Below are 57,671 nucleotides of genomic sequence, written 5' to 3'. Positions count from 1 at the left end.
AAGCGCGGCGGCGGAGTTGCGTTGCTGCTCAGCAACATTCGCGAGCACGGCGCGCCGATCAAGAACATCGAGAACCAGTCCTCGGGCGTCATCCCGATCATGAAGCTGCTGGAGGACTCGTTCTCCTACGCCAACCAGCTCGGTGCCCGTCAGGGCGCGGGTGCGGTGTACCTGCACGCGCACCATCCCGACATCTACCGCTTCCTCGACACCAAGCGCGAGAACGCCGACGAGAAGATCCGGATCAAGACCCTCTCGCTGGGTGTCGTCATCCCGGACATCACGTTCGAGCTGGCGAAGAAGAACGAGGACATGTACCTCTTCTCGCCGTACGACGTGGAGAAGGTCTACGGGGTGCCGTTCGCCGACGTCAACGTCACCGAGAAGTACTACGAGATGGTCGACAACGGCGCCATCCGGAAGACCAAGATCAAGGCCCGCGAGTTCTTCCAGACCCTCGCCGAGCTGCAGTTCGAGTCGGGCTACCCGTACATCATGTACGAGGACACAGTGAACCGGGCGAACCCGATCGCCGGCAAGATCACCCACTCCAACCTGTGCTCGGAGATCCTGCAGGTCTCCACCCCGTCGGAGTTCAACGAGGACCTGTCCTACGCCAAGGTGGGCAAGGACATCTCGTGCAACCTGGGCTCGCTGAACATCGCGAAGGCCATGGATTCGCCGGACTTCGCGCAGACCATCGAGGTGTCGATCCGGGCGCTCACCGCGGTGTCGGATCAGACCCACATCTGGTCGGTGCCATCGATCGAGCAGGGCAACAACGACTCTCACGCCATCGGCCTGGGTCAGATGAACCTGCACGGCTACCTGGCCCGCGAGCAGATTTACTACGGCTCCGACGAGGGCATCGACTTCACCAACATCTACTTCTACACGGTGCTGTTCCACGCACTGCGTGCCTCGAATCGCATTGCGATCGAACGCGGTTCGAAGTTCGGTGGTTTCGAGAAGTCGAAGTACGCCTCGGGTGAGTTCTTCGACAAGTACACCGAGCAGGCGTGGGAGCCGAAGACCGACAAGGTGCGCCAGCTCTTCGCCGACGCCGGCATTCACATTCCGACGCAGGACGATTGGCGTTCGTTGAAGGAGTCCGTGCAGGCGCACGGCATCTACAACCAGAACCTGCAGGCCGTTCCGCCAACGGGCTCGATCTCGTACATCAACCACTCGACGAGCTCGATCCACCCGGTCGCGTCGAAGATCGAGATCCGCAAGGAAGGCAAGATCGGCCGCGTCTACTACCCGGCGCCGTACCTCACCAACGACAACCTGGAGTACTACCAGGACGCGTACGAGATCGGCTACGAGAAGATCATCGACACGTACGCCGCCGCCACTCAGCATGTGGACCAAGGGCTTTCGTTGACGCTGTTCTTCAAGGACACCGCCAGCACCCGCGACGTCAACAAGGCGCAGATCTACGCCTGGCGCAAGGGCATCAAGACGCTGTACTACATCCGACTGCGTCAGATGGCTCTGGAAGGCACTGAGGTGGAGAATTGCGTCAGCTGCATGTTGTGACGTTCTGAGCTCGAGCAGACGCAAATGTCCTCCAAGACAACGGTTTTGGGGGGCATTTGCGTCAGATCGGCAGCGCGCAGAAGGTGGTGCCAGTGAACACGGTCGGACCGAGTCTCGTCGACCGCAGCGGCCATCGTTACCCCGCTGACCAACCTCGATGGCGCGGTGATGACGGCAGCCCGCTGGTCTTCGAAGCGCTGCCGGGCATCGGCCGCGAGCAGATCGACACCGCGGTCAACTCCCAGTGGCGCTATCGCGCGGCTCTGCCAAATCCTTTGGCGCACATCGAACCGGTGACCCTGGGTGAGGGGCGGACACCGTTGATCACCCGGACCTTCGACGGCATCGACGTCGGCCTGAAAGTCGAGTCGATGAACCCCACCGGCAGTTTCAAGGATCGCGGCGTTGCCGTGATGACGACTGCCCTACGTCAGCAGGGGATCGGCCGGGCACTCGAGGATTCCAGCGGCAACGGGGGATCTTCCGTCGCCGCGTACTGTGCGGCGGCGGGCATCGAAGCTCATATCCTTGTGCCCGCTGCTACCTCACCGAACAAGATTGTGCAGAGCCGACTGCACGGTGCCAACATCGAATTGGTCTCGGGTACCCGGCAGGAAGTGGCGGACGAGGCCGTGCGCCGGGCCGAAACATGTTTCTACGCAAGCCATAATTGGCACCCGTACTTCCTGCAAGGCATCAAACTCATCGCCTATGAGATCTGGGAGGACCTCGGATTCCGCGCTCCCACCGCGGTTCTCGTTCCTGCCGGCGCCGGCAGTCTGGTCCTCGGCTGTGCTGTCGGATTCGGTGAACTGTACCGAGCCGGCGAAATAGACCGAATGCCGCGAATCCTCGTCAGCCAGCCGCAGAATTGCTGCCCGCTGGTCACGGCCATCGAGCAGGGGCACGACGAGGTCGCCGAACAGCAATGGTCGACGACCCTCGCCGAGGGCACAGCCATCGCGAAGCCGGTGCGGGATCGTGAAGTCCTGCAAGCGATCCGGGATACCGGTGGGACGGCTGTCGCGGTCCCTGAGGACGAATTGCTGCCTGCGGTGGGTGAATTCGCCCGCACCGGGCTGTTCGTTGAACCCACCAGCGCGCAGGTCTTGCCGGCGCTGCGCCGGCTACGGGCAGCCGGCGAGCTCAACGCCGCAGACACGATCGTGGCGGTACTCACGGGATCAGGGCTGAAGGCCAGTCACCTGCTCACGCAGGGGAGTAGCGCTGGCGAGGGCGGCCGGTGGAGCCATACTGCAGGCCCATCGTGAGGGTGCCGGCCCGCACCAGATCCGCGAGGTAGCGCCGCGCGGTAGCCGGGGAGATTCCCACCAGTTGCGCGATCTCGTCCGCCAGCAGTGGTTCGCCCGCCTCGCGCAGCGCGTCCACGATCAGGCGCTCGGTCAGTGAGGCGCCATCGTCCTTCTTGGCGGTCGGCCGCTCGGACCGCAGCAGCGAGGCCGCCGAGTCCACCTGCTCCTGAGTCAGGTGTGGACCCTCAAGGATCCGTCGATACGCCGTGTAGGCGGCGAGGCGCCGCGCCAACTCTGTATTCGGAAACGGCTTGATGAGATATTGCAGGGCGCCCGCGGCGAACCCGGCCCGGATGTTCGCCGCATCGTCCGCGGCACCCAGGATGAACGCGTCGCAGTGCAAGCTACGCACCAGGTCGATGCCGGAGCCGTCCGGTAGGTAGACATCTACCAGCGCCAGGTCCACCGGTGCCTGCGCGGCGTCGGCGCGGGCCACGATCGCCGTGGCTTCTGCGACGGTCCGCGCCGAGCCGACCGTGACCAATCCGACCATCGAGTCCACCACCGAGGCGTGCAGCGCGGCGACCCGAAAGTCGTCGTCCACCACCAGGATTCGCAGGTCACGCGTCATCGCTCAGAACACCTCCCGGAATCGTGGCCAGCACTGTGGTCGGTTCGCCGTCGGTCCCCCCGCCGCCGCGCACAGCGACGACGACGTCCCCGCCGTGCCCACGCGCCACTTGCCGCGCGATGGTCAGGCCCATACCGCGGCCGCCCGGCACCGTCGGGTCGAGTCGAGTGGTAACCCCATCCAGAAACGGGTCGTCGACGGTGAATCCGGCGCCGGTATCGGTCACCACGATCACCAGATCGTGCCCGTCGCGCAGCAGATCGAGCTCCACGACCGGAGGCTGCGCATGCGAGGTATCGGCCGCCGCGTCGATCGCGTTGTCGAGCAGGTTCCCGACCACCGTCGTGGTATCCACCGGGTGGGCGAGCGTGCCGACCAGTGCCGTCTCTTCGCCCACCCGCAGCACGACGCCGCGCTCGTGTGCATGCGCCGCCTTCGCGCCGACGAACGCCCGCAGATGCGGCTCGTCGAGGCGTTCGAGCCCCGGCACCGGGGCCACGCCGGCTTGCCCGGTGATCTCGTCCAGGTACCTCAGCGCCTCGGCGGTCCGGTCGTCGCGGAGCAGGCCCGCCACCACGTGCAGGCGGTTCGCCGACTCGTGGCGCTGTGCCCGCAACGCCGAGCTCATCGCTTGCACCGAGTCCAGCTCCCGGGTGAGCGCCTCGATGTCTGTGCGGTCCACGGCGGTCAGCACCGTGCCCAGATCGGTACCGTCGCGGTGCACCCGCCGGGACGACACCAGCACCACACGTTCGTTGACGGCCGCGGCCACCGGCGCAGTCGTCGGCTCCGCCGCGATCGCGGATACGCGGGGGGTCAGGCCCAGATCGCTTAGCGGCGTCCCCGGCGCGGCGGTGATCCCGAGCAACTCCCGCGCGCGCTCGTTGATCACCCGGGCGATGCCTTCCGCGTCGATCGCGATGACTCCCTCCGCGCCCGAATGCAGGACCGCGTCCTGCTCGCGGATCAGCTCGGCCATCTCTTCGGGTTCCAGGCTCAAGGTGAGGCGGCGCCACCGTCTGGTCAACAGAGCCGAGCCGATAGCCCCCACTGTCAGCGCAATCGCCACCAACGTGATCAGGAGCACCAACGTGCGGTGGGTGGCCCGATTCACTGTATCCATCGGCACTCCGACACTGACCAGGCCAACGACGGTGCCGTCCGGACCGCGGATCGGTGCCTTCGCGCGGACCGAATCGCCGAGCGTGCCCTGCTGCACGGTCAGTTCGGCCTCGCCACCGAGTACGGCGGACGGATCGGTGCTCAGGGGCCGATCCAGCAGCGTCGCGTCGGGATGTGCGATGCGATAGCCGGCGTCGTCGGCGATGACCACGAACAGCACCCCGGTACGAGCGGTGATGGCCGCGGCCTGCTGCTGCAGCGGGGCGGCAGCCAACTCGGCGGCGGAGGCGGGGTGCCCGGCCCGACGCGCGGCGGATTGGGCGGCAGCACCGGCCCGGACCTCCTGATCCGAGGCCACTGTCTCCGCGATGGCCTCGGCGCGGCGCGCAAATTCGGTTCGGGTCTGCGTATCGGTGCGGTGGATGATGATGCCGAAACCGGCGGCCAGGCTGGCGGTCACGATCACCATCTGCAGGATCAGGATCTGCGTGCGTAATCGGATCCTCGGCATGATGGTCGAGGCTATCCCCGCCGACGACGGCTCGGCCGCGGATCGGCGCGTCAGAGCGGTATCTGGCCGAGTGCGACGCCCACCACCAGCATGGTCAGCGAGACCACCGCCGCGCGCCACAACACCTTCTTGTGATGATCGGCCAGCCCCACGCCGGCGAGCGCGACCAGTAGCAGGATCGCCGGGACGAGCGGGCTTTGCATATGGAACGTCTGCCCGGTGATCGAGGCCCGTGCCATCTCGGCTGCGCTGATCCCGTAGTGACTCGCGGTCTCCGAGAGCACCGGCAGGACGCCGAAGTAGAAGGCGTCGTTGGACATCAGGAACGTGAACGGGATGGACAGCACACCGGTGATCACGCCGAGGTGCGGACCCATCGACTCAGGGATGATGCCGGTGACCCAGGTGGCCACCGCCTCCACCATGCCGGTGCCCTTGAATACTCCGGTCAGCACAGCTGCGGCGAGCACCATGCCCACTACCGACACGATCGACGACGAATGCCGGGTGATCGCTGCCTGTTGCTCGGCCACCTGCGGGAAGTTCACCATGAGGGCCACCGCGGCGGCGATCATGAATAGCACCGGGATCGGCAGGATGTCCATGGTGAGCACCGCGAGCAGAGTGACGGTGACTGCCGCGTTGAACCACAGCAGCTTCGGTCGGGCGAACTCGCCGGAGACGGCGCCCGAGTCGTCGGCGGCACCCTCGAATGCGTCGCCGACGCTGCGGCCCGCTGGTTCCAGGCCGCCACCGGCGCCGGCCAGGACCCGCTCGCGAACCACGATCGAGCCGATCCGTTTGCGCTCCATCAGTCCCAGGTGCCACGCGAAGACCAGCACGATGAACATGCCGGCGATCAGCGACGGGATCATCGGGACGAACACCTCGGACGGAGAGATCTTCAGTGCGGCCGCCGCGCGCGCAGTCGGGCCGCCCCACGGCAGGATGTTCATGGTGCCGTTGGCCAACCCGGCAACCACGGTGAGCACCACCGGGCTCACACCCAGCTTCAGATACAGGGGGAGTAGCGCCGAGACCGTGACGATGTAGGTGGTCGAACCGTCACCGTCGAGCGAGACAACCGCCGCCAGCACCGCGGTGCCGATCACCAGTCGCGCCGGATCGTGATCCACCATTCGGATCACGGTGCGCACGACCGGATCGAACAGTCCGACATCGATCATGATCCCGAAGAACACGATCGCGAAGAACAGCATCGCGGCCGTGGGCGCCAGGTCCTTGATGCCGTCGGTGATCATCTTCCCGATCCCGATCCCGGTGCCCGTCCCAGCCAGCAGACCGAAGGTCACCGGAACCGCGATCAACGCCACGATGGGCGTGGCGCGCTTGGTCATGATGACGACCATGAACGCGGCGACCATGGTCAGGCCGAGAACAACCAACATCAGCTATCTCCTGAGGGTGTGGCTGGAGCAATCTCAGAAGGGTCGCTGTAACCGGCATCACAATGCGAGCTTGTACGTATTAGTCGGGCTTTTGCGCGTTTCGCTCAGGGTTGTGCTGCCCGCGCCGACGGTCCGCACCCATGGCCTGTTTCTATTCGGACACCCCCGCGGCCACGGGTGTCATGCAGAAGATCTGCCAGGAGTGGCCGTCGAGATCGTTGTAGCTGCGGCCGTACATGAAGTCCTCGTCGTCGGTGTCGCCCACCGTGCCGCCGGCGGCGATGGCGCGGTCCACGAGCCCATCCACGCATTCACGGCTGTCGACGCCCAAACAGACAACGCATTCCTTCTGCGACGCGTCAGCGGTCTGGACCGGATGCAAGGAGTCGAAGACGTCGCGCTGGGTCAGCATCGCGAACTGGTTTTCACCGAGCACCAGCGTCACGGCGTTGTCGCTGCTGAAGGTCTCGTTGAATGAATAGCCGAGGCCGGTGAAGAACTGCCGCGAGCGCGCGACGTCGGCGACGGGCAGGTTGATGAAGAGCATGGGGTGCATCGGGCAACTCCTGTGGTCCGCGGCGCCCGGACGCGGGGCCGTCACAGAGGTAGACCGCCCACCCGTGCAGAACTCATCGTGTGCGCGGCCGGTGTTCAGGGGAAGGCGTACCGCACGACCACGGGCGCGTGATCGGACAGCCGCGCGCCGGGTTCGGGCTCCTTGTCGACGGTCACCGACACGGCGGTCCGCGCGAGCCGCGGCGTGGCCAGGTGGTGATCGATCCGCCAGCCCACGTCCTTGACGAACGACTCGCCGGCCCAACTCCACCAGGACAGCGGCCCGGGGCGGTCGCCGTGCAGCTTCCGGACCACGTCGACGAGCGTGCGCGGCCCGATCTGTGCGTCCAGCCAGGCGCGTTCCTCAGGCAGGAAGCCCTCCATTTTCTGCGCGGGCCGCCAATTGGTCACGTCGTGTGGGAGATGGGCCAGGTTCAGGTCGCCGAGCAGCAGGAACTCGCGGCCCGCCTGGAGCGCCGCCCGGCGGTTCCGGCTCAACTCACGCGCGAACGCCCCGAGGAAGCGCATCTTCCGGTCGTACTTGGCGCCGCCGTCAGGCACGTCGCGGATATTGCCGGGGCGCTGCAGGTGCGCGGGCAGGCCGCCCTTCGGTAGGTAGAGGCACGCCACCGTGAGTGGAGCGTCCGCGAGGTCGACCTCGAGGTACCGGCCCTCGTGCGCATAGGCCGCGAGGCCTCGAGTGCGCGGCGGATGTGAGACCCAGGTCCGTACGTTCGACGGTGCCTCGCGGGTCAGGATCGCGACGCCGTTGCGGCCCGGGATCGAGCCGCAGTCGATTGCCGCGCGATAACCGTCGAACGCGCCGACTTCGTCGGGCGGGCAGCGCAACTCCTGCAGAGCCACCACGTCGAGACCACGCCCGGCGAGCCAGGCGTCGAAGCCGCGACGGCGTGCCGCCCGGACCCCGTTGACGTTGAACGTGGCGATGCCCAGCGGCGGGTTCGGTGTGTCAGTCATCGGACCAACCTTGCCTTGCTCGTGCGCGCCGCTGTCGGTACTTCTCGAAGCCCAGTGCCGCCAGGTGCACGGGCCCGTATTCGAGCGGGATGTAGTCGCGGGCCCGTACCAATTGCTTTGCCAGTTGCGGTGATTGGTCGTGAAGAATCTGCCGAGCACGGCGGGCATGAAATGTGTCCGACGCGATCTTGATCGCAGGGCCGTCGGCCACCAGCGGTAGTGAGTTGACGATGTTCTCGACCGTGGTGCGTGACTGATCCTCGATGACCACGTTGGCCGTCGGGACACCCAGGGAGCCAATGGCATAGTCGGCCATCATCTGCGCTTCTGCGATTCCCGTGCGCACCGCGCCGCCCGAGAAGATGAATCGGGCGCGATGAGGATCGGTCGAGCGCACCGCGATCCGAACGCGCCACCGCTGTATCGACGGAATCGGATTGCCCAGCACCAGAACGTATTCGCCATCGACGATCTGGCGGGGATCGGTGGCGTCGGACGGCAGCCACTCCCGCGAAGCCCGCCACGTCACCCACTCGGCCCAGCCGAAGACCGCGACCGCAGCCCACGGCGTCCAGTGGTCGGTTGGGACACGCAAATCACGAAAGGGCGTGCGAAATCTGGCCATTCGGCGGGCGCTGCGAATCAGCCCTCGCGAGCCTGATCCGCGTGCAGGGCCTTGATGCGCCGTTGTTCGCGCAGCACGGTCTGGTAGCTCTCGCGCTCGATGACCAGCCAGTCGGGCATCTCCTCGAGCAGGGCGTCGATCTGCTCGGTGGTCAGCGCCTTCTCAACGTCACCGCGCGTCAGGCCGGCGATCGAGATGCCGAGCTTGGCCGCCACCAGGTTCTTGGGGTGCGGCCCGTTCTTGCGGAGGTCTTTGAGCCACTGCGGCGGGTCCGCCTGCAGTGCGGCGAGCTCGTCGCGGGTGATCGCGTTCTCCTGGAACTCCGCAGGCGTCGCGGGCAAGTAGACGTCCAGCTTCTTCGCCGCGGTGGCGGGTTTCATGGACTGCGCGTTGGGCCTGCTCATGGGCATCAGCCTATCGGTACGTCGCTGGGACAACCCCGTACGATCCGCGAGGTGGAGTTTTCGACGCTGGATCTCGCGACGCGCAAGTTCTGGCGGACGACCGGACGAGGCGTCGACCTCGATGGCGGCGAGGCCTGGCTGCAGGCGCCGCTCGGATCCGCCGGCGGCGGGAACAGCTGGCTGCTCGAGGAAGCGGCTCGGCGCGGTGGGGCCCTGCTTGACGGCGATCCGGACGCCGGACTGCAACCCGATCTCGAGGGTCTTTCCGGGCCGGGGTTCGACGCCGCGGCCGTCCACCCGATGATTCACGATTTCTACACGCACACGGCGCGATGGCGCATGGAGGTCTGGAGCAGCTGGTCGCCGTTGTTCTGGCCGGGCGGTGAGCTGATTTCGCGCATGTTCGGCAAGCGCGTGCAACAACTGGCTCTGCCGATGCGACCCCTCGATGTGGCGCGGGGCATCGACGGCCGGGTTTCGGTGATCACTGACGGCGGCGGGGAGCAGGTTGCCGCCGGCTGGATTCGGACCCTGCGCGGCAACGGTGACACCGTGTTCAGCGGATGTTATTCGCGCAGAACGCTTCCCGGTGCCGAGCGGCCGAGCGTGCACGTGACGTTCCCGTTGGAGGAGGGCAACGTCCAGGTGTTCCTGCAGCCGCAGCACCTGCCGGACGGCGGCCTGCGACTGTCCTCACCGGCGGGCCCGTGGGGCGCCGAAGGGGCGTACGTCCTGGTGCGCGATCGCGGGCGCTACTTCGCGCGGCGCGCGCCCGTGCATGAGACGTTCGACCTCTACGTCGACGGTGAGCAGGTGCTCCGCACCGATCATGTGCTGCGAATGTGGAACATGCCGGCCGTCCGCTTGCACTACAAGCTGGAACGCCGCGGGACGTAATTGGTACGTCCGTCCCAACTGCCGTGCTCGGACAGCGGACGGAACCGGTAGGTCGCGAACTCGCGGTGAAAGTCGCGGCGGCGCCGTTCGGCCATCGCATCGGCATGTCGAGCCGGGTCTAGGACCTCTGCCGCGGCACCGCGGCCGTGCACCATGTCCGTCATCGCCCGAACCGAGCTCCAGATCGAGAAGGTGGAGATCGAGCGAGGCGGGCGCATCGCGGCCAGCGCCAGGGTGGCCTCCGGATGGTCGCGGACCAGCCGCTCGACCGGCTTGCCCCAGGTGAGGAAGCGGGGGACCTCGGGCAATCGCATCCGAGCCAAGGTGACTGCGACGACGGGCTCGTCGTCGTCGGAGGCATCGGCCTCTTGCGGCAGGCCGGGGAGCGCCGCCAGTGTGGACCAGCGTCGCAGGAACGTCATCCGGACGTGCCAGCCCGTGGCGAACCGTGCGCCGGAACCGGCCAGAAATTCGTCGATCGCGCTCTCGTCGTCCCAGCGGGCGAACATCGCCAGCCGCCGCAACTGCAGTCGGTCGGGGGAGACGGTCGGCGCACCGAGCCGCATCAACGACAGGCACTCGGCGTAGTGCAGCCCCGCCACCTGGTCCGGCCGCGGCGGCCGTCGCAGTAGCGGCACCGTCGTGGTGACAGGCATCTCGACGAGATGGAACGTGAAGACGCCGAGTCCGGTCATGCCTCAATTATCGGCGCCGACGGCGAACCACCCGACACTCGTTTGGGTAGCGTGATGGCCGTGAGTTCGCCCTCGTTGACCCTCGGGTACGTCCCCGGCGGGACGCCCGCGAAGTGGGCGCGGATCTGGGCCGACCGCCACCCAGCGGTCCCGCTGGTGCTGCACCCCGTCACCGCGGCGGACGCGGCCGACGCACTGCGGGCCGGGACCATCGACGTCGCTCTGCTCCGGCTGCCGGCGGACACGACGGGACTGGCCGTCATCGCGCTCTATGAGGAGACGACGGTGGCCGTGGTGCCGACCGATCACGTGCTCACCGCCGTCGACGACATCGCCGCCGCGGACCTCGACGGCGAGCCGATCCTCCTCCCGCTCGACCACGTCGTCGCATGGGCGGACGCGCCCGGCAACCCAGTCGATCACCGGCCCGAAACCACTGAGGACGCAATAGAACTCGTCGCCGCCGGGCTGGGTGCGCTCATCGTTCCGCAGTCCCTGGCGCGGCTGTATCACCGCAAAGACCTCACGTACCGTCCGATCACCGACGCGCCCACCTGCCCCGTCGCGCTCGCCTTCCAGGAAGGGGAGCAGCCGGAGCTGGTCGAGGAGTTCATCGGCATCGTGCGGGGCCGCAAGGCCAGCTCATCGCGGGGGCAGGCCGAGCCGGCGCCGAAACGCAGCGCGCGAGAAAAAACCCTGGCGAAGCAGGCTGCCCGGGCCGCGGCCGGAAAAACTGCGGCCGGCAAGGTCGCCCGCAAGCCGGGGAAGGCGCACCGCGGCCGGCGCTGACGCAGTCGCCGTTCGTGCGGCGCCACTACACTCCGGGGCCATGGGCAAACCGCCGGCGGCCACAGGCAAGAGCACCACCGCGCCACGATCCGCGACGTCGCGGAGCCCGCGGACGATACGTGGTCTCGACGCCGAGCAGCGCCGAATCCACCGTCGGGAACAACTGTTGGCGTCCGCATTCGAGCTGTTCGCCCGCGACGGCTATGCGAACACCTCGATCGAGCAGATATGTCAGAACGCATTCGTGGGGAACAAGGCGTTCTACGAGACGTTCGACAGCAAAGAAGACTGCTACATCGAGTTGCTCAGCCAGATCGCCGAGCGGATCGAACGTCACGTTGTCGAAATCCTCGACACCACCACCGCTGACAATGACGCGCTGGTTGAGCAGCTGCTGTCGGCGTTCGCCCATGCCTTGGTCGATGACCCCCGGATCGCGGTGGTGGCTTTCGGGGAATGTGCAGGCATCTCGCCACGGGTCGAGCGGCAGCGCCGCGAGAATCGACGTTGGACTGCAACGTTTCTCGAAGAGCTTTGGCGACGTCGCGAGTTCCCGGAGAGTGCCGGCCGCGCCGCCGTGGACTTCCATGCGCTGGCCGTCCTGACGGTGGGCGGTCTGTTCGAGGCGGTGGCCGACTGGCTGCACGACCGCGAAGCCGATGGTGGTTCGCACCCGAGCATCGACACCCTGATCGGCAATCTGACCGGTTTCATGGCAGTGGTCCGGGCCGGTATCGCCGCCTCGTTGCGCTGACCGCTATCCCGTCATACCTTCCGCGCAGCGATCGCGGGCGGTTTTGAACAAGACTTCTTGTTTTTAAAAAGAGGTCTTGTTTGAACTGGGTGATTGCAATAGTGTCCTGCGGCTATGGGGGTTAGCTCAACGCAACAACAGCACTGGACGGCCACTGTTTTGGTGAGGGGTGTCGCGGTCGGCATCGCCGCGGCGACAGTGGTCGGTGTGTCATCGCCGGGTGCACCGGTCGTGTCGCAGGCCGCGATACGGCTCGTCGACACCACGATCGGAGTCGGGGGATCGTTCGACCCGTTCGGGCTGAGTATCCCGTTGTTCTTCTATGGAACGACTGTCCCGCAGGGCGATTCGTTCCACGTCGTGCCGTACCCGGGGCAGATCAACGTCGAGTGGCCGATCATCTCGGCGCTACCTGGTTTGTCGGACGTGCCCTATTGGCCACACTCACTGAAGCAGTCCGAACGCATCGGCGCCGGATATCTCGAGCAGGACATCGCCAAACAGGCGCCCGGTCAGAAGATAACGATCCTCGGCATGTCCCAAGGAGCCGAGGTCGCCGAGATCGCGCGCGCCGATATGGCCAAGGACCCGGCCTATGTGGCTCATGCCGGCGACTACGCGTTCACGCTCATCGGCGATCCGTACCAGCCGAACGGCGGCATCCTGTCGCGCTTCACCACATGGAATCGCGTGCCGATCCTGGGTGATCTCTTTCCACTCGGACGGCCCGGGCCGTCGGACAGCCCGTTTCAGACCACCGTCTACCAAAATCAGTACGACGGATTCGCCGACTTCCCGGCCTATTTCAATCCACTGGCCATCGCCAACGCCCTCGTGGGCATCCTGTTCGAACATGTCCTCCCGGGTTATGCGCTGGAACCGAAGAGCAGTTCCAACACGGTCACCACCACCGTGGGCAACACGACCTACGTGACCTTCCCGCAACGCCTGCCGCTGCTCGCGCCGCTGCGCCTTGTCGCGTCCGTGATCGGGGCGCAGCGTCTCGTCGACGCCATGGACCCCGTACTTCGCGTGTTCATCGAAAGCGCCTATGACAGGACTGCGGACCCCAGCCAGGTCAAGGAGTTCAGCTGGACGACGCCACAGGCCAACTTCAGTGCCGCCATCAAGGCGCTGCCTGGAGCACTCCAGCAGTCACTGGACATTCTGCGCACCGGCAGCTTCAAGCCAACACTGCCGCAACCGAACGTCGACGCCACCGAACCGACGACACCCACCACGGACCATCCGGCGCGGCCGGTCGATAACTCACCTCTGGCCAAGGCCATTCGGCAGTCGGTGGTGAATCTGACTGCGGCGCTGACGAACATCACTCGTCCGGCGGCCAAACTGTTGCAGGTCGTCGGGGGTCAGAAGCCGTCGGCGGCAACGGCGCCGAGCACTGCCTCGGCGGTCGCCGCCTCATCGACGGCGGCCCCACAGTCGTTGCCTGCGGGCGGCAGCTCACCTCGGGCGACAGCAACGCCAACGTCGCCCGTGAAGTCGCAGGCTGCGCCGCAGTCATCCGGCACCACGCCGTCGAAGCCATCCAAGTCCGGAAAACTGCGGAGACCAACGGCAGACTCCGTCGAGCCCGCCCGGGCGCCCCGCGAACAGCGCGAGCAATCCACTGACCCCGGCCACGCAAGTCAGGATGCCGACGCTGCGGCTCCGGCCGCCAAAGCCGATGGCCGTCGTCGCGATTCCGCCGGGGCCACAACCAAATCCGACGCGCCCGCGAGTGCGAAGGCCGATCGCGCGCCGTCACGCAAGGGCGCCAGGCCGGCAGCGTGACGCTCAGGTATGCGCCGGCCCCTCGGCCTTCTTGTACAGCGACTTGAGCAACAGATCGCGGAAGGCGCGGCTGTCGACTGCTCTGCGCCCGGCGCCGGCCACCATCGGGATACCGGCCAGTTTGTGGAAGAAGCGGCCGCGCCGGTATTCGCGGCCCCACGCGGATTCGATGCGCTGCTGGTAGTTGGTGAAGTCGTCGGGACTGCCGTTCATGAGCGCAGCGATGGCGCATTCGCCTGCGGCCAAACCGGATTCGAGCGCCTTGGAGATGCCGGCACCGGAGGCGGGTTTACCGGCGCCCAGCGCGTCGCCGGCGAACAAGACCCCGGGCCGCCACGGCGGCCACGTGGTGAACCCCATCGGCAGCCGCCAGGCCCGCACGCTCTTGTTCTTCTTCAACGCGTCGATCGACGGCAGATCCCAGTCGCGCGGCAGCGTCTGCAGAAAGTCACCGAGGAACCGGGTCGCGTTGATGGCCTGCCAGTTGCGGTAGCTGTTGACGTAGCCGAGCCCAATATTGAAGGTGTCGTTGCCCATTGGGAAAACCCAGCCGTAGCCGGGTAACTGGTCGCCATCGAAGACAAGCTCGAGATAGATCTCCAGCGCGTCGGAGTCGGGACGGTCGGCCGGCATCTCGGCGCGAATCGCGATGGCCGAATAGCCGTGGTAGTCCGAATCGACATGCAGCGCCCGTTTGATCGGTGAGTACGCACCGTCGGCCGCGATGACGGCGTCGCCGTGCACGGTCTCGCCGTCCTTGAGGACCACCCCGGTGACCCTGCCGTCGTCATTGCACTCGACGCCCGACACCTCGGTGTCCTCGCGCACTTCCGCGCCCGCGGCGGCGGCGTGGCCGAGCAGCAGGGCGTCCAAATGGGTACGGCTGACGGTGCAGCCGTGGTCGGGCATGCCAGGGCGGCGGGGGAACGACAGCTCCCACCGGTGTGGGCTGAACACCGTGACCCGATTGATCTGGTGGAACTCGGCGACCTGTTTCGCCAGGCCCATCTTCTGCAGGTAGCTGACCCCGCGGGCGGTCAGGCCGTCACCGCACGGCTTGTCGCGCGGGAACGTGGCCTTGTCGAGGACGACCACACTCGCGCCGGTCTGCGCGGCTTGCCAGGCAGCCGCCGATCCCGCCGGACCTCCGCCGGCAACGACGACGTCGTACCGCTGCACCATGTGATCAGTCCCTGTCAGGCCGGTACTTTCGGGCGAGGCCTGAGGCTGATGCTACGCGCGAAGCCTGTCGGCCGCCTGGGTGCGACGACGCGCCTGCGCATGTGACGTTCGCCGCGCCGGGCAGTCTGAGCAGGTCAGAATTGCCTGGCCCGGTACAGTGGCGGGGTGCGCAGGCCATCTCTTCCACGTACCGGCATCCAGGCCGGGGTGAAAGTTCCTGGTGTGCCGGGCGTGAACGTTCCCTCGGTCACCGTGCAGGTGAAGGTCACTCCGCCCAAGGGTGCGCCCGAGAAAGTCGATGCGCGCAGCGAGCGCTGGCGCGAACATCGGCTGAAGGTCCGCGAGGAGATCGTCGACGCCGCGTTCCGCGCGATCGACCGCCTCGGCCCGAACGTCAGCGTGCGGGAGATCGCCGAAGAGGCCGGCACCGCCAAACCCAAGATCTACCGGCACTTCGCCGACAAGTCCGACATGTTCTCGCAGATCGGCGAGCGGATGCGGGACATGTTGTGGGCGGCCGTCATTCCGTCCATCGACATCGAGCACGATTCGACGGGGCAGATCATCGGCCGCGCCGTCGAACACTACGTCGACCTGGTGGACCAGCACCCCAACGTGGTGCGCTTCCTGCTGCAGGGCCGGTTCGCCGACCAGTCCGCCGCCGCGATGACGACCGTCAACCGGGGCCGCGACATCACCCTGGCCATCGCCGCCATGATCAGCGGCGAGCTCAAGGACATGGACCTGGACTCGGCGATCTTCGAGCTGGCCGCGTTCACGCTCTTCGGCGCGGCCGCCTCGGCGACCGACTGGTGGCTCGGCGGCAGTGACGACACACCGCGCCGGCTGCCCCGCGACCAGTTCGTCGCGCACATGACCACGATCATGATCGGTGCCATCAACGGCACCGCCAGGCTGCTCGGCATCCGGTTCGACCTCGACCTGCCGGTGCACGACGCGGTGCGCCGCGAAGAATCCGTCGGCTGACAATCCGATCCTGACGTGGTGCGTTGACACCGCGTGGGTCTGACCGGAGACTGTGCAGTATCCGGTACCGCCGTTCCCAGGAAAGAGCAGGTTCATGACGGTCGAGCAGTCAGCTGGAGCGCAGCCCGCCGGCAATGAGGTCGCCGCCGAGCCCATCGTGACGCGGGCGGTGATCATCGGGTCCGGCTTTTCCGGGTTGGGCATGGGCATCGCGCTGCGGAAGCAGGGCTTCGGCAAGCGCGACTTCCTGATCCTGGAGAAGGCCGGCGAGGTCGGCGGCACCTGGCGCGACAACACCTACCCGGGTTGCGCGTGCGACATCCCGTCACATATGTACTCGTTCTCCTTCGAGCCGAAGGCGGACTGGACGCACATGTGGTCGTTCCAGCCCGAGATCTTCGACTACCTCAAGGGCGTCACCGACAAGCACGGGCTGCGCCGCAACATTCGTTTCAACACGCACGTCGACCGCGCGCACTGGGACGAAGACGAGCGGCGCTGGCACATCTACGACGGCAGCGGCCAGGAGTACATCGCGCAGTTCCTCATCTCCGGAGCCGGCGGATTGCACATCCCGTCCGTCCCCGAGGTCGATGGCAGTGACGAATTTGCCGGTGTCACTTTCCATTCCGCGCAGTGGGACCACAGCGTCGACATCACCGGTAAGCGCGTCGCGGTGATCGGCACCGGCGCCAGTGCCATCCAGATCGTGCCCGCCATCGTCGACCAAGTGGCCGAGCTGCACCTGTACCAGCGCACCCCGGCCTGGGTCATGCCTCGGCCCAACAACGCTTTTCCCGAGTGGATGAAAGACACCTTCCGCCGGGTGCCCGGTGCTCGCGCGCTGATGCGCACCGGCATCTACTGGATCCACGAAGGCGTCGGCTTCGCGATGACCAAACAGCCGCGACTGCTCAAAATCGGTGAGCTGCTGGGCAAATGGAACATCAACCGCAGCGTCAAAGACCGTGAACTGCGTCGCAAGCTCACCCCGAACTATGTGGCGGGCTGTAAGCGAATCCTGAACTCCGACACCTACTATCGCGGCATCGCCAACCCCAAGACGCAGGTCTTCACCGAGGGTATCGAGCGGATGACGGCCAGCGGCATCGTCACCCGCGACGGCGTCGAGCATCCGGTCGATGTGGTGGTGTGGTGCACCGGTTTTCACGTCACCGACTCGTACACCTACGTCGACATCAAGGGCCTCGGGGGAGAGGACCTGGTCGACCGCTGGAATCGGGAGGGCATGGCTGCGCACCGCGGCATCACCGTGGCGAACATGCCGAACCTGTTCTTCCTGCTGGGGCCGAACACGGCGTTGGGGCACAACTCGGTGGTGTTCATGATCGAGTCGCAGATCCGCTACGCCGCGCAGGCCATCGCCGCCGCCGACAAGGCGGGCGCCGCCGCGCTGATGCCGAGCCGGCGCGCGCAGGACGACTACAACGCCGAGTTGCAGCAGGACCTGGCCGGCACCGTGTGGAGCACGGGAGGTTGCCACAGCTGGTACATGGACGAGCACGGCGTGAACCGGACGCTGTGGAGTGGCATGACCTGGCAGTACTGGCTCGAGACCCGGAAGTTCCAGTCGGCGGAGTACGAATTCATCCGCTGAATCGGCCTCACCGGCGCGACACGAAAACACAACTTTTAGCGGTGTTCGTCGAAGGTAAACACCAGGGGTAGTGTCTGTGGTGCCAGCTCGGCAAACACAGTTCCAGGTGAAATGGGGTCACGGTGTCTGAAGGTATGAAGCTGATCGACAGGGCCTCCGCGATCAACTGGAACCGTGTGCAGGATGACAAGGACGCTGAGGTCTGGGACCGCCTCACGGGCAACTTCTGGTTGCCGGAGAAGGTGCCGGTGTCCAACGACATCCCGTCCTGGGGCACGCTGACCGACGGTGAAAAGCAGCTCACCATGCGCGTTTTCACGGGTCTGACGCTGCTGGACACCATCCAGGGCACCGTCGGCGCCGTCAGCCTGATTCCCGATGCGCTGACCCCGCACGAGCAGGCCGTCTACACGAACATCGCCTTCATGGAGTCGGTGCACGCCAAGAGCTACAGCAACATCTTCTCGACGCTGTGCTCCACGGTGGAGATCGACGAGGCGTTCCGCTGGTCGGAGGAGAACCCGAACCTGCAGCGCAAGGCCGAAATCGTCATGAAGTACTACCGGGGTGACGAGCCGCTCAAGCGCAAGGTGGCCTCGACGCTGCTGGAGAGCTTCCTGTTCTACTCGGGCTTCTACCTGCCGATGTACTGGTCTTCGCGCGCCAAGCTCACCAACACCGCCGACATGATCCGGCTGATCATCCGTGACGAAGCGGTGCACGGCTACTACATCGGCTACAAGTACCAGCGTGGCTTGGCCATGGTCGACGAGGCCAAGCGGACCGAGCTCAAGGACTACACCTACGAGCTGCTGTTCGAGCTGTACGACAACGAGGTCGAGTACACGCAGGACCTGTACGACGGCGTCGGCCTGACCGAGGACGTCAAGAAGTTCCTGCGCTACAACGCCAACAAGGCGCTGATGAACCTCGGCTACGAAGCGCTGTTCCCGCGCGACGAGACGGACGTGAACCCGGCGATCCTGTCGGCGCTGTCCCCGAACGCCGACGAGAACCACGACTTCTTCTCGGGCTCGGGTAGCTCGTACGTGATCGGCAAGGCCGTCAACACCGAAGACGCGGACTGGGACTTCTAAACGCAGCTCAATGCTGTGATTGCGGGGCGTATCGGGTTGCCGAATGCGCCCCGCAGTTATTTGGCTCGGCGTTAATATTGTTCTTTACGCGTCGAGAACAGGCGGACCGACCATGGCGCTATCGACATCGATCTCACGTCTTTTCGCTGCCAGCGCCATGACTGCGCTGACGTTGGCGATCGGGGTACCCGCCGCGGTTGCTGATGACACGATCGTGTGCGAGCCGGGGCAGGTCATCGTCGCCGGCCAATGCCATATGCCGTCGGACATGAACAACAATCATCCGGGCGGCACTGGCGGGACGACTGGCTCGACCACGGGTGGTCACGGCAGTCCGGGTAGCCACGGGCACTGACGCCCGGCCATCAGGCCAGCGGCGGCACCGGGTTGATGGTGAACCCGAATTTCGTCAACGGCTCAAGCGATTTCCGCGCTTCCGGCGAGGCGACTGCGAAGGTGATGATCGCCGTCTGATCGCTGACTGCTGACGCGAACAGCGCCATGAAATTCCGCTGCAGCGCCGAGGTCATGTCGCTGTTGGCGGTCCACTGCGAGATCCACAGACCGTTGGTCAGGCCGGGATTCACCGCGCTCGCGCAGGTACCCGCCCGCACCGCGCCCGGCCAGTCGCGCGCCGCGATCGCGGGATCGTCTTGAGTGAAACTGCCTGCCTCACATACGGATTTCTGCCAGTCGTTCAGTACGCCTGTGACGCCGGGGGACACCGGCGGCGGTGCCGGGTCAGGGTCGGCATTCGCGACACTTACCGGCAGCAGGGCGATGGCCACGCCGACGAGAGCCAGCCGGGACAGCGGAGCGCAGCGGGTGGGCGTCATGATCAAAGTAATAGTGCGTGCCGGTAAATTTCGTCAACCTGTCCGCTAGTCCGCGTTGGACTCCCGGTCGCCGATGAAGGCGACCAATGCGGCGTCACCGGAGCGGATCACGTCGACGCGCTCGCCGCCGTCGCACTGGAACAACCCGATGGTCAGTTCGTTCGCGCGGCGGCCGATGATCCGCCAGACACCGCCTGCGAGCTCCCAGCGCTGCAGGATGTCTACCGGATCGTCGGCCACCGGGCGTCCGAATCAGATGGTGGCGGTGTCGATCACGAAGCGGTACCGCACGTCACTGGCGATGACGCGCTCGTAGGCCTCGTTGACGTAGGAGGCCTCGATGATCTCGATCTCCGGGGTGACGTCGTGCTCGGCGCAGAAGTCCAGCATCTCCTGGGTCTCGGGGATGCCGCCGATCAACGAACCGGCGAGGGTGCGACGCATGCCGATCAGCGGGAACACCGGCACCTCGAGTGGCTTCTCGGGAGCGCCCAGCTCGACGAGCGTGCCGTCGGACTTGAGCAGGCTCAGGTAGAGGCCCATGTTGAGGTTCGCCGACACCGTATTGATGATCAGGTCGAAGGTGCCGGCCAGCTTCTTGAAGGTGTCCGGGTCGTTGGTGGCGTAGTAGTGGTGCGCGCCCAGACGCAGGCCGTCTTCCATCTTCTTGAGCGACTGGCTCAGCACGGTGACCTCGGCGCCCATCGCGACGGCGAGCTTCACGCCGACGTGGCCCAAACCGCCGAGACCGACGATGGCGACCTTCTTGCCCGGCCCGGCGTTCCAGTGCCGCAGCGGCGAGTACAGCGTGATGCCGGCGCACAGCAGGGGAGCGGCCTTGTCCAGCGGGATGCTGTCCGGGATGCGCAGGACGTAGTTCTCATCGACCACGATGGCGGTGCTGTAACCGCCGTAGGTGGGGGTGCCGTCGCGGCCGGTGGCGTTGTACGTGCCGATGTTGCCGCCCTTGCCGGTGCAGTACTGCTGCAGACCGGCCAGGCAGTTCTCGCACTCACGGCAGGAGTCGACGAAGCAGCCGACGCCGACGTGGTCGCCAACCTGGTACTTGGTCACCTCGGAGCCGACGGCGGTGACCACGCCGGCGATCTCGTGACCGGGTACGACGGGGTAGTTGGCCGGGCCCCATTCGGACTTGACGGTGTGGATGTCCGAGTGACAGATGCCCGCGAACTTGATGTCGAATGCCACGTCGTGCGGGCCGATGTCACGGCGCTCGATGGTGGTCTTGGTCAGCGGGCTGGTCGCTGAGGTCGCGGCGTAGGCGGAAACAGTCGTGGTCATGCTTTGTCAGTCCTCTTCATTCTCGGCTTGCCTAGCGGCGTGTACCTAACGCAAAAGATTAGCGAAGGTAACGAAATGAGGGCAATCGTGGAGCCCTGACCAGACTCAACGGCAGCCGGGGCGGAACTAATCCCGGATTCGGCTGTGAATTGCGCGCTACAGTCCGGCAGCGCGGAAACCGGCGTTGAAGCTGACCCGCTCGTAGCTGGCGACGCCGGCGTGCACGTACGGGTCGGAGGCGGTGAGGGCGTCGGCTTCTTCGGCCGACATGTCCGACGCGATCAGCACGGCGCCACCCTGCGATTCCAGCCGGCCGGCCAGCAGGATGCGCCGCTCGTCGACCAGCTTGCCAAGCCATTCCAGATGCGCCGGCCGCGACTGGTCGACGACGTCGAGGGGCTGGATGTACGTGATGTTCAGTACGTGAAACACGCTACGAGGTTATCCGGCAGGTGTGTAGTTCGATGACTTGGCTGGTGCGCTTGCGCAGTCCGGGTGTCTCGGCGTCGAGGACGCCCAGTACCCGCACGCCGGCATCGGCGACGTGCATGGGTAATTCCGATCGCCGCGGGCCGTGCGGCACCGACCATATGTTGACCAGGGATTCGACCAACCGGAACGGTAGATCGGCGGCGGCCGGATGCACGCCGGTCCGCTCCAGCACTCTCTCGCTCTGTGTCAGGTAGTGCAGTCGAAGTCGTTCGCGATCGGACCAGAACGGTTCGAGACGGTCGGCGCGTACCTCGGGAAGCAAATAGAGGGCGCCCAGATTCCAGTTGCCACTGAGCAATTGGTCTCCGTCGAAGGCCGCCAGTGCGTGCAGGTGTTCGGTGGCGGTCAAGGTCGGGGCGGCGTCGTTCAGGGTGGTGATGAACGCCAGTGTCGGCGTGACAGTTTGGCTCAGCAGAGCGCACAGGATGTCGTCCTTGGTCTTGAAGTAGTGATACAGCGAGGCCTGTCTGATGCCGACCGAGTCGGCAATGGTTCTCGTGGACGTGCCGGTGTAACCCAACGTGGTGAACAATTCGCTTGCCGCATCGAGTATTTCGTCTCGTGCGGTGATGCCCGGGCGACGTTGCGTGTGCAGCCGTGGTCGTCCGGTGCGGGTGATCGACATCCATTCATCGTGGTCCATCGTGGCGCCGACCGGTATCGCCGCCCGTATCTGTCATGCGACAGAAACATGCGATATGCCGCGGTTACCCACGCGAGCGAGTTGCTTACATCGTGCTTACCCGGGCGATACCAGGCGGGTTCGTCCAAAGGGAAAACTGTCAACTGACAGGCCAGCGGTTCGAAGACGTACCAAGGCGTGGCGATGACAATGCGGGAGAGCGCTCATGGGCACCGCTGTATCTGTACTGGACGCGTCGCACGCGCGCCCCGCGGCATCGCCGAACCCCGACGCGGTGGCAACCGTCGAAGGCTTGCATGTCACCTTCCGGCGCAATGGGCGCGAGGTGCACGCGCTGCGCGGTGTGTCCCTGGCGGTGTTGCCCGGTGAAATCCTGGGATTGGTCGGCGAATCCGGCTCGGGGAAAAGCGTATTGGGATTCGGCATGCTCGGACTGCTTCCGGCGTCGGCCCGAATCGACGGCAGTATCGCGGTGGCAGGTTCGGACATGGTGCACGGAGATGCCAAGGCGCTGCGCACAGTTCGTCGGCTCGATCTGGGCGCGGTGTTCCAGGACCCGATGACGTCGTTGAATCCGACGATGCGGATCGGCAAGCAGGTCGCCGAGGCTGCCGGCAGCGCCGACGAAGCGCTGCGCCTGTTGACCGCGGTCGGCATCCCCGACCCGGCGCGGCGAATGCGTGCCTATCCGCACGAACTTTCCGGCGGTCTGCGGCAGCGGGTAATGATCGCCATCGCGATCGCCGGCAACCCGGACCTCATCATCGCGGACGAGCCGACCACAGCACTCGACGTCACCGTGCAGGCACAGGTACTCCGGCTGCTGCAGCGGCTGCGCGACGAAATCGGTTGCAGCATCGTCTTCATCACTCACGACCTCGGGGTGGCGGCCCAGATTTCCGACCGCATCGCGGTGCTCTATGCGGGCCGTATCGCCGAGGTCGGCCCTACCGCAGAGGTCCTCGGTTCACCCGCCCACCCCTATACCCGGGGACTGCTGCGTTCACGGTTGACGCTGCAGACCGCCCGTGACAAGCGGCTTGCCGCGATGCCGGGGTCGGTACCGAGTGCGCTGACGCCGTTGCCCGGGTGCGCATTCACCCCCCGCTGCGGGCAGGCCACCGACGATTGCGCGAAATCACCGCCTGAGCCGGTTTCCGTCGGTACCGGACGGGTCAGCGCCTGCCTGCTGACACCGGAGCAGCTGCCAGACGAGCATGATCCGGACCCCGTCGGTACACCGGAACCCGTTGTCGGACAGCCGATCGGTGCGGCCGCGGCTGAGCTCCCCGCCGCCGTCACGGTGACTGACGTGACCAAGACCTTTGCCGTCGCGCCGCGCGGCAAGCTACAGGCATTGCGTGGCGTGCGGCTGCAAGTGGGGCACGGCGAATCGCTGGCGCTGGTGGGGGAGAGCGGCTCGGGGAAATCCACCCTGCTGCGCGTGATCGCCGGCCTGGAGAAGGCGACCACGGGCAGCGTGGAGGTGGCCGGCGGGCAACGACCGCAGATGGTGTTCCAGGACGCGGGCGCGTCACTCACCCCGTGGCTGTCGGTTGGCGAGTTGATCTCCGAGCGATTGCGCGGCGCGAAACTCTCCCGGGCGGCCAGACGCGATGCCGTCATCGAGGTGCTGGCCCGCGTCGGGCTGCCCGCCGAGGTGGCGAAATCGCGTGCCGGTCAACTGTCTGGTGGTCAGCGCCAACGGGTTTCGCTGGCCCGCGCGACCATCGTGCCACCCGCGGTGCTGTTGTGCGACGAGCCGACCAGCGCGCTGGACGTATCACTGGCCGCCTCGGTGCTCAACCTGATCGGCGACCTGCGCCGCAGTCTGGACATGTCGGTGGTCTTCGTGACGCACGACCTGTCGGTCGCCCGCGTGGTGGCCGATCGCATCGCCGTGATGTACCTGGGCCGCATCGTGGAGATCGGGCCGGCCGAACAGGTCATCGGAGATCCGACGCATCCCTACACCCGCGCGTTGGTCGATGCGATTCCCGACCTCGGACGCGAATCACGGGTATTGCCAGGCGAACCCGCGAGCCCGCTGTCGCCGCCGACGGGATGCGCGTTCCATCCGCGGTGCCCGATCTCGGTCGAGGCGTGCAGCGGCGACGAACTCGATGTCCGACTCGTGGGGAAGTCCGGCAGCGCACACCAGGTGGCCTGTATCGAAAAGAAGGTGCCCTGATGGCTGTCGCGCTCTCCGCCCCGAGCCTGGTCCGCGGCCGGCTGCGCCTGGCCCTGCCGCAGTCGCGCTCGATGATCGTCAACTGGGTCGGTTTCTCCCTGGTGATCGTGTTGTCTCTCGCCGTCATCGCGGTGCCGCTACTGGCGCCGCACGACCCGCTGATCCCGGTCGGGATGCCGCTGCAACCGCCGGGCGACCACGGATTCCTGCTCGGCACAGACAGTGTGGGACGCGACATCCTCTCGCGCGTGCTCTATGGCGCGCGGTCGAGTTGGTTGGCGGCGCTGGCGGTGGTGGCACTGGGTCTGCTGATCGGCGGGTTCGTGGGCCTGGTCGCCGGTGCGACGGGCGGTTGGATCGACTCGACGCTGATGCGCATCACCGACGGCTTCCTGTCCCTGCCTGCACCGGTGCTGGCGATCGCGGTGGTGGCCGCGATGGGACCGAGTTTCCTTCACACGCTCATCGCGGTCTCCATTGTGTGGTGGCCGTTCTATGCCCGGCTGGTACGCGGGGAGGTGGCGCGGCTGGCTGCGCGCCCACACATCGAGGCGGCAAAACTGGCCGGCGTCAGCAGATTTCGGCTCGCCGGACGGCACCTGCTGCCGGGCGCGGTGCCGGGCGCGCTGGTTGCCGCCAGCCTCGACATCGGCACCCTGATCCTCACCCTGGCGGGCCTGTCCTTTCTCGGACTCGGCCAAGCCGCCCCCGCGCCGGAGCTCGGTGCCGACTCGGCGCGAAACCTGAGTTATTTCCTGCAGCAGTGGTGGATTCCGGTGATGCCGGGGCTGGGCGTGCTGGTGCTGGCTCTGGTCGCCAACATCTCCGGCGACTGTTTGCGCAATTTGATGAGGACGACCGCCTGATGACAACGGGCCGGTTGGGGGCACCGAGTGCCTGTGCGAAGAGAGGCGGCGACCATTAAGACATTCATAGCGTCTCGGCTCGGGGCGATGGCGGCCATTCTGGTCGCCCTCACGGCAGTGATGTTCGTCCTGCAGAACATCTCGCCGCTCGATCCCGTCAAAGCGCAGCTTGGTGCGCAGGCGTCTGCCGATGCGGTGGCGGCTCGGCGCGCAGCGCTGGGACTCAACGACCCTGTCCTGGTGCAGTTCTGGCACTACTTGGTCGGCGCCGCCACCGGTGATCTGGGCACCTCGTATCGGACCCGGCACTCGGTGGTGTCCGATCTCGGGTCGTTCGTTCCGGCCACCCTGGAGCTGGCGCTGTGCGGCCTGGCGATCGCCATCGCGCTCGCAGTGCTGCTGGCGTTCAGCACGACCCTGAGGTGGCGGGGCGCGAATGTGCTTCGGGCAGTGTTGTTCACCGGATCCTCGGCGCCGATGTTCCTGCTGGGCATCGTCGGACTCATCGTCTTCTATCAGGACCTGGGCTGGGTGCCGGCCAACGGCCGGATCGCGGTGCCGAATCCGCCGACCGGCCCGACCGGCATGCTCACCGTCGACGGTCTGTTGCACGCGCGGCTCGATGTCGTGGCCGATGCCATGCACCACCTGATTCTGCCGGCGTTCGTCATCGCGATCGGCCCGGCCGTCGCGATCGGCCGGGTACTACGCAGCAGCCTGCTGGCCGATATCGACAGTGACTACGCGCGGACCGCCCGGGCCAAAGGGCTGTCCGAGACGCGGATCCTGGCCAGGCATGTGCTGCGCAACTCGGTCGGCGCCGCCCTGTCGATGACGGGACTTCAAGTGGGCCTGATGTTTTCGGGAGTCCTGGTGGTCGAGCAGGTATTCGGCTGGCCGGGCATCGGACAGTACATCGCGCAGAGCATTCCCGTCGCGGACTTCCCGGCGATCGCCGGCGTCACGCTGATGCTGGGTGCGATCTACGTCGTCATCAACACAGTCGTGGATCTGCTCCAGGCCGCCGCCGATCCACGTATCGCAATCACAGGAGGTTAGATGCCGAAACAGCCGCTCATAGTAGGCAATCCCGTGCTGGTCGTGGTTGACATGCAGGAGTCCGGAGACATGCCGGCCGAACTGGTCGGCATCGCGCACATGGCCGGGTACGACGGCCGAATTGCCCGGGCGCAGCGCCTGATCGGCGCCGCACGTGCCGCGCGAATCCCGATCGTGTTCTTCCAAGAGGTACACCGCCCCAACGGGATCGACTTCGGCCGCGAACTCGACGGCGCCGAGGGAGAGCACTGTGTCGACGGCCGGCCCGGCACGCCGCTGCATCCCGCACTGCTGCCCGACTTCGCCGGACCCAACCACGAGTTCCATATCGTCAAGCGCCGCTATTCCGGTTTCATCGGAACGGATTTCGAGATCGTGCTGTCCGGTCTCAGGGCGTCGACGCTGATCCTCATCGGTGGGCTCACCGATGTCTGCGTGCACTACACGTTCGCCGACGCGCACCAGCGCGACTTCTACGTACGGGTGGTCACCGACTGCGTCGGGGGCTCCTCGGAGTACCGGCATGACGCTGCCCTGGACGCCATGGAGTACCTGCAGTCCGGCGCGATGCGGACCACCGATGAAATCGTCGCCGCCTTTACCGAGATGTCCACCGAAGTGTCCGAACCCGCCCTCGAAGGAGTTGCCCGATGATGAAGAGCCACAAGGTCCCCGCTCGCGCACGTGGCGGGTGGCGGTACGCGGCCGCCGGTGCCGCCGTGATGTTGACGCTAAGTGGTTGCGGTGGCTCGAATTCCGGTGGCGGTGGCACACCGAACGCCGCTCCGACGGACAAAGTGCTGCACCTGTCGTTCCTGCAGGATCCGGGCCAGCCGCCGGACCCCGACATCTACTACGCCGGCCAGGGCCTGTTGCTGACCACCAACAGCTATGAAGGGCTGCTGCAATACAAATCCGGCGTCGACAAGGCCGTCCTGGAGCCGCTGCTGGCCACCAGCTGGACCGCGTCACCGGACAACAAGGTGTACACGTTCAAACTGCGTGAGGGCGTCAAGTTCCACGACGGCACGCCGTTCACGTCGGCGGCGGTCAAGGCGTCGTTCGATCGCAGGCTGGCGGTCAACCAGGGCCCGGCCTACATGGTCAAGGATGTGGAATCGGTTACCACGCAAGGTGATTACGGGGTCACCATCACGCTCAAGGCGCCGAACTCGGCATTCCTCGACTACCTGGCGTGTCCCTACGGTCCCCGCATGCTCAGTCCAGAAGGCCTCAAGAAGAACGGCGCTGCCGACAACGCACAGGCCTACCTGACCACCCATGATCTCGGTACCGGCCCGTTCGTGCTGACCGATGCCCAGGTGGGCTCGCACTATGCACTCGCCGCCTTCCCTGATTACTGGGGGACCAAACCGTATTTCGAGAAGGTCGACATCCCGGTCATCACGGACGTGTCGGCGCAGCAGTTGCAGTTCAACAACGGCCAGGTGGCTGCGATCCTGCACGACCTGCCGTCGTCAGCGGTCCAGTCCTATCTGAGCAACAAGTCGTTCGCCAACTATTCGCTGCCGACGATGATGTCGAACTACGTGTACGTCAACCCGCGTAAGGGCATGATGACCGACGTCAAGAATCGCACCGCCGTGATGCAGGCGATCGACGTCGACGAACTGGTCAAGCAGACGTATTTCGGGCGCGGCAAGAAGGCCGAGCAGATTTACCCGCCGAACATGATGGCCGCCGAATTCGGCAAGCAGTCGGTCCCGCACGATCTGTCTGCGCTGTCTGAAATCGCCGGGAAACTGCCGGCCGATCAGAAGTCCGTCACCATCGGCTACGACTCCAGCAACCCGGACAACCAGCTGATCAGCAACCTGATTCAGACCGAACTGGCCGCTGCCGGTTTGACTGCCAAGGTGCAGGCGTACCCCACGTCGGAGATCTATGGCTGGGTCGGTGGTGACGGCCAGGCCGCACCGGAGATCATGACCTACCTCGGCTGGCCGGATGCGCCGTCGCCGTACACCTGGGGTCACATCTCGTGGGACGCCGACGGTGGCCTGAACTTCTTCGGGTGTTCAGCGCCATCGGTCAGCGCGGCGCTTGCTGCAGGTCTGCCGAACGCCTCGGCCACCGACTTCTCGACCGCCGGTGTGGAAGCGGTCAAGACCGGTTGCTGGCTGAATGTCGCTGATGTCAACGACTTCATGGTCGCCCAGCCCTGGCTGAAGGGAATCGAACAGGCACACGTCGTCACCAACCCGAACTCGCTTCGCCTGAACGCGCTTTCGGTCGGCTGATGGCCACGCTCGTCGGCAAGCCCGGGGTGCGGCGGATCATCCTGCTGACCCTGGGCTGGGAGGAACTGCCGAAGTCGGTGTCGGTGTACGGCGCGCCACGCCAGGAGCGGATGCGCGAACCGGTGCCCGGGGTGCTGCTGCAGACCGACGGCGGTTGGGTACTGCTCGACACCGGCTTCAACACCGCGCTCATACGTGACCCGGCGCTGTACCGGCGGTACTTCCCGACCGTCGAGTACCGCCCGGTGCTGCCCGGTCCCGGCGAGCCCATCGAGCAGCGGCTCGCGGAGGTCGGGGTGGATTTCGATGAGATCCAGACCGTCGCCGTCAGCCACCTGCACCACGATCACGCCGGCGGCCTGAAACTGTTCGCCGGCAAGGTGCCGGTACATGCCCAGCGCCGCGAACTCGAGTACGGGCTGTCGAATCATCCTGAGCCTGAACGTAATGCGATCAATCGGGTGGACTTCGACGACCCGAACATCGAATGGCGCCTGGCTGATGGGGAAGCCGAGATAGCCCCGGGGATCACCGCGGTGCCCACGTACGGGCATACGCCGGGTCATCAGAGCTTCGTCGTCCAACTGGACCAGTCCGTCGGCGGTGATGGCTTCGTATTCGCCTTCGACGCAGCTGATCTCACCGAGAACATCGAGCACGAACTCGCCATCGGCGGGTTCATCGACGTCGACCCGCAGGACACCATCGAGCCGATTCGCAAGCTCAAGAAGTTGGCCGCGGACAAGGGGTTCCAGTTGATCCCCGGACATGACCCACATGTGTGGCCGGAGCTCACCGAGCATTTCCACCACAGGTTCGGTCCGGTGTGATGCAGTGCGTACTGCGCGCGGATCAGGCACTTGTCGACGGTCATCTGCGTCCGGCGTCGGTCGGCGTGTCCGGAGGCCGGATCGAGTTCATCGGGCCCGTCGACGCGGATTGCTCTGCCGCCGAGGAGATTCGGATACCTGACTCCGCGGTGTTGCTGCCGGGGTTCGTCGACACGCACGTTCATATCAACGATCCGGGCACCGACTGGGAGGGGTTTGACACCGCCACCGCGGCGGCCGCCGCGGCCGGTACCACGACGCTGGTGGACATGCCGCTGGACTGTGATCCGGTCACCACCAGCGTCGCGGCGCTGACTGTGAAAAAGGCCGCGGCCGAAGATAATTGCCACGTCGATATGGGGTACTGGGGTGGCGTGGTACCGGGCAATCTGGATCAGCTGGCGCCGCTGCAGCGGGCCGGGGTACGCGGCTTCAAGTGTTTCCTGGCTGATTCCGGCAACCCGCAGTTTCCGCGCCTGACCCCTGCGCAATTCCGGGACGCCATGGCACGTGTCGCCGAACTGGGGTCGGTGATGTTGGTACACGCGGAAAGTCACCGAGTGATCGGCGCCGGGCCGGCGCCATCGGGTCGCCGATACCGGTCGTTCCTGGCGTCGCGCCCCGATGCCGCTGAAGCGGATGCCGTGGCGTTGGTCATCGACACGGCGCGGGAGACCGGGGCCCGGGCGCATGTGGTGCACGTCGCCAGTGCCGCGGTGCTGTCCCGGTTGGCGGCGGCCAAGCGGGCCGGGATTGCGGTGACAGCCGAAACCTGCCCGCATTACCTGACATTCACCGCGGAGGCGGTCCCCGACGGCGGAACTGAATTCGCCTGCTGTCCGCCTATTCGCGACGGAGCCAACCGGGAGATGCTGTGGTCCGCGCTGCACGACGGCACCCTGGATTTGGTGGTGTCGGACCACTCGCCCTGTGCGCCGCAGCTCAAAGCCGGCGGAGATTTCGGCCGGGCGTTTGGTGGGATCAGTTCACTGCAGCTCAGTCCGCGGGTGGTGTGGACCCAGGCCGCCGCACGCGGTTTCGGGCTCGCCGACCTGAGCCGGTGGATGTCGGAGCGACCGGCGGCCCTGGCCGGCTACAGCGACCGCGGCCGGATCGCGGTCGGCATGCGGGCCGACCTGTGCTCTTTCGATCCCGACGTAGAAGAGACGGTGAGCGCGGCCACGCTGCGGCACCGTCATCCAGTGAGCCCTTACGACGGTGTGCGCCTGCGTGGTTCGGTGCTGCAGACGTGGGTGGCGGGCAGGCCCGCGCTGGCCCGGATAGGGGAGTCGGTATGAGAATTCTGGTGCTCAACCCCAACACCTCGGCGGCGATGACCATCGAGATCGCGGCTGCCGCACGGGCGGCGGCCCATTCTGGGGTCGAGATCGTCTGCATGTCACCGTATTTCGGGGTGGAGGCGATCGATTCCGCGGCAGAGAGCTATCTGTCGGCGGTCGGGGTGATGGATATCGTGGCCCGGCTCGCCGGGGACGGGGTCTTCGACTTCGATGCGGTCGTGCTGGCGGGATTCGGTGAGCACGGGCGCGATGCGCTGGCGGAAATGCTGACCGTGCCGGTGTTCGACATCGCCGAATGCGCCGCGCACGTCGCCCATCTGATCGGCAGGCGGTTCTCGGTGATCACCACGCTGGCCCGGTCGATCCCCGCGATCGAAGACCGTCTGCTGCTCGCCGGGCTGAACGCGCACTGCGCTTCCGTGCGGGCCTGCGGACTGGGCACGGCACAGGTGGACGCCGACCCGGCCGGTGCCGTGCAGGCGATCGTCGACGAGGCGGCCCGGGCGATCAGCGAGGACGGTGCCGACGTGATCTGCCTGGGCTGTGCCGGGATGGCCGGTGTGACAGCGGCGATCTCGGCCAAACTCGGTGTTCCCGCCGTCGACGGGGTGGCCGCTGCGGTGGCCCTCGCGCAAGCCGTCGTCGGGCTCGGTTTGTCCACCAGCAAGGCCGGGGTCTACGCACCCGGGCCGGACAATCCGCGCAGTCATTGGCCCCTGTCGACAGCGCTGGGGTCGGGAGTTCCGGGGTCATGACCGACGTCGATCTCGCCTCCCGCGTCGTCGGAGGCAGCGTGGTGGCGGCCAGCGATGAATCGTTCGGGTTCAAGGAACGGCTCGTCGATCCGGGCGAGCCCGCCTTCGTGCCCGGTACCTACGACCTGCGCGGCGAAGTAGTGGACGGCTGGGAGACCAAGCGCCACGCAGGGCGGGACGGTGACTGGGCGATCATCCGGCTGGGTGCCGCCGGCCGGCTACACAGCATCGATGTCGACACCCGGTTCTTTTCCGGCAATCACCCGACCGCCTGCGCCGTCGACGCCTGCACGCTGGAACGTACCGAGGATCCGGCCGGCCGCGCCGTGGTATGGACCCCGATAGTGGAAATGACTGTGCTCAAGGCGGATTCGCACAATCTGCTGGCCGTGACAGACCGCCGCCGGTGGACGCACCTACGGCTGCGGTTGCAATCCGACGGTGGTGTCGCGCGGCTGCGTGCCTACGGCGAAGTGGTGCCGGACCCGGCACTGTGGGCCGGTGTCACCGTCGAGGTGTCGGGCCTCGAGCAGGGCGGGCGCGTCGAATGGTGCAGCGACAGTTTCTATTCCAGCGCCGGCTCGCTGATCGCCCCGAACCGACCGCACAACATGGGCGATGGGTGGGAGACCCGGCGGCGCCGCGATATCGGGCCCGACACCCACGATGCGGTGATCATCTCGTTCGCGGTCCCCGCCGACCTGCTCCGGATCGAGATCGACACCTCCTACTTCGTGTTCAACGCCAGCCCCGAGGTATCGGTGCTGGGCAGCCGCTGTGGTGCCGATCGTGAACACGGTTGGGGTCTGGTCGCTTTCGACGTCCCGGTGCTGGCGCGCACGACGCTGATCCCCGATGCGCGACAGGTCTTCCCGGTCGATGTGGCCGGTGTGGCCGCACTGCGCGTGCAGGCCTACCCGGACGGCGGGATCGCCAGGGTGCGGGCACTCGGGGTTCCCGCCGCCGACGGATTGCAGGTGCTGCATGACCGATGGGAGGAGAGTTCGTGACCGTGCAGATGACCACGTGCGCCGGGCTGTGGCGGCGCACCCTGCTGATCGGGGCGGACGGCACCCGGGACGACGAGCCCGGAGTGCTGTGGCTGCAGGGGCTGACGGCGTACGTCGACTCGCGCGGCTTCGCGGGGACGCTGACGCAGCACGGCGACGTCTTCGAGTGGCATCGTGCCGTGGACGTGGAGCCGCCCGGCCCGTTTCCGGATGCCGGTGTGATGACCTGGGACGGTGAGGTTCTCATCGAAGCCGGTGTGCACGAGAACTACATCGAACATTGGGTCCGCGACCCGGGCGGCGACGGCGCGGACGGCGACGGCCGGGTGGGCGCGCTGTTCCTTTCCGGAGCGGACGGCGCCCGGGCTCTGCTGGTTCGGGCCGGCGGGCTGTTCGGCTGGGCCGATCGCGGGCAGGTGCTCATCGGCACCGTCGGCGATGCCGCCTACCAGCAGCTCGGAATCGTGATGTGCGGCGACGAAATCCAGGCCAACGGCGTGCGCTGGACGGTGGATGAATCGGAAGGGGATGTGAATTCATGAGTGGCATAACGTCATTCACGTCGGTGCCGGTCATCGACATCGGTGGACTGTACTCACCCGAGCGCGCCGAGCAGGAACGGGTGGCTGCCGAGATCGGCCGTGCGGCAGCCGAAGTCGGCTTCTTCTACATCAGCGGTACCGGTATCGACGAGTCGCTGTTCGACGCCATGCTCGCCGCCGTCAAGGAGTTCTTCGCGCTGCCGGTCGAAGAGAAGATGCGCAACTACATCGGGCTCTCCAGCTGCCACCGCGGCTATGTGCCGATCGGGGAGGAGGGCCTCGAGGGCACCGTCCCGGACCTGAAAGAAGCGTTCGATACCGCGCTCGACCTACCCGTCGACGACCCGGACTATCTCTGCGGAAACCCGATGCTCGGCCCCAACGCCTGGCCGGAGCTCGCGGGTTTCGCGCCGGCGGTGACCGCCTACTACCAGGCGCTGTTGGCGGTGGGGCAGCGGCTGCTGTGGGCATTCGCGGTGGCGCTCGGCGAAGACCCCGAGGTGTTCTCCCGGCACGCCACCAAGACCCCGAGCCAGTTGCGGCTCATCCACTACCCCTACAACCCGGATGCCAAGGACAGCATCGGGATCGGCGCGCACACCGACTACGAATGCTTCACGCTGCTCAAGCCCACCGCGCCAGGACTCGAGGTGCTCAATGGGGCAGGCGAGTGGATCGACGTCCCGCCGGTCGACGGCGCGTTCGTCGTCAACATCGGCGACCTGCTCGAGCTGTGGACCAACGGCGCGTTCGTGGCGACCAGCCACCGGGTCCGCAAGGTGGCCGAGGAGCGGTACTCGTTCCCGCTGTTCTTCAACGTCGACTACTACACCGAGGTCAAACCGCTACCGCAGTTCGCCACCCCGGAAGCCAAGAGCCGCCCAACCTTACGGGCCGGCGAGCACCTCTTCGCGCAGACCGCGCAGACCTTCGCCTACCTCCGGCAGCGCATCGAGACGGGCGAGCTGGTGTTGCCCGACGGTTCGCTGGGTCTGGGACAGTTCGGCCAGCAGGCCCTGCAGGAGGTGGACTAATTGATGGGCGCGTTGAGCCAGTGCAGGTCGTCGAGCATGCCGCGGGCCGCCACGATGCCCTGACCGGTCTGCCACACCTCGTTGTTCACGATGAACACCCGGTTGTCGCGGGTGGCCGCGAGCTTCTTCCAGGCCGGGCTGTCGAGCAGGGTCTTGGCCTGTTCCTTGGCGGCCGGGGAATCGAACGACAGATAGACGATGTCACCGTCGGCCGACGAGAAATCGGTGCTGGGACGCAGCTTCGAGATGTCGATCTCGTGGTATGGCTTGTCGGTAAAACGTTGTGGCGCAGGCCGATCCGCGCCGATCCGGGCCAGCACGCTGCCGGGGAAGTTGTTCGCGCCCCAGACTCGCATGGTGCCCTCGGTCAGTTGCACGACCGACACCTGGAAATGCGGGGCGTCGTTCTGTCCGCCGACCTTCGAGGCGTCGGCGTTGAATCCGTCGACCAGTGCGCCGGCTGCGACGCCGCGACCGGTGGCCGCACCGACCATGCGCAGATCGTCCTGCCAGGCCGCGCCGGACGGTCCGGTGAGCACGGTCGGCGCGATCGCCGACAAGGCGCCGTAGGTGTCCGACGTCGCCGACGCCTGCGAGCCGATGATCAGGTCGGGATTGGCGCCCTTGATGGCCGCCATGTCGGGCGCGCTCCGGGTGCCCGCCGTCGGCGCGTTGTGGATGACGGTGCCCAGGTATGAGGTCTGGCCCGAGGAATCCGTCGGGGTCGCCGCGGCGACGACGCGGGACTGCAGTCCCAGCGCGCACAGCGCGTCGAGTGCGGTGCCCGAGAGCACGACGATGCGCTGCGGGTCGGCCTTGACGTCCGTGTCGCCCGCCGCATGGTGCACCGAGCGCGTCGGCGGGCCGTCCTCGAGTGCTGCCGGGGCCGGCGCGCATGAGTCGTCGGGCCGGCGCTGGTTGCCCAACACGCCGGAGGTGGCGATACGCGTGGTGCTGGTGATGGGAGCTGAGTTCGCCGTCGGCCGGTCGCTGGTGTGGCCCGAACAGCCCGTCAGGACGGTCGCGGCTGCCGCGCTGAGGGCGGTGAGGACCACTGCGCTCGCGCTGGCCTGCCGGGTACGGGGAGTCGGAAACTGCACGTGGCCGACGGTAACACTCAGGCGGTCCGGCCCAGATGAGGCGCGGTCGCGGCCGCCGGCGCCACGCCGGTGCCGGCGGCCGGTCCAGCCAATTACGACAGTTTGTAGGACCCTCGCCGCAAGGCTGTGCAATGGGGGATAAGATCACCGGCAGACAACATGGGATGCCCCGTGTGCTCGAACTATTCGCCCGGAACATTTGGAGGATCTGTTGGTAGCCGAAGCGCCCCCAATCGGAGAACTCGAGGCTCGTCGCCCGTTCCCGGAGCGTATGGGCCCCAAGGGCAACCTGATCTACAAGCTGGTGACCACCACCGATCACAAGCTGATCGGCATCATGTACTGCGTCGTCTGCTTCGTGTTCTTCTTCATCGGTGGCTTGATGGCGCTGTTCATGCGCACCGAGCTGGCCATGCCGGGACTGCAGTTCCTGAGCAACGAGCAGTTCAACCAGCTGTTCACCATGCACGGCACCGTGATGCTGCTGTTCTACGCCACCCCGATCGTGTTCGGCTTCGCGAACCTGGTGCTGCCGCTGCAGATCGGCGCCCCGGACGTCGCGTTCCCGCGGCTGAACGCCTTCTCCTTCTGGCTGTTCCTGTTCGGCGCGATGATCGCCATCGCCGGCTTCATCACCCCCGGTGGTGCCGCTGACTTCGGCTGGACCGCCTACTCGCCGCTGACCGACGCGATCCACTCGCCCGGTGCCGGTGGCGACCTGTGGATCGTCGGCCTGGCCGTCGGTGGTCTGGGCACCATCCTCGGTGCCGTCAACATGGTCACCACCGTGGTCTGCATGCGCTGCCCGGGTATGACCATGTTCCGGATGCCGATCTTCACCTGGAACGTCCTGGTGACCTCGATCCTGGTGCTACTGGCCTTCCCGCTGCTGACCGCGGCGCTGTTCGGTCTGGCCGCTGACCGCCACCTGGGTGCGCACATCTTCGACCCCGCCAACGGCGGCGCCCTGCTGTGGCAGCACCTGTTCTGGTTCTTCGGCCACCCCGAGGTGTACATCATCGCGCTGCCGTTCTTCGGCATCGTCTCGGAGATCTTCCCCGTCTTCAGCCGCAAGCCGATCTTCGGTTACACCACCCTGATCTACGCGACGCTGGGTATCGCCGCCCTGTCGGTCGCCGTGTGGGCGCACCACATGTACGCCACCGGCGCCGTGCTGCTGCCGTTCTTCTCCTTCATGACGTTCCTGATCGCGGTCCCGACCGGTATCAAGTTCTTCAACTGGATCGGCACCATGTGGAAGGGTCAGTTGACCTTCGAGACGCCGATGCTGTTCTCGGTCGGCTTCCTGATCACCTTCCTGCTCGGTGGCCTGTCGGGCGTGCTGCTGGCCAGCCCGCCGCTGGACTTTCAGGTGACGGACTCGTATTTCGTTGTGGCACATTTCCATTACGTGCTCTTCGGCACCATCGTGTTCGCCACCTACGCGGGCATCTACTTCTGGTTCCCGAAGATGACGGGCCGTCTGCTCGACGAGCGTCTGGGCAAGCTGCACTTCTGGCTGACCTTCATCGGCTTCCACACCACCTTCCTGGTCCAGCACTGGCTGGGCGATTCGGGTATGCCGCGTCGTTACGCCGACTACCTGCCCACCGACGGCTTCACCACGCTCAACATCATCTCGACCATCGGATCGTTCATCCTTGGGGTATCCACGCTGCCCTTCGTGTGGAACGTGTTCAAGAGCTGGCGCTACGGCGAGCCCGTCGTCGTCGACGACCCCTGGGGCTACGGCAACTCCCTGGAGTGGGCCACCAGCTGCCCGCCGCCGCGGCACAACTTCACCGAGCTGCCCCGGATCCGTTCGGAGCGCCCGGCATTCGAGCTGCACTACCCGCACATGGTCGAGCGGATGCGCGCCGAAGCGCACATCGGTCGATCACACGAACGCCACGACGACGCGTCAGCGTAGCCGCCATCGGCATCAAGCCTGACGATCGAACACGAGAGGCACGCACAGAGTCATGTCGAACAGCTATGCGGTGCTGGCGGTCGCGGTGTGCGTTCTGCTCACTGCGGGGACTGTGCCCTCCGCGACCGCTGACGCGAGCGCACCGGGGCCGCCGGTGGACGGTGCCGTTCCATCGGCTTCCCCAGGCTTGCTCGATACTCCCGATGGATGGCACCTGTCGGTAGTGGGCAGTAACGAATCTCAGCTTCCCGTCGCGCCGCTGACCACCGCGATCACCTCCCGCGAGTACCTCGTCGCAGGCACCTTCACCGGCAGTGTGACCGGCGACGGCACAACCAAGCTCACTGGCGGAACGCTGGAGGTCGGCGAGCAAATTGGCTGCGGCATCGTCGCGGACGAGGGTGAGATCACCCCGGGCGCGAGCTTCACACCGTCAATCAAAATTCCGCTCACCCCAGCGTTGAGCGGAATTGGCGATGGCACCGGTGTGAGCCTGCAGGGCAAGGTCTACCTCAAGCCGGGGACGGTGACCCCGGTGGCGATCGACAAGAAAACGTTCAAAGGCACCTCAACCCGGATCAGCGTGACGGGTGTGCGGATCAAGACCGATTACTGCGCGGGACAGTCGTTCATCCGGTCCTACGCCACCTTGACCAGCTCAACCGACAACACCGATGACGTGATCACCTACCTGGGTGTCACGAAGGCCGTATGACCCTGTCCCTTGGAATTCGACTCCCCGCCAGAGCATTTCACGCTTCACCTCTGAAACGAACTGGCGACGAGAGGCTACACAACCCCATGTTGAATCGCTTCGTCGTGCTAGCCGCGGCCTGCACGGTGCTAACCGTAACAACTGCGCCAGTTTCCCTGGCCGACCCACCAGCACCCGATCCGCAGCCATCGCCTGCCGCGGCGCCGCCGGACGCTGTCGCCGACGGCGGCGCCCCGCCAGACGATGGCGTGGTGCCCTCGGCTGATCCGGTCGCCGTCACCACCCCCGACGGCTGGATCCTGACAGTGAAAGCGCAGAAAGAGAGTGAACTGCCCGTCGCACCGTTGACTACCGCCGTCTCCTCTCGTGAGTATCTGGTGGGCGGCACCTTCACCGGCAACGTCACCGGCGCCGGTACAACCAAGCTCAACGGCGGCACCTTGGAAGTCGGCTACGAGATCGGCTGCGGCATCGAACTTGGCCAGGTCCGTCTGATCGGCCAAATCGGCGCCTCAACCAACGGATCACTGGCAAACCTCATTCCCACAGGGGTGAGCTTCCCGATGTCCGGAATGATCGAGATCCACCCCAAGCCCGGTCAGGTGATCCGCGTTCCAGTGGACAAAAAATCCTTCAAGGCCACCCCAGCGCGCGTGACACTCAAAGACAACCACATCAAGATCGATGGCTGCGTAGGCCAGTCTTTCCTGCGGTCATACGCCACACTAACCAGCACGACGACGGACACCGATGACGTTGTGGCGTATTACGGCGTCACCAAGAGCGTCTGAAGGCAACGCCATGCCCAACATTGCCTCCGCCGCTAGCGTTTTCGCGGCCGCAGCGGCGATCGTTCTACCACCGGTCGCGGCGGCCGACCCCGGCAATCCGCCTGCGGCGCCCTCAACGCCGGCACCACCAGCGCCGCCCACAGACCTCGGCGCACTACCCTCCTCACCCCCGGCAGCACCCGCAACGTTGACCGACAAGCTGACTTCGAGCTTTGGTGTCCCGCTAGGGCCGGCCGGGCTGAACATCTTCGGGCAGAGCACCGCCTCAAGCCCAGGGGCCGGTGCACTAGGCCTGCCACAGGGCACGAGTGGACTGAGCCGTTCGGACATCCTGGGCCAGAACACAGCGCCGTCGGCACCCGGTGCCGGACCAGGAACTCCACCGAACCTCAACGTGTTCAACAACGCCTACGGCCAGCAGCTGTGCCTCAAACCATCAGCGCCCGGACAATGCCAGCAGTTCGGGGTCGAGCCCGGTCAGGAGAACGCCGATGTCCCTGCCCGCCAATGGCTGGGCCGGTACATCGACATGTACCGCGATGGCCGTCTCAAAGGCGGACTGCTCGGACAGATGCCTCAGCAGCAACTCGGAGAACCCCTGCCCGGTACCGCGCCGCCACCGGGCACCAACATCCCACCAGGCCTGAGCCAGTACCTGCCCGATCCCGCCAACGCGTCCTCTGAGTCTGGGGCTGCGCCTACTCCCCCCGACCCCTGACATGCGCCTCAGACCGACATCGGGTCCGTCCCGACCTGCCGTAGCCGGCAGTGGCAAAAGCTCAGCGGTCAACCTCGCGAGCATCGCATGCACATGGCGTACTCCGGGTTCCCAGAAACAACTCGCGAAGCCTGCACCGGCCCCGCCCCGCCATCCCCTGGCAACGCGCCGACAGCCGCACCAGGGCCGAGATCACGATCTATATATGCATATATGCGAATGTTACTATTTATAGTAGCGGCCGCATCACCCGATGAGAGGAAACGAAGCATGTCGCAACTACCGAACAGTCCGAGCGCCAAACCGGTCGTGCTCTGTCCCAAATGCGTGTCGCAGATGCTGCCCGTCGCGCGTTTCGGGGTTGAAATCGACCAGTGCACCGGATGCGGGGGCATCTTTCTAGACCAAGGCGAACTTGAGCAGCTCAGCCAGGCCGAGGCCAGGTTCTATGCCGCGTCGCAACCGCCGCCGGCGCAGCAATACCCCCAGCCCGGGTATCAGCAATCCCCGTATCCACCGGGTCGTGGGGGGTTCCTCGGCGGACTGTTCAGCGGTGAGAGCCACGGATACGGCCACCGGCGGGGCCACCACTAGCTTGGCGCATCCGACACCACCGTCACGAGCGCAAAGGTGGACGTCGGCAAACCCTCTACGCCGTGTTGCAGTTTTGGCACCGACACGTGAACGAGAGGACTCCGGGATCGGAAACCGCGACGGCGTTCGACGCGGCTTACCGGGATTCGGCTACCCCTGGAACACATCCGAGCCGAGGTGACCGACGGGCGGTCTGTCGGTGTGCAGGGAACCCCCGATCTTCTTCCTCAACGGCACCCGTGTCCGGCCACACAGCTACCTCGCTTGACCCTTGACGAAGTCCTGGCCGCGAACCGACCACGGCCGTCAGGATGGGAAGGGTGAAGCGGATGCCGTCACCGCACTCATGCTCTCCCTGCTCTTGGGCGCCTTGGGCTCCCGTTAGGCCTTCGCTATCGGGCCGCACCGCAGCACCCTGGCGCCCATCACCCGCCGTTCGACGACGCCAGCTTCGGCACTCGCGGGTGCTGCTGCAGCTGACCGGGAAAGGGCGCGGACGTGGCACTGCGCCCAGGGCCCGCCGCCGTCGCGGTTTACGGCCCTGGGCGCAGGATCTAATCAGGTCTTACTCGGCCACCTCGATCAGACGGTCCACCCCGGCCGGTGTCACCCGCAGGGCGGCCGCCGTGCCGATGTCGTAGAACAGCCCGATCACCTCGAGGTCCCCGGCGCGGTGCCGGGCCCGCACCAGCGGGTGGGCGGCCAGGCTCTGGACCTGCAGGGAGACGTTCACGATCGACAGCTGGTCGACGATGCCGAACCCCTCTTCCCCGGCAGCCAGCGCCACCGGGTGCCGGCCCTCGTCGAAGGCGCGCAGCGTCGCGTCGCCGTGCTCCAGCCAGGTGTGCAGGTGCTCATCGCGATCGATACCGCCGCCCTGGGCGCCATCCAGTAGTGCGGTCATGGCGCCGCAGTTGGAGTGGCCGCACACCACGATCGAGGAAACCTCGAGCACGTCGACGGCGAAGGCGATGGCCGCTTCGATCGAGGCGTCGGCGCGTCCCTCCGGGATCATGTTGCCGACGTTGCGGACCGTGAGCAGGTCACCGGGGCCGCTGCTGGTGATGACGTTGGGCACGACCCGCGAGTCGACGCAGGTGATGAACAGCGTCTGCGGCTTCTGGGTGTGGATCAGCTCTTCCATGTGCGGTCGCAGCATCGGTGCGGTGCGGCGGTGGTAGGTCTCCAGGCCGTCCATGACCGAGTTGGTCTGCGGTTGCGACTTCCACGGGACGACACCCGAGCGCTTGTCGAACGGTGTGAAGGTGCGGGTCGGCGGGCCGACCGCGGCGTTGTGCAGTTCGGCGGTGCCGTGTTCGTGGATCTCGACGGTGCCACCGCCGGCGATGTGCTGGCGCTTCCACTCGTCGATGGTCTCGTGGGCGGCGTGGTCGATGAAGTCGACCGACAGCTCGATCGTGACATCGGAGCCTGCCGGCACCGACGCCAGCGCCGAGGTGAGCCGCGGCAGCGACAGGAAGCTGACGGAGCCCTCGATCACGATGCGCCAGTCGTTGCCGGCGATGTGCTCGGTGACGATCTTGGCCCGGATCACGCGCCACACGGTCAGGGCGACTGCCAGGGCGAGGCCGATCAGCACACCCTCGAGCAGGTTGAGAAAGACGACGCCGAGCACTGTGATCACGTAGACCGCGATGTCGCCGGTGCGACGGGCGGTTTCGATGTGGGCCTTCTTGACCAGCTGGCAGCCGATGACGATGAGCAGGCCGGCCAGCGCCGCGGTCGGGATCATCTGTGCCAGACCGGCGAACGGTACCGCGAACGCCAGGATCCAGACGCCGTGCAGGATGGCCGAGGCACGCGTCTTGGCGCCGGCCAGGACGTTGGTCGAGCTGCGGACGATGACGCCGGTGATGGGCAGGCCGCCGATGGCGCCCGAGATGGCGTTGGCCGTGCCCTGGCCGATCAGCTCACGGTCGAAGTTGGTGCGGGGACCGTTGTGCATGCGATCGACAGAGACCGCCGACAGCAGGCTCTCGACGCTGGCGATCAGGGCGACGGTCAGGACGCCGGCGATGACGCCGTCCCAGTCACCGGTGGGCATGGTCGGCAGCGTCAGCGAGTCCAGCAGCGAGCCGTTGATCTGAATGCGCTTGACGTCGAACGGCAACAGGACGGACAGCGCCGTCACTCCGACGATGGCGACCAGCGGACCGGGGATCCGGTTGACCGGGGCGGGCACCCACCGCCACGCCACCAGCGTGACGATGACGAGCATCCCGAGCAGGAAGCCGGGGCCGTGGATGCTCATCAGCTGCGCCGGCAGTCCTTCGATGTTCTCCCATGCGGAGCTCTTCGAGGCGCCGCCGAGCAGGACATGCATCTGCTGCAGCGCGATGGTGATGCCGATGCCCGCCAGCATGGCGTGCACGACGACCGGCGAGATCGCCAGCGCGGCGCGGGCCACGCGGCTCAGGCCGAAGAGAATTTGCAGGATGCCGGCGCCGACGGTGATGGCGCACGTCACGCCCCAGCCGAATTCGGCGATCAGTCCGGCCACGACGACAGTCAGGCCCGCGGCCGGGCCGCTCACCTGCAGCGGAGAGCCGCCGAGCGCACCGGCGACGATGCCGCCGACGATGGCGGCGATGATGCCGGCCAGGATCGGAGCGCCCGAGGCGACGGCGATGCCGAGCGACAGTGGCAGCGCCACCAGGAATACGACAAGTGACGCAGGCAGGTCATAGCGCAGGATGGCGCGCAGACCCTTTGCCGGCGGGGCGGTTTCTAGCATGCCGAGTTCCGTTCTCGATGAAAATGTGGTGGGCCCGTGCGGGCACTGTTCCGACATCTCGAACCGCGCGGATCGCCGACGGCATCATCGACGAAAAACATTGCGCAACAATGTGGTTCAGAGAATTTCCGACATACCTACAGGGGGTACGCCATCAATTGCTAAGGGCGAGAGTATTTATCGTCCACCGAAGCGGTCAAGGAGGATTGGCCTTTGCATAGAGAATGCAAATATCGCGCTAGGCGTCGGTGACCAAAATATGTGCGGAACAACGACTCTCGTCGCTTCACCTCCGACGATGAGGGTGATGTGGATCATACCGAAGATGTGAACTCGACATGAAGCCAATGACAGCAAGATGTGTTCTCCACACAATGGAGGAATGACGACGATGTCGGTGCCGCCACGTGAGCGCCATCCTCGGCCCGCGGTGCTCGGCCAGTTGCCGCGCATGGAACGTGCCGACGGTTCACCAATCCGGGTGTTACTGGTCGACGATGAGCCAGCGCTGACCAACCTGGTCAAGATGGCATTGCATTACGAAGGCTGGGTTGTCGAGGTCGCGCACAACGGCCGTGATGCGGTCACCAAGTTCGGTGAGATGGAACCGGACATCGTGGTGCTGGACATCATGCTGCCTGATACCGACGGCCTGCAGTTGCTGCAGCGGGTCCGCTCGGCGGAGGGGTACACCCCGACTCTCTTCCTGACTGCGCGCGACTCGGTGATGGACCGCGTCACCGGGTTGACCGCCGGTGCCGACGATTACATGACCAAGCCGTTCAGTCTCGAAGAGCTCGTGGCGCGGCTGCGTGGACTGCTGCGCCGGTCCAGCCATATGGCGCCCGAATCCGACGAGGTGCTCAAGGTCGGCGACATGGTGCTGGGCGGCGCCAGCCGGGAAGTGACCCGCGGCGGTGAGCCGATCGCGTTGAGCGCCACCGAGTTCGAGCTGCTGCGGTACCTGATGCGTAACCCGCGGCGGGCCATCGCCCGCGCGGAGATTCTTGACCGGGTGTGGAACTACGGGTTCGGCGGCAAGTCGAGCATCGTCGACCTCTATATCTCGTATCTGCGTAAGAAGATCGACACCGATCGCGATCCGATGATCCATACTGTGCGTGGCGTGGGCTACATGCTGCGCCCCGCCGAAGTTGACGTCTAAGCCCTCACGTGCCGTGCGGCGAGTCTGGTGACGTACCGATGATCCGAGGGCCGTGGTGGCGACCGCGAACCTTGCGCCGACAGCTCGCGTTCGGTGTGACCGCGGTGGTCACCGCGGCGTTGCTGACCGTCGGCGCGCTGTCGGTATACAGCCTCAACAGCTACATCACCGCGATCAGCGACGGGGAACTCGCACGCTCGCTCGATGCCCTCGGCCATTCCTATGACCGGCTACAAATTAAGCGCGGAGACCCGGCCCACCCGATCGACGCCGGGGAGGACGGCCTGACGGCGTTCGGCGGCCAAGCTCCGGGGAACTTGATCGCGGTCGTGCACAACGGTGTTGTCGCGCAGTCGGCCGTGTTCCCGTACGGGGAACCCAAACCAACTGGGCCCGATGTGGTGAAAGCCGTTGGTGCGCAGTCGTGGGCGAAAATGGGTCCACGCACCGTCAAACTCCCCCAGCTGGGTTGGTACCGCTTAGCCGGCGAGGATGCGGGCGGGGGCGACGTGCTGGTTTCTGGTGTTTCTCTGGCGCCGGCGACCGTGGTCGTGGCCCGCAAAACCGTCACCGTCGCGATCATCACCGGCATCTCCATCGTCCTGACCGCTATCGGCACCCTGATGGTGGTGAACTACGCCCTACGACCACTGAGCCGCGTCGCCGCCACGGCCGCCAAGGTCGCGACCCGCGAGTTCGACCACGACGATCACCGCATCACCGAACGGGTCCGGCCCGAGGACACCGACCCCCGAACCGAGGTCGGCATCATGGGCGACACGTTGAACCGGCTGCTGGACAACGTCGACGCCGCGCTGGCAGATGCCGCCGCGTCGCACCGCCGGACCAGACAGTTCCTCACCGACGCCAGCCACGAACTCCGGACCCCCCTGGCCGCAATCCGTGGCTACGCCGAACTGACCCGCCAGGACAGCGCCGCGCTGCCGGAGAACACCGAGTACGCCCTGGCCCGCATCGAATCCGAGACATACCGGATGACCGGCCTAGTCGAAGATCTGCTGCTCATCTCCCGCCTCGACGAGCGGCAGGACCTCGAGACCAGCGAGGTCGATTTGAGCGACCTGGTGATCAACGCCGTCAACGATGCCGCTGTGGCCTCCCCTGGGCATCACTGGCGCCGCCGCATCCCTGATACCCCGGTATGGGTGCCCGGAGACCCTGCCCGCCTGTACCAGGTGGTCGGCAATCTGCTGGCCAACGCCCGTGTGCACACACCCGCCGGGGTGACGGTCACGACCGCTCTGACCGCCGGTCTTGACCGCGTGGAATTGACGGTGTCCGACAACGGTCCGGGCATTGATGCCGAGGTCGTGCCGAATCTGTTCGACCGATTCGTGCGCGCCGACACCGCGCGGTCACGAGAAGTCGGCGGCACCGGACTCGGCCTGGCCATCGTGGCCTCCATCGTCGCCGCGCACGACGGGACCGTCGGCGTCGAATCCAACAGCAGTGGAACGGCTTTCCGGATTCAACTACCCCGCATCCAGAACGCGAGCACCCAGACGCACCAGCACACCGCATCGACCTCTGCATGCCATTGATCCGATCGACTGAATTCGGAGTCGGTGGGGCCAAGTTGCGATGTCGGTGCCTACCAGCCGGCCCGCAGAGTCGCGACCGCATCGTGTCGGCGTGATGATCGCCGAATGTCGGCGGTCGGCAGGATTAGGGCCTCGATCGACACGCGTTTCAACATCAGTTTCACGGTAAGCGCGCGACGGGTTTGGTCACGCAATCAGCCCGATTCTTGCAGCTAGCCAAGGTAATTCGCTGGCGAGTGCGGCTCGGGCGGCGCCCCAGTCGTGGCTTCCGGGGACTTGGGTGTAGTGGGTGTCCAACGCGGCGGTGCGGGTTGCCTGCAGGACGGCTCGCGCGGCGGTTCGGGACTCGTCGTCGCCGGCGCCAGCAGCGATCGCTCCGGCAGAACCGGGATAGGTGCGGGTGCGCAGCAGGTCGAGTGGATTGACTCGGGCGAATGCGGCGGCGTCGCCGCCGAAGGCGGCTTCCACCGTACTGCGGCGATCCACCAGGGTGGGCTCGGTGTCACCGGCGATGTCAACGAACGTTGGGTACACGCGAGGGTAGTTGGTGGCTAGCTGCAGAGCACATGTGCCGCCGTAAGAGAACCCGGCCACCGCCCACCCGCTGGGATCGGTGTCGACAGCGAGGTTGTTTTTGACCCATGCGGGTAGATCGACCCCGAGGTAGGTTGCGGCATTGCCGAGCCGAGAATCGAGGCACAGCGGATTGGCGAAGCGACTGCCTGTCGCGTCGGCGACGATTGCCACCGGCGCGAGCCCACGGTGCTCGGCGGCGAATCGGTCCATGATCGATTTCAACTGCCCTGCGGTGATCCAGTCGCGCGGGCCGCCCGGTTGTCCGGAAATGAGGACAATCACGGGCAGCGCCGGTCGGGGATCGGCGAAATATGCTGGTGGAAAGTAGATCTCGGCAGGGCGTGCAGCGAAGCCCGATGTAGCTGCGGGAATGCGCACCGTGGCGAGTTGCCCTTGCCCCGCCGGTAGAAGCCGTGGTTGCCAGTGCATCTCAACGGGACGTCCCGCACGGTAGCCAGTTGTCGGGCGAGACAGATCCGCGAAAGGCACCTCGACATCCGATGCGATGCCGAAGACATCACGCAGCGCCGGATACGCCTCAAAGGTGCGGTTGATCTGGTTGGCGCAGCCGGCGATAACCAAGACCGCGGCAGCTGTCCTCAGGGCCGCCTGCTGCCAGCGCCGATCGATCACCATGCCCGCCACCACAAGGGTCAGAGCCAGCATCGCGGTCGCCAACCAGCCGTACACCGTTGGCTCGAGTTGATCAGGAAACAAGTACCAGACATAGCGCACCACAAACACCAGTCCGACGGTCAGTGCCGCCGCCGCGATGACACAGACCCCGAGCACCGTTGCCGGCGCCGACCGACACACTCTCCACAGCAACCACGCTCCCGCCCCGATCGCCACGACCTGCAGCACTGCCGCGAACGGTCCCGACAACAACGACAGGTCCAGGATCACCCCCGCGACGCTGCGCACTGCCATCCATGTGTCGTGCTTACGGCGATTCGGCGCACACACACGTAGCCCCGATCGCCCGGCGCGCGTCCACGGGGGCCACCGACCGCAGTGCTGATCAGTCCTGGGCCTGTCATCTCAGCCAACAGTCGCAGCCCGCGGTTCACAGAAGGCGCGGTCTGCGCGCGGACGGGCTCATCCCTCCACCCTGAATCCAAACTACGTAGTTGTCACGTAGTTCATAGGGAGTTCTGATAATACGGGATCGCAATTGCTGCGTGCCTCGACTGCCAACGTGCCGGGTGCCGTGCATCGGACGATGCATCGCTTACGCCAGTACCTCTAACACGAACGAGCACAACGCTTATCGGTGCGCACATCGAACAGCAGACGGCGATATGAATCCTCTATGAGACCCGCGGCGAGCATTGACGCCGCTTTGCCACGAGAAATACTGTCACGATCGCCATTTGAACTAAACCACGACGTAGATCCTTTCGTTCCAGCACATTTGGACTCCGCGTTGAGCAACATTCGGGAACGTCTCAACCGACGAGGAGTCGCGCAACGGTGCCGGATCGGCGCGGGCAATTGCCATCGCAACAAGGATCGCCAAGCCGATCCGTACCTGTTCAGCTTGTGCCGCATGCCAATTCAGTGTCGTGCCGGGCATTGGCTGCTAAACATCGCACTACTACCACATATTCGGCGGCGACGGCACTGACGACTAACCGGGCGTCTCGCACAATAAGGAGCACGCAATGCGTAAGAGCACAACCAGCATCATCGGCCTCTGCGCGGCGGGTGTCGTCGCTTCCCTCGCGCTAGGGGGGCCGGGGACTGCTGGAGCGGCCCCCGCGGCGGGCGGCGGAGCCGTTGACACCATCGCCCGCATCCAATCGCAAGGCGGGCATGCGATTATCAGCAAACAAGGCGACGACGCGCTGTCGAAGTGCACGGTGACGAGAGTGAACCCGGTCCGAACCCCGCAGTCCTCCAGGATGACCCGTGGATCCAAACTCAATCGGCCGCCCGTCTTCGTCGGCGTCGAGTGCTAACGACTCGGATACAGATTTTGACGCCCACCAACCGGCCAAAGTTCTCAAAACCAGATGATTTGTGACATTCCGCGACATCTCAATTGAGAAGGATGCCATCCGTTTTGAGAACGGGCAGCCGGCGAGCGATTCAGCACCGACCCTTAGCTGGCGCCGCGAGCCCTGTCACCCCGCGGCGCGCGATGATCTGCGCGGGGGCCACGAAACCATCCAAAGGGCTTGGCGATTATGGCAGCACAATGCTGTCCGGTTCACCGCCGATTCGCCCAATAGTTTCGCGTTGGTGCGGGGTGAGCGTGTCTGCCGTGAACTTTTCCACCACAAGCGTCCGCCAGACCGTCTGGTTCACAACGCAATTCGGGCAGGTACGCGGCCCGATGAGACCGGACGGACCCATTTTCGGCGGGTAGTCCCGCCCCGCCTCGTGGGCGGCTTCAGGCGTGAGATTCTGTTCAGCACCACACACTTCACAGATATGGCGCAGGATCACATGGTTGGCGATTCCGGCGCAGCCTCCAGGCTAAACATCGGACGTGATGTGGTCGCTTCCCACACGTTTCCATTGAAAATGCCGGCATTACAGGTGTTTTCGCCTTCACCGTCGTTCAGCCGAACGATCACGCCCAATGCAGTGGTTCTGGCGCGTTCCGCCGCCGAGAAACTTCTGCGCACAGCCCATTACGACCTCGTCCGCATCGAGGTCGCGATCAGCGGTTCCAGCGTGGCCAGTATCAGCGCCTGACGACTCGGGTGCCCGTGTTGTTTCGCCAGCAGGCGAAGGGCTGCCCCCTCGGCGGGCAGCAATCGGAGCGTCAGGCTGTCGGTGCGCTGTCGCGTTTCCGACCCGCGGCGGCCCTTCTTTGCACTGGCAGTGTCCGGCATGCGTTACGTCCCTCTCATTGCACGATCCGGCAAAGTATAGATCTCATGCCCAGCTAGCTTGGCAGACCTTTAGGGGTCCGATGCTGCTACTTGGTTGGGTGCCGAAACCGAGAGACCAATCCGACCCTGAACGCGTCGCCGCCTGGGAGCAGGCTCGCATCTCGGTCGGGCAACGGATCCGAGGCATTCGCACCAGCCGCGGCCTCACTCAAGAAGCGCTTGCGCTCCGATCCGGCTTGTCGCGCAACCTGCTGATCGACGTCGAACTGGGCAAAAGTGGCCTGCTCTATGAGCGTTTATTCGATCTTGCTGCGGCCCTTGAGGTCTCGCCCCACGAATTTCTGGCGGTCGACGATCAGGCTGCCGCCGGTTTGGACTGACCGCCGGGCGGCTGACGCCCCTCCGCGGTACGGAGCGCGGTCGCTCGGTTGCGCACCCCCAGGACCGTGGCATTGCTGTCGATGCAAGCCTTGCCTCGCGCCGGTCGGTTAGCCGCGCTCTGGGGGGCCGCCAGTCCTCGGCGTTGAAGACGATTCCGTGGGCGCCGGTGCGCCCGCCGAGCTCGGCCAGCTCCCACGCCACAGCGTTGAGGCGCTTCAGGTGCCGCAGTGCTGCCAGACACCTATCGCGGGCTTCCTAATCAACGCCGCGCGGTCATCTGCATCGACATCTAGTTCAGACGCGCACGGCCGCCGCTCGGTTCCATCGCTGGAGTTCACCACGGGCTCAGTCAAGGTCGCTGGCGCCGAGATGCGGATCGTCGTAGAGGTACTGGCGGATGAGGTCATTTTTCGCCGAATCCGACAGCAGCAGGACCCTCGCCGCTTCCAGCGCGTTGGCTAGATCGGCGCGCAACCGAGAATTCTCCTCAATCAGCGCTTGCGTCGACGGATCTGCGGCTCCGGACGGCGCGCTGACGTCGCCGGCGCGGCTTCGGCAAGCTCGCAAGCCTTGAGTTTGTGCAGCAACTCGGCGCGGTCCTCGTATACCTCTTTGGCGTAGATCTTGGCCGGCCGCGTCGCCGTGGGCACCCTGCGGTACCTGCTGTGCTTCTCGGTGCGAGTCCGGACAGTGTTCACGTCACAGGCCAACAGCTCCGCCGCACGTGCATAGGTCAGCACCTCGGTGTCGGCATCGTCAGCGCTAGACACAAATCTCAGTCTCACCTACAGGCGAAATTCACGCAAATATCAGTACATGAATTGCAATTTTTCATCTGCTCAGGTCAGCCCTACTATGCTGTTCGCGAGTCTATTTATAGTTTGAGGCTTTGTAATAGTAGTTTGAGGTATCGACGCCCAAACCGACAGCTCGAACGAGGGGGCCTTGACGTGACGCCGCTTTCCACCCGCGCGTCAGCTATCTCGGCGATGAGCATCCTGCTGGACGGCGACCCAGCGGCATACGTCTGCGATGGGGCGCGAATCACTGGTGGCCGCGGTGACGCGTTTGTCCGGATCGACGAGGCCGAGCACCAACGCCGTCGGCAAACTGGGCTGGGCGCTATCACCCAACTGTGGATGCTCGATGCCCTAATGAATCTTCCCCTGGGGCAACCGGTTTCAGTTGATGGGCTGACCGAGTCCGAGCAGTGGGTGCTTGACCGCCTTCCTGCGGGGGCAGCGCAGCGAGATGGGCGCTGGATCACCCGGGTGTGCCGGCCGGTCAGCGAAATCGCGGCTGTGGTCATGTGGAGTCCGCAGTGGCAGGGGGTGCTCTCCCGCATCGCGCCATTCACCCGGGTCGCTCAGCGCATGATTGTTCTGGAGCAGGTGCCTTCGGACTTTGAGCAGCTAGCCTGGCAGGCCCGCTACCAGGGCACCGGCGTGTGGGCGGCGACTGCCAACGGCGCCACCGAACTCGTGCGTGCCGAACCCGTACAGCACCGATACTTCAAGCCTGCCCGCTGGCAGGTCTATGAGTCGGCCTACCGAGCCTGGCTCATGACCCAACCGGGGCCGGCGCCATCCAGCCCGGACGATCCCGACGGATCAGCGCGACCAAAGTCCGGTCAATCGGTGCAGCGATCTGAGCCTGATCCAGGTCACGGTAGCTCTCCGCGGCTTCGACCCGCACCGAGCTGAGCCATTGGTGGCGATCGAGCGAAGGTACCGATAGCAGGTCAGCGCACAGTTGCGCGACGGCGTGCACGTTGTGCCCGATAATGTCCTGCGTACCCTGCTCCGATGGCACGTACCGGTCCGGTGGATTGCCGCACACCACGCATGCGGTGGGAACCGAGTCGATGTACCAGTGGCCATAAACGACTGGGCTGCGGTAGGTCAACAGGTCCCGGTGGAAACGGCCGGGCACATAGCCCCGTGCAAATGCGGTGTTGGACGTCGTGCCGGGCCGCGCGGGCCAGCGCATCCCCGAACGAATCCCGACGGCAACAATGCCGGCATCGACGCACAGCGCGTCGGAGGCAATCAGCGCGTCCACGCCTAACAGATGAGCCCCGGGGTGCTGGTCGAAGAGGGCACGTAGTCCCGCAAGCCGATGGCGATCGGCAAGCGCTTCGCGGCCGCCGGCGAACACAAACCCAAGCTGGGAGCCCCGCAGCGGAGCGAGCTCATCGAGAAAGCGGCTGATCATCGACGTACCCAGCATTGATGCATCGGTGGCGATAAGACCGATCATCGAGTTGTCCGGCCCGACGGCCGGGGCCAATGCCTCACGCAGTGCCCGCAGGGACTCCCACTCACCGGCGCGCACGAACAGCGACGGAGCGAACACTCCGTCGACGGTGCTCGCGGCACGGTGCGATTCGGCCCATTCACGCAGACCCATTGTGGTCAGCCCCGCGGCCGGAAGGTCCATCACGCGTTGTGGGGTCGCGAACTCGCGGCGCCATCGGCCGGGATCAACCAGGACCGTAGCCTGCCGGTGATCGCCCAGCGCGGCCTGAATCTGTGGTGCGTCGGAGCGGTCGCGGATGATGACCGCGATATCGGTCGAGGCGGCCACCGAAAGTGCTGTAGCCGCGTACTCGCGATCGCTGTACACCGCAAAGCGGTTCGGCAAAGGAGCCGCTTCCGGCGCGTCATCCGTCGTCATGGGATCCACTATCGCAAACGGCACCGACAACTTTGCGCAGCCGAAAATGTGCGCTTTCCGAACAGGCATTGCGCACGAGGCGGCTGGCTGATTGCCGGGCCAATGACTCGGCCCCAGATCCCCGAAGGTGGGCGTCGTTTTGCGCCGGGCAGGACAAGGCTGGGTGCCTACGCCAGAGCTCTCAGTCTGTAGTTCCAGCCGACGTGCATCTCATTGAGGTCGTCGGGAGAAATGACCGGATCGCCCAAGTGGCGGTATTTCGCTACGTCAAAAAACGATAAGTGCTGCCGCCAGTAGAGCGGGTAGAAGTTCTTGAACACGAAGTCCGCGAATCGCAGCGGGTGTAGGGGCGCGGCACAGGCAATGCGGCAATCGACGGTGTTGAACGTGAAATGCGAAGCTGGGTGTCCTGATTTGGCTGCCGCTACGTCGAGGTCGAACCGGACCGAAGATCTCATCAGCATCGTTGTGCCGGAGTGCAATTCAAGGATTTCTTCGAGGCTGTATCCCTCGTCGAGCAACGCGGAGTCCCACTTCCATGGGCACGGTACGTACGCGAGTCGATGTTTGACCACGCGGTCGCCTTCGAGGTTGTACGTCAGCTGGAGCAGCGAACCGTCGAGCAAGACGCACGTGTGATGGCCCGAACGAATCCAACTGAGGTACTGGTCGGCGGTGACGTGATCGCGGCTGGTCAGGAAGCCGGCGCTGCGGTCGAATGCGTGCCAGGTGACGGACTCCGCTGACTCGGCGATGCTTGAGGCGGCGAGGAGAAGTTCGGCGTTCGACAAAAAGTCGACAAGGTTGCGGATGGCGATGGCCAGCTGACGCGCGTTAGTCGTCACCGAACGCCTCTTCCTCCACCTCCTGCTGTCGGGTCAGGCTCTGAGCCAGTTGGGTCCGCATCGCTGGTGGCAGGTCCCGATAGTCGAGGACACCCTTGCCGAAGGCCTCCAGGAACACCCCCAGGCCTTCGGTGGCTTTGCGGGCGGCTTCCTCATTTTCTTCCGGGCGCTCGCGGTGGATGTGGCGCAGCTCAGCGAGTTGGGCGACGGTCGGGATATCGAACTTGAGCTGATAGTCGTTCTTCTGGACCTTGAGCGCTTCTTCGATCACTGGCCGGGCGTCGACGCCAGAACCGACAATGCGGACCCAGGCGCGGCTCCGCGTGATGGCCGTAAACAGGGTGTTGCGTCGACTGACAAGATTCCACTGGCTGTTTGCGTATTGGGCATCAAGGACGTACACCATGGGTGCCTCGTTGCCCTTTGCACGGTAAATGTGCGCAATCGCAACAGATTCTGGCGAGAAGACGGCGTCTTGACTCGTCGTGACACCCACAAGGTGCGACGCGATGTTCAGCCGCTGCAGCTCCGCCATGATGCGGGCTCCGCGCGATCGCGCGCGATACGTGTCAGGCAGCACGATGAGGATGTCATCAGGCTCGAGTTCGTCGTCGGTCAAGTTGATCCGGATCTGCTCGGCAACCCACCGGTCTTGCTGCGACTGACTGTCAAATGTCCTGATGACGACAGCATCGTCGGGGGTGAGAAGCTCGGAGAAATAGCGCGGCGACGCGTCCGGGCGGCGCTCCAATGTGACGAGGTCGCCGAACTCTAGTCTGCCCCGGGTGGGTTGGTAGCCAATGTCGCCCCAGAGCTTCGGGTCATCAGGATGCTGGATCAGCCCATCCGGATCGCGATAGATGCCCATTCCGAGTGCGTGCGCAGTCACAAGGGCCCAGGGCGTGTTGCGGTAGCAGACCGGCAGGACGATGTCGCGGCGTGGTCCGTCGGCGGGGTTTTCCAGCGAGACTCGGCTCTGTCCGTCCGTATCAACGCCGAACAGCTCGTCAGTGGTGGGCATGGCCGACTCGGACAGCTTCTGTAACTCGTCAAAGCCCCACACGATGCGCTTGGGGGCCTTGGTGAACAGATAGACAAGCTGGAAGAACTCGGGGGGCAGGTCCTGTGCCTCATCGATGAGCACCGCGTCGAATATGGGCGTGATCGACGGTTGTGCCTGCGCAATGTCGAGCAGTTCCCGGCAGATCCCAGTAAATGCGTCATCCATTCCGTATTGTCCGCGGGCGAAAGCGAAGTCGCGGGCGGGTTGTCCCAACGCCGCGGCGATCGTCGAGTACAGGCCGGCATGCCACCGTGAGCCCCATGAATGCAGGATCTGCAGCTTGGTGCGGTCAGGCTGGTCGTTGGAATGTTCGAATGTGAACCGGGTGACCAAATCTTCGATCTGCTGATACAGAGCGCGTGAGGCGAAGGTCAGCGCGATGTTCCACTCTGGGTGCTGCGTGTGCCAGTAGGCGGCCTTCAGTGACAGCACCACGGTCTTTCCGGAGCCGGCCAGGCCGCGTATGCGTTGGGGGCAGTCCGGGCTTTCGATGGCTGCGGACTTCTGCCACTGGTCGAGGTTGGCGATACCCTTTTCGATTTCTTTAAGTTTCGCACCGCGCGAACCCGGGTTGACGACGTTGGCCCGCTTCTTGGCCGGTTTGATGGTTGAAACTCGTTGCAGGGCAGCGTCCAGATTGCGCTTGATGTCTTCGGAGACGCCATTGAGGGAATGCACGATCCCCCCGACTCGCGCGAAGTCGGTGTAGATACCCGCGTCGGCCTCTGGCGGTGGGTCGACCGACGTGGGAAAGATCGTCACCGTGACGGGGTCGACCGCCAGATTCCGTCCGCTTCGCAAGTTGTCGTAGCGGCGGAGGTTGCCGGTGAGAGCGGAGTACAGCCGGTCCTGTTTTTCGATCAGCGACGACCAGTCGCTGGAGTCGCTGGGCATCGCATCGGCAACCAGGAATGCGACCAGACCGTGCGATTCGCTGACAAGGAGCCCGTCGACCTCGACGCGCTCATCCGCGGTGGTCAGAACGGGGTAAGCAAGGTAGATCGTGCCGTCGCTGACGACTGGACGGAGCAAAGCTGCCAATCGATTCGCAGCTACGCGGTCGCGGCTTTCGCCGTACACGACTTCAAGCGCCATGCCCATTATCGTGGCAGACGACTATGCGTGCCGACCGAGCTCCCGGCTCGAAGACGGTAGGAACTGTCCGGCGTGTCGATATGCGAGACCGACAGCGCCACCTGTTGCACCTGGCGCATACTGTCGGGCCTGAACACACCGTGCGAGGACGCGCCATCCGAACGCACGCGATCGACGGCGAGGCGATGGCACACCAGGCCCGTGTCACCACATGTCGCAGGGGCCCATGTCGCTGGCGGGCGGGCGACCAGCATGCACAATGCGATAGGGATCTTGGCGACCAGTAATCAGCCAGTAGTCACCTACACCCAAAACATCGCCCAGTAGGGCAATCTCGACCGCTGACAGCGGCCGCTGGCCGGTCAGCAAGATCCCGAAATCCTCAGTGGTGACACCGATCCTGGCTGCGATGAACTCGTGCGACATGCCTGCTGGGATGCTCTGACCGACCCGTCTGGCGATGTCGTGGTGATCCGACACAGTTCGACACTACTCATCGACCGCAAGGACTCGGCGAATGCTGAGTCGAACCCACCCGAGCTCAACATCGAAGCCGACCACGCGTCGACGCACCGCGGCGCGACGTGCCTGTCAGCCGTCAAACAATTCACTGACGGCAACGCCAAGCGCTTCCGCGATGTCAAACAGCCGTTCAAACAACAGACCTCGACGACCATGCTCTACGTCGATGAGGATGTTTCGACTCACGCCGCACGAAAGAGCCAGAGCCTCTTGCGTCAGACCTCGCCACTCTCGGAGAGCCTTTATCCGCGCCCCCACTGCTGCGCGATGTTCTGCCCACTGCGCCGCTCGTTCCGGTTCAACTTGCGCAGGGCGGGTGGGCACCCCATCCAAGTAGTGGCAAGCAAGCGCATTAGTCTGCCCTACTAGTAGGGCATTTGCTCATGGATTCGCTGAATTGGAGTTCCGAACTTGCTGGACAGCGACAACACGGCGACAACAACCCCCAACGTTGGACACCCCGGAGAGCCTGTCAACGGATTTGCTCACGAGCTGCCACTGGCTGAAGTTGACCGATTCGGCGCAGCAGTCGCACACGTTGCAAACCGTCATTGGCGCGAGCACAACAGCGGCCCATCTTGGCGAGAAGTATTGCAAACAGCCATAATTCGCGAACTCATCAGCCCGGAGTCAGCGGACCCGGACAAATACACCTTGACCGTCCTGATGCGCCGGGCGGCAGGCCGAGGTTGGATCGTAAGCAGTCGCGAAGCCCGGTCACTGTGCGCCGGTCCACGGTACTTCGCGCGCACCGACAGATTGCGCGCCGAGGAACTCGCCGAAACTCTCGGGAGGACGCTCGCGCAGGCGATTGGGTCATTCAGGTATCGGCATCGGCGGAGTCCCCGACTGGCTGAGCTTGCAAGAGAACTGCGGGCGGGAAACGGACATCGATCCCTTCGATCGAAAGAGTCCATCCAAGACCAAGTGCCCTGGATGACCCTCACCGGTTGGATTCGATTCGAGGGAAACAACATTCGACGAGGGCCCACCGCCAAGTCGGAACGGCAGTACAGGATGGAGACGAAGCGCCGCACTGGACCCCGCGGGACCACTCCGCACGGCCGGAACAACATGTAGGACGTTTCGGCCCACGGCCTTCAGGACCACGAACAACGCAGCATATGTGACTTGCGCCACAATGCTCATGCCGAGATATTCAGACACGGTGCGTGCATTACCCCGAGGCATATCGCAGGAATGCAGACACCACGGCACCGTGACACAGGATTTGCCGCGATAAACTTGCTGGACATGCCGCTCTCATCGGTGAGCAGCAGGGTCGCCCGGGCTTCCCAGTTGCGAAAGCTGTTGATTTTCATGGTTTTTCCTCCCCTTGTTGTGATCAGAACACCCCCGACCGGAACACGTCACCGGCCAGGCCGGCGACCACCGGCACGATGCCGAGACAAACGAATGCCGGCAGGTAGCAGAGCCCCAGTGGACCGGCGATCAACACGTTGGCCCGCTCGGCGGCCGCGTCCGCCGCGTCACCGGCGTCGGCCCGGGCCTGCTCGGCCAGTTCGGCGACGCCCTGAGCCATCGCGGCGCCCGACGACGCCGACCGTCGCGCCAGCCGGAGCAGCGCGACCACGTGCGGGTCAGTACCGCCACCCGGCTCCGACCAGGCCGTCGCCGGACTGGCGCCCAGGGCCAGGAGTTCGGCCGCACGCCGCAGCACGGTGGCCAAACCCGAAGGCGCTGACGACACCGCCGCCGCGGCCGCGGCGCTGGTCGCCATGCCCGCCGACAGGCAGGCTGCCAGCACGTCCAAGCTCGATGGCACCGCCAGCGGGTCGTCGCGCGGCGCCGCCGGCGGGGACGACCGGTCCGGCAGGCGGGGACGGATTCGGTGCACCGCTGGGCCGGGCAGCAGCAAGAGCGCGAACGCCATCAGGAAGATGCCGCTCATCGCTGCGCCCCTGCGATGATCCGGTCCGACCACAGCAGTCCGAGGCAGCACAGCACCACCCCGACCGCCAGCACGACCGCGCCATCGCCCAGCAGGAAGCGCACGGGATGCGCACCGATCAACTGCCCCAGGACAATTCCGAGCGCGGGCAGTCCGGACAGCACCGCGGCCGTTGTTCGCGCTCCGGCCATACCGGCCCTGATCCGCGATGAGAAACGTTCGCGGGCAACGACATCACGCTCGGCGGCACGCATCAGCGGGGCGATCGCCAGGCCGTGGTCGAGCGCCAGTTGCCAGTAAACGGCGAGGCGCTGCCAGTGGGCGGGCAGTGCCGACGATCCCGCGACCGCGCGCAGACCGGCCGAGACATCGGCGCCCAGCCGGGCCCGCGCCGCGACCTCCCCCAACGCCGTGGCGACGGGTCCGTCCACTTCGTGGGCCGCGGCGTCGAACGCCGCCACCG

The 57,671-nt window shown here is 65.6% G+C and carries 56 protein-coding genes (2 of these 56 cut by a window edge); 30 read left to right on the top strand and 26 right to left on the bottom strand.

Annotated features, from left to right (window positions below):
• Both nrdE and TL10_RS07320 read left to right on the top strand, forming a co-directional pair.
• Window positions 1-1,542 carry the 3' portion of a class 1b ribonucleoside-diphosphate reductase subunit alpha gene (gene nrdE / locus TL10_RS07325; RefSeq protein WP_082067873.1) on the top strand. 627 nt of this gene lie to the left of the window's left edge, so the window shows 1,542 of its 2,169 coding nt (coding positions 628-2,169); the start codon falls outside the window, past its left edge; its stop codon occupies window positions 1,540-1,542.
• 92 nt (window positions 1,543-1,634) lie between these two features.
• The gene (locus TL10_RS07320) at window positions 1,635-2,813 is read left to right on the top strand and encodes a threonine synthase (protein WP_043985117.1); all 1,179 of its coding nucleotides are present in this window, start codon (window positions 1,635-1,637) and stop codon (window positions 2,811-2,813) included.
• On the opposite strand, the gene TL10_RS07315 is transcribed toward TL10_RS07320, so the two are convergent.
• The 7 genes from TL10_RS07315 to TL10_RS07285 form a co-directional block, all read right to left on the bottom strand.
• Window positions 2,752-3,426 (bottom strand): response regulator, encoded by a 675-nt coding sequence (locus TL10_RS07315; RefSeq protein WP_043395145.1) that lies wholly within the window; start codon window positions 3,424-3,426, stop codon window positions 2,752-2,754. The two genes, TL10_RS07320 and TL10_RS07315, sit on opposite strands and share 62 nt — an antisense overlap.
• Window positions 3,416-5,059, bottom strand: coding sequence for a sensor histidine kinase (locus TL10_RS07310; RefSeq protein ID WP_052506331.1), 1,644 nt, complete (start codon window positions 5,057-5,059; stop codon window positions 3,416-3,418). The genes TL10_RS07315 and TL10_RS07310 overlap by 11 nt, the downstream gene beginning before the upstream one ends.
• Before the next feature lie 50 nt (window positions 5,060-5,109).
• Window positions 5,110-6,468 carry a CitMHS family transporter gene (locus TL10_RS07305; protein WP_043985116.1) on the bottom strand — a complete coding sequence of 453 codons (1,359 nt, stop codon included), beginning with the start codon at window positions 6,466-6,468 and terminating at the stop codon, window positions 5,110-5,112.
• Window positions 6,469-6,619: 151 nt separating this feature from the next.
• The gene (locus TL10_RS07300) at window positions 6,620-7,024 is read right to left on the bottom strand and encodes a VOC family protein (RefSeq protein WP_043985115.1); all 405 of its coding nucleotides are present in this window, start codon (window positions 7,022-7,024) and stop codon (window positions 6,620-6,622) included.
• Window positions 7,025-7,119: 95 nt separating this feature from the next.
• Window positions 7,120-8,001 (bottom strand): exodeoxyribonuclease III, encoded by an 882-nt coding sequence (locus TL10_RS07295; protein ID WP_043395150.1) that lies wholly within the window; start codon window positions 7,999-8,001, stop codon window positions 7,120-7,122.
• Window positions 7,994-8,596 carry a YdcF family protein gene (locus TL10_RS07290; RefSeq protein ID WP_043985143.1) on the bottom strand — a complete coding sequence of 201 codons (603 nt, stop codon included), beginning with the start codon at window positions 8,594-8,596 and terminating at the stop codon, window positions 7,994-7,996. Before TL10_RS07290 ends, TL10_RS07295 begins: the two co-directional genes overlap by 8 nt.
• Window positions 8,597-8,643: 47 nt before the next feature.
• Entirely contained in the window at window positions 8,644-9,030 is a 387-nt protein-coding gene (locus TL10_RS07285) for a DUF5997 family protein (RefSeq protein WP_043985142.1), read from the bottom strand.
• 51 nt (window positions 9,031-9,081) lie between these two features.
• Here TL10_RS07285 and TL10_RS07280 point away from each other — a divergent pair, with 51 nt between their 5' ends.
• Complete coding sequence (locus tag TL10_RS07280) at window positions 9,082-9,927, top strand: hypothetical protein (RefSeq protein WP_052506329.1); 846 nt, start codon at window positions 9,082-9,084, stop codon at window positions 9,925-9,927.
• Here TL10_RS07280 and TL10_RS07275 read toward each other — a convergent pair.
• Complete coding sequence (locus TL10_RS07275) at window positions 9,900-10,622, bottom strand: hypothetical protein (protein WP_043985114.1); 723 nt, start codon at window positions 10,620-10,622, stop codon at window positions 9,900-9,902. The genes TL10_RS07280 and TL10_RS07275 overlap by 28 nt on opposite strands.
• A 60-nt stretch (window positions 10,623-10,682) precedes the next feature.
• Between TL10_RS07275 and TL10_RS07270 the strand changes: the two genes are divergently transcribed.
• The 3 genes from TL10_RS07270 to TL10_RS07260 all read left to right on the top strand — a co-directional run bounded on the left by TL10_RS07270 (window position 10,683) and on the right by TL10_RS07260 (window position 13,959).
• Complete coding sequence (locus TL10_RS07270; RefSeq protein WP_043985140.1) at window positions 10,683-11,411, top strand: LysR family substrate-binding domain-containing protein; 729 nt, start codon at window positions 10,683-10,685, stop codon at window positions 11,409-11,411.
• 40 nt (window positions 11,412-11,451) lie between these two features.
• Window positions 11,452-12,165 (top strand): TetR/AcrR family transcriptional regulator, encoded by a 714-nt coding sequence (locus tag TL10_RS07265; RefSeq protein ID WP_043985113.1) that lies wholly within the window; start codon window positions 11,452-11,454, stop codon window positions 12,163-12,165.
• Window positions 12,166-12,327: 162 nt separating this feature from the next.
• Window positions 12,328-13,959, top strand: coding sequence for a PE-PPE domain-containing protein (locus TL10_RS07260; RefSeq protein WP_234711393.1), 1,632 nt, complete (start codon window positions 12,328-12,330; stop codon window positions 13,957-13,959).
• A 3-nt stretch (window positions 13,960-13,962) separates the two neighbouring features.
• Here TL10_RS07260 and TL10_RS07255 read toward each other — a convergent pair whose 3' ends face one another.
• Entirely contained in the window at window positions 13,963-15,159 is a 1,197-nt protein-coding gene (locus TL10_RS07255; protein WP_479724571.1) for an NAD(P)/FAD-dependent oxidoreductase, read from the bottom strand.
• A 234-nt stretch (window positions 15,160-15,393) separates the two neighbouring features.
• Here TL10_RS07255 and TL10_RS07250 point away from each other — a divergent pair, with 234 nt between their 5' ends.
• The 4 genes from TL10_RS07250 to TL10_RS30900 all read left to right on the top strand — a co-directional run bounded on the left by TL10_RS07250 (window position 15,394) and on the right by TL10_RS30900 (window position 19,198).
• Complete coding sequence (locus tag TL10_RS07250; RefSeq protein WP_043985139.1) at window positions 15,394-16,128, top strand: TetR/AcrR family transcriptional regulator; 735 nt, start codon at window positions 15,394-15,396, stop codon at window positions 16,126-16,128.
• 94 nt (window positions 16,129-16,222) lie between these two features.
• Complete coding sequence (locus tag TL10_RS07245; protein WP_043985110.1) at window positions 16,223-17,746, top strand: flavin-containing monooxygenase; 1,524 nt, start codon at window positions 16,223-16,225, stop codon at window positions 17,744-17,746.
• A gap of 134 nt (window positions 17,747-17,880) precedes the next feature.
• Entirely contained in the window at window positions 17,881-18,843 is a 963-nt protein-coding gene (nrdF, locus tag TL10_RS07240) for a class 1b ribonucleoside-diphosphate reductase subunit beta (RefSeq protein WP_043985109.1), read from the top strand.
• Between the two features lie 43 nt (window positions 18,844-18,886).
• The gene (locus tag TL10_RS30900) at window positions 18,887-19,198 is read left to right on the top strand and encodes a hypothetical protein (RefSeq protein ID WP_131630699.1); all 312 of its coding nucleotides are present in this window, start codon (window positions 18,887-18,889) and stop codon (window positions 19,196-19,198) included.
• 10 nt (window positions 19,199-19,208) lie between these two features.
• On the opposite strand, the gene TL10_RS07230 is transcribed toward TL10_RS30900, so the two are convergent.
• The 5 genes from TL10_RS07230 to TL10_RS07210 form a co-directional block, all read right to left on the bottom strand.
• Window positions 19,209-19,679 carry a hypothetical protein gene (locus tag TL10_RS07230; protein ID WP_043985106.1) on the bottom strand — a complete coding sequence of 157 codons (471 nt, stop codon included), beginning with the start codon at window positions 19,677-19,679 and terminating at the stop codon, window positions 19,209-19,211.
• Between the two features lie 45 nt (window positions 19,680-19,724).
• Window positions 19,725-19,919 carry a hypothetical protein gene (locus TL10_RS07225; protein WP_043985105.1) on the bottom strand — a complete coding sequence of 65 codons (195 nt, stop codon included), beginning with the start codon at window positions 19,917-19,919 and terminating at the stop codon, window positions 19,725-19,727.
• A gap of 12 nt (window positions 19,920-19,931) precedes the next feature.
• Window positions 19,932-20,981, bottom strand: coding sequence for an NAD(P)-dependent alcohol dehydrogenase (locus TL10_RS07220; RefSeq protein WP_043985104.1), 1,050 nt, complete (start codon window positions 20,979-20,981; stop codon window positions 19,932-19,934).
• A 156-nt stretch (window positions 20,982-21,137) separates the two neighbouring features.
• Window positions 21,138-21,413 (bottom strand): YciI family protein, encoded by a 276-nt coding sequence (locus tag TL10_RS07215; protein WP_043395176.1) that lies wholly within the window; start codon window positions 21,411-21,413, stop codon window positions 21,138-21,140.
• A 1-nt stretch (window position 21,414) separates the two neighbouring features.
• The gene (locus tag TL10_RS07210) at window positions 21,415-22,098 is read right to left on the bottom strand and encodes a TetR/AcrR family transcriptional regulator (protein ID WP_043985138.1); all 684 of its coding nucleotides are present in this window, start codon (window positions 22,096-22,098) and stop codon (window positions 21,415-21,417) included.
• 223 nt (window positions 22,099-22,321) lie between these two features.
• Here TL10_RS07210 and TL10_RS07205 point away from each other — a divergent pair, with 223 nt between their 5' ends.
• Genes TL10_RS07205 through TL10_RS07155 form a run of 11 tightly spaced genes read left to right on the top strand, consistent with a single transcriptional unit; the run spans window position 22,322 to window position 33,965 of the window.
• On the top strand, window positions 22,322-24,307 hold the full coding sequence (locus tag TL10_RS07205) for a dipeptide ABC transporter ATP-binding protein (RefSeq protein WP_043985102.1): 1,986 nt from the start codon (window positions 22,322-22,324) through the stop codon (window positions 24,305-24,307).
• Window positions 24,307-25,173, top strand: a complete 867-nt coding sequence (locus TL10_RS07200; protein ID WP_043985101.1) for an ABC transporter permease — start codon at window positions 24,307-24,309, stop codon at window positions 25,171-25,173. Before TL10_RS07205 ends, TL10_RS07200 begins: the two co-directional genes overlap by 1 nt.
• Before the next feature lie 54 nt (window positions 25,174-25,227).
• On the top strand, window positions 25,228-26,232 hold the full coding sequence (locus TL10_RS07195; RefSeq protein ID WP_043985137.1) for an ABC transporter permease: 1,005 nt from the start codon (window positions 25,228-25,230) through the stop codon (window positions 26,230-26,232).
• Window positions 26,233-26,886, top strand: a complete 654-nt coding sequence (locus TL10_RS07190; protein ID WP_043985100.1) for a cysteine hydrolase family protein — start codon at window positions 26,233-26,235, stop codon at window positions 26,884-26,886.
• Window positions 26,886-28,493 (top strand): ABC transporter substrate-binding protein, encoded by a 1,608-nt coding sequence (locus tag TL10_RS07185; RefSeq protein ID WP_043985136.1) that lies wholly within the window; start codon window positions 26,886-26,888, stop codon window positions 28,491-28,493. Before TL10_RS07190 ends, TL10_RS07185 begins: the two co-directional genes overlap by 1 nt.
• On the top strand, window positions 28,493-29,323 hold the full coding sequence (locus TL10_RS07180; protein WP_043985099.1) for an N-acyl homoserine lactonase family protein: 831 nt from the start codon (window positions 28,493-28,495) through the stop codon (window positions 29,321-29,323). The genes TL10_RS07185 and TL10_RS07180 overlap by 1 nt, the downstream gene beginning before the upstream one ends.
• Window positions 29,323-30,621, top strand: a complete 1,299-nt coding sequence (gene allB / locus TL10_RS07175; protein WP_043985098.1) for an allantoinase AllB — start codon at window positions 29,323-29,325, stop codon at window positions 30,619-30,621. Before TL10_RS07180 ends, allB begins: the two co-directional genes overlap by 1 nt.
• Complete coding sequence (locus tag TL10_RS07170; RefSeq protein ID WP_043985097.1) at window positions 30,618-31,379, top strand: aspartate/glutamate racemase family protein; 762 nt, start codon at window positions 30,618-30,620, stop codon at window positions 31,377-31,379. Before allB ends, TL10_RS07170 begins: the two co-directional genes overlap by 4 nt.
• On the top strand, window positions 31,376-32,389 hold the full coding sequence (gene alc / locus TL10_RS07165) for an allantoicase (RefSeq protein WP_043985096.1): 1,014 nt from the start codon (window positions 31,376-31,378) through the stop codon (window positions 32,387-32,389). The genes TL10_RS07170 and alc overlap by 4 nt, the downstream gene beginning before the upstream one ends.
• Complete coding sequence (locus tag TL10_RS07160) at window positions 32,386-32,931, top strand: hypothetical protein (RefSeq protein ID WP_234711391.1); 546 nt, start codon at window positions 32,386-32,388, stop codon at window positions 32,929-32,931. The genes alc and TL10_RS07160 overlap by 4 nt, the downstream gene beginning before the upstream one ends.
• Window positions 32,928-33,965, top strand: coding sequence for an isopenicillin N synthase family dioxygenase (locus tag TL10_RS07155; RefSeq protein WP_043985093.1), 1,038 nt, complete (start codon window positions 32,928-32,930; stop codon window positions 33,963-33,965). Before TL10_RS07160 ends, TL10_RS07155 begins: the two co-directional genes overlap by 4 nt.
• Here TL10_RS07155 and TL10_RS07150 read toward each other — a convergent pair.
• On the bottom strand, window positions 33,962-35,065 hold the full coding sequence (locus tag TL10_RS07150; RefSeq protein ID WP_043985092.1) for an ABC transporter substrate-binding protein: 1,104 nt from the start codon (window positions 35,063-35,065) through the stop codon (window positions 33,962-33,964). The genes TL10_RS07155 and TL10_RS07150 overlap by 4 nt on opposite strands.
• Window positions 35,066-35,276: 211 nt before the next feature.
• On the opposite strand from TL10_RS07150, the gene ctaD reads away from it, so the two are divergent.
• From ctaD to TL10_RS07125, 5 genes are all read left to right on the top strand, one after another.
• Window positions 35,277-36,995, top strand: a complete 1,719-nt coding sequence (gene ctaD / locus TL10_RS07145) for an aa3-type cytochrome oxidase subunit I (protein ID WP_043985135.1) — start codon at window positions 35,277-35,279, stop codon at window positions 36,993-36,995.
• 52 nt (window positions 36,996-37,047) lie between these two features.
• Window positions 37,048-37,710, top strand: coding sequence for an MspA family porin (locus TL10_RS07140; RefSeq protein WP_043985091.1), 663 nt, complete (start codon window positions 37,048-37,050; stop codon window positions 37,708-37,710).
• An 86-nt stretch (window positions 37,711-37,796) separates the two neighbouring features.
• On the top strand, window positions 37,797-38,501 hold the full coding sequence (locus TL10_RS07135) for an MspA family porin (RefSeq protein WP_043985090.1): 705 nt from the start codon (window positions 37,797-37,799) through the stop codon (window positions 38,499-38,501).
• 187 nt (window positions 38,502-38,688) lie between these two features.
• Window positions 38,689-39,219 carry a hypothetical protein gene (locus TL10_RS30895; protein ID WP_131630698.1) on the top strand — a complete coding sequence of 177 codons (531 nt, stop codon included), beginning with the start codon at window positions 38,689-38,691 and terminating at the stop codon, window positions 39,217-39,219.
• A gap of 270 nt (window positions 39,220-39,489) precedes the next feature.
• The gene (locus TL10_RS07125; RefSeq protein WP_082067872.1) at window positions 39,490-39,813 is read left to right on the top strand and encodes a TFIIB-type zinc ribbon-containing protein; all 324 of its coding nucleotides are present in this window, start codon (window positions 39,490-39,492) and stop codon (window positions 39,811-39,813) included.
• 565 nt (window positions 39,814-40,378) lie between these two features.
• Here TL10_RS07125 and TL10_RS07120 read toward each other — a convergent pair.
• A complete protein-coding gene (locus tag TL10_RS07120; RefSeq protein ID WP_043985088.1) occupies window positions 40,379-42,568 on the bottom strand; it encodes a SulP family inorganic anion transporter in 2,190 nt (729 codons plus the stop codon).
• Between the two features lie 382 nt (window positions 42,569-42,950).
• On the opposite strand from TL10_RS07120, the gene TL10_RS07115 reads away from it, so the two are divergent.
• Together TL10_RS07115 and TL10_RS07110 are read left to right on the top strand one after the other, a co-directional pair.
• Window positions 42,951-43,733 (top strand): response regulator transcription factor, encoded by a 783-nt coding sequence (locus TL10_RS07115; RefSeq protein WP_082067871.1) that lies wholly within the window; start codon window positions 42,951-42,953, stop codon window positions 43,731-43,733.
• 38 nt (window positions 43,734-43,771) lie between these two features.
• Window positions 43,772-45,295 (top strand): sensor histidine kinase, encoded by a 1,524-nt coding sequence (locus TL10_RS07110; RefSeq protein ID WP_043985132.1) that lies wholly within the window; start codon window positions 43,772-43,774, stop codon window positions 45,293-45,295.
• 186 nt (window positions 45,296-45,481) lie between these two features.
• Here the strand turns inward: TL10_RS07110 and TL10_RS07105 are convergent, their stop codons facing one another.
• A complete protein-coding gene (locus TL10_RS07105) occupies window positions 45,482-46,615 on the bottom strand; it encodes an alpha/beta hydrolase (RefSeq protein WP_157850360.1) in 1,134 nt (377 codons plus the stop codon).
• Window positions 46,616-47,893: 1,278 nt separating this feature from the next.
• Here TL10_RS07105 and TL10_RS31200 point away from each other — a divergent pair.
• Both TL10_RS31200 and TL10_RS07095 read left to right on the top strand, forming a co-directional pair.
• The gene (locus tag TL10_RS31200; protein WP_157850359.1) at window positions 47,894-48,574 is read left to right on the top strand and encodes a hypothetical protein; all 681 of its coding nucleotides are present in this window, start codon (window positions 47,894-47,896) and stop codon (window positions 48,572-48,574) included.
• Between the two features lie 238 nt (window positions 48,575-48,812).
• Complete coding sequence (locus TL10_RS07095) at window positions 48,813-49,094, top strand: helix-turn-helix domain-containing protein (protein WP_423136060.1); 282 nt, start codon at window positions 48,813-48,815, stop codon at window positions 49,092-49,094.
• A gap of 346 nt (window positions 49,095-49,440) precedes the next feature.
• On the opposite strand, the gene TL10_RS31940 is transcribed toward TL10_RS07095, so the two are convergent.
• From TL10_RS31940 to TL10_RS07055, 9 genes are all read right to left on the bottom strand, one after another.
• On the bottom strand, window positions 49,441-49,569 hold the full coding sequence (locus TL10_RS31940) for a hypothetical protein (RefSeq protein ID WP_267884332.1): 129 nt from the start codon (window positions 49,567-49,569) through the stop codon (window positions 49,441-49,443).
• Between the two features lie 17 nt (window positions 49,570-49,586).
• Window positions 49,587-49,865 carry a hypothetical protein gene (locus TL10_RS07090; protein WP_043985084.1) on the bottom strand — a complete coding sequence of 93 codons (279 nt, stop codon included), beginning with the start codon at window positions 49,863-49,865 and terminating at the stop codon, window positions 49,587-49,589.
• Between the two features lie 790 nt (window positions 49,866-50,655).
• A complete protein-coding gene (locus tag TL10_RS07085; RefSeq protein WP_043985083.1) occupies window positions 50,656-51,771 on the bottom strand; it encodes a hypothetical protein in 1,116 nt (371 codons plus the stop codon).
• Window positions 51,772-51,938: 167 nt separating this feature from the next.
• Window positions 51,939-52,562, bottom strand: a complete 624-nt coding sequence (locus tag TL10_RS29475; protein WP_157850358.1) for a DUF2290 domain-containing protein — start codon at window positions 52,560-52,562, stop codon at window positions 51,939-51,941.
• A gap of 43 nt (window positions 52,563-52,605) precedes the next feature.
• Window positions 52,606-54,774, bottom strand: coding sequence for a DEAD/DEAH box helicase (locus TL10_RS07075; RefSeq protein WP_043985129.1), 2,169 nt, complete (start codon window positions 54,772-54,774; stop codon window positions 52,606-52,608).
• A gap of 204 nt (window positions 54,775-54,978) precedes the next feature.
• Window positions 54,979-55,254: a hypothetical protein gene (locus TL10_RS07070; RefSeq protein WP_043985081.1), complete on the bottom strand. Its 276-nt coding sequence runs from the start codon at window positions 55,252-55,254 to the stop codon at window positions 54,979-54,981.
• Window positions 55,255-55,365: 111 nt separating this feature from the next.
• Window positions 55,366-55,620, bottom strand: a complete 255-nt coding sequence (locus TL10_RS30060) for a helix-turn-helix domain-containing protein (RefSeq protein ID WP_043985080.1) — start codon at window positions 55,618-55,620, stop codon at window positions 55,366-55,368.
• A 1,021-nt stretch (window positions 55,621-56,641) separates the two neighbouring features.
• Entirely contained in the window at window positions 56,642-57,208 is a 567-nt protein-coding gene (locus TL10_RS07060; RefSeq protein WP_043397291.1) for a type II secretion system F family protein, read from the bottom strand.
• A protein-coding gene (locus tag TL10_RS07055) for a type II secretion system F family protein (RefSeq protein WP_082067876.1) crosses the window boundary here: on the bottom strand, window positions 57,205-57,671 show its 3' portion. It continues 307 nt past the right edge of the window; only the last 467 of its 774 coding nucleotides appear in the window; its start codon lies beyond the right edge, outside the window; its stop codon occupies window positions 57,205-57,207. The genes TL10_RS07060 and TL10_RS07055 overlap by 4 nt, the downstream gene beginning before the upstream one ends.

The organism is Mycolicibacterium llatzerense (assembly GCF_000878195.1).
Classification (GTDB): Bacteria; Actinomycetota; Actinomycetes; order Mycobacteriales; family Mycobacteriaceae; genus Mycobacterium; species Mycobacterium llatzerense.
This window is presented reverse-complemented; position numbering and strand designations above follow the sequence as displayed.

Coding starts and splice junctions, on each gene's coding strand:
- TL10_RS07315 (WP_043395145.1), bottom strand. CDS start 3,426: ATGACGCGTGACCTGCGAATCCTGGTGGTGGACGACGACTTTCGGGTC.
- TL10_RS07310 (WP_052506331.1), bottom strand. CDS start 5,059: ATGCCGAGGATCCGATTACGCACGCAGATCCTGATCCTGCAGATGGTG.
- TL10_RS07305 (WP_043985116.1), bottom strand. CDS start 6,468: ATGTTGGTTGTTCTCGGCCTGACCATGGTCGCCGCGTTCATGGTCGTC.
- TL10_RS07300 (WP_043985115.1), bottom strand. CDS start 7,024: ATGCACCCCATGCTCTTCATCAACCTGCCCGTCGCCGACGTCGCGCGC.
- TL10_RS07295 (WP_043395150.1), bottom strand. CDS start 8,001: ATGACTGACACACCGAACCCGCCGCTGGGCATCGCCACGTTCAACGTC.
- TL10_RS07285 (WP_043985142.1), bottom strand. CDS start 9,030: ATGAGCAGGCCCAACGCGCAGTCCATGAAACCCGCCACCGCGGCGAAG.
- TL10_RS07275 (WP_043985114.1), bottom strand. CDS start 10,622: ATGACCGGACTCGGCGTCTTCACGTTCCATCTCGTCGAGATGCCTGTC.
- TL10_RS07265 (WP_043985113.1), top strand. CDS start 11,452: ATGGGCAAACCGCCGGCGGCCACAGGCAAGAGCACCACCGCGCCACGA.
- TL10_RS07245 (WP_043985110.1), top strand. CDS start 16,223: ATGACGGTCGAGCAGTCAGCTGGAGCGCAGCCCGCCGGCAATGAGGTC.
- nrdF (WP_043985109.1), top strand. CDS start 17,881: ATGAAGCTGATCGACAGGGCCTCCGCGATCAACTGGAACCGTGTGCAG.
- TL10_RS30900 (WP_131630699.1), top strand. CDS start 18,887: ATGCGCCCCGCAGTTATTTGGCTCGGCGTTAATATTGTTCTTTACGCG.
- TL10_RS07230 (WP_043985106.1), bottom strand. CDS start 19,679: ATGACGCCCACCCGCTGCGCTCCGCTGTCCCGGCTGGCTCTCGTCGGC.
- TL10_RS07220 (WP_043985104.1), bottom strand. CDS start 20,981: ATGACCACGACTGTTTCCGCCTACGCCGCGACCTCAGCGACCAGCCCG.
- TL10_RS07210 (WP_043985138.1), bottom strand. CDS start 22,098: ATGTCGATCACCCGCACCGGACGACCACGGCTGCACACGCAACGTCGC.
- TL10_RS07205 (WP_043985102.1), top strand. CDS start 22,322: ATGGGCACCGCTGTATCTGTACTGGACGCGTCGCACGCGCGCCCCGCG.
- TL10_RS07200 (WP_043985101.1), top strand. CDS start 24,307: ATGGCTGTCGCGCTCTCCGCCCCGAGCCTGGTCCGCGGCCGGCTGCGC.
- TL10_RS07190 (WP_043985100.1), top strand. CDS start 26,233: ATGCCGAAACAGCCGCTCATAGTAGGCAATCCCGTGCTGGTCGTGGTT.
- TL10_RS07185 (WP_043985136.1), top strand. CDS start 26,886: ATGAAGAGCCACAAGGTCCCCGCTCGCGCACGTGGCGGGTGGCGGTAC.
- TL10_RS07180 (WP_043985099.1), top strand. CDS start 28,493: ATGGCCACGCTCGTCGGCAAGCCCGGGGTGCGGCGGATCATCCTGCTG.
- allB (WP_043985098.1), top strand. CDS start 29,323: ATGCAGTGCGTACTGCGCGCGGATCAGGCACTTGTCGACGGTCATCTG.
- TL10_RS07170 (WP_043985097.1), top strand. CDS start 30,618: ATGAGAATTCTGGTGCTCAACCCCAACACCTCGGCGGCGATGACCATC.
- alc (WP_043985096.1), top strand. CDS start 31,376: ATGACCGACGTCGATCTCGCCTCCCGCGTCGTCGGAGGCAGCGTGGTG.
- TL10_RS07155 (WP_043985093.1), top strand. CDS start 32,928: ATGAGTGGCATAACGTCATTCACGTCGGTGCCGGTCATCGACATCGGT.
- TL10_RS07140 (WP_043985091.1), top strand. CDS start 37,048: ATGTCGAACAGCTATGCGGTGCTGGCGGTCGCGGTGTGCGTTCTGCTC.
- TL10_RS07135 (WP_043985090.1), top strand. CDS start 37,797: ATGTTGAATCGCTTCGTCGTGCTAGCCGCGGCCTGCACGGTGCTAACC.
- TL10_RS07125 (WP_082067872.1), top strand. CDS start 39,490: ATGTCGCAACTACCGAACAGTCCGAGCGCCAAACCGGTCGTGCTCTGT.
- TL10_RS07120 (WP_043985088.1), bottom strand. CDS start 42,568: ATGCTAGAAACCGCCCCGCCGGCAAAGGGTCTGCGCGCCATCCTGCGC.
- TL10_RS07115 (WP_082067871.1), top strand. CDS start 42,951: ATGACGACGATGTCGGTGCCGCCACGTGAGCGCCATCCTCGGCCCGCG.
- TL10_RS07110 (WP_043985132.1), top strand. CDS start 43,772: ATGATCCGAGGGCCGTGGTGGCGACCGCGAACCTTGCGCCGACAGCTC.
- TL10_RS07085 (WP_043985083.1), bottom strand. CDS start 51,771: ATGACGACGGATGACGCGCCGGAAGCGGCTCCTTTGCCGAACCGCTTT.
- TL10_RS07075 (WP_043985129.1), bottom strand. CDS start 54,774: ATGGCGCTTGAAGTCGTGTACGGCGAAAGCCGCGACCGCGTAGCTGCG.
- TL10_RS07060 (WP_043397291.1), bottom strand. CDS start 57,208: ATGAGCGGCATCTTCCTGATGGCGTTCGCGCTCTTGCTGCTGCCCGGC.